Origin of the sequence: Streptomyces sp. NPDC058469, assembly GCF_042721125.1 — a bacterium.
Classification (GTDB): domain Bacteria; phylum Actinomycetota; class Actinomycetes; order Streptomycetales; family Streptomycetaceae; genus Streptomyces.
Genome location: NZ_JBHXME010000062.1, coordinates 1 through 54,978, shown reverse-complemented (window position 1 = coordinate 54,978; position 54,978 = coordinate 1). Strand labels below are relative to the sequence as shown.

Annotated in this window: 57 protein-coding genes and 1 pseudogene (1 of these 58 only partly in view); 31 read left to right on the top strand and 27 right to left on the bottom strand. The window is 70.4% G+C overall.

All coding sequences use genetic code 11. From position 1 onward, the window contains the following. The 4 genes from ACFWP5_RS25615 to ACFWP5_RS25600 form a co-directional block, all read left to right on the top strand. On the top strand, positions 1-537 hold the 3' portion of the coding sequence (locus ACFWP5_RS25615) for a response regulator (RefSeq protein ID WP_384160940.1). Its footprint begins 147 nt before the window's first position; 537 of the gene's 684 nt are visible here — the last part of the coding sequence; its start codon lies off the left edge, out of view; the stop codon is at positions 535-537. 1 nt (position 538) lies between these two features. Further along, positions 539-3,085, top strand: a complete 2,547-nt coding sequence (locus ACFWP5_RS25610; RefSeq protein ID WP_384160938.1) for a DUF4118 domain-containing protein — start codon at positions 539-541, stop codon at positions 3,083-3,085. 57 nt (positions 3,086-3,142) lie between these two features. Continuing rightward, the gene (locus ACFWP5_RS25605; protein ID WP_384160935.1) at positions 3,143-4,606 is read left to right on the top strand and encodes a glycoside hydrolase family 43 protein; all 1,464 of its coding nucleotides are present in this window, start codon (positions 3,143-3,145) and stop codon (positions 4,604-4,606) included. A gap of 91 nt (positions 4,607-4,697) precedes the next feature. After that, positions 4,698-5,741, top strand: coding sequence for an endo-1,4-beta-xylanase (locus ACFWP5_RS25600; RefSeq protein WP_384160932.1), 1,044 nt, complete (start codon positions 4,698-4,700; stop codon positions 5,739-5,741). A 132-nt stretch (positions 5,742-5,873) separates the two neighbouring features. Here the strand turns inward: ACFWP5_RS25600 and ACFWP5_RS25595 are convergent, their stop codons facing one another. Further along, a complete protein-coding gene (locus tag ACFWP5_RS25595; protein WP_033283380.1) occupies positions 5,874-6,065 on the bottom strand; it encodes a DUF5999 family protein in 192 nt (63 codons plus the stop codon). 283 nt (positions 6,066-6,348) lie between these two features. Continuing rightward, on the bottom strand, positions 6,349-6,933 hold the full coding sequence (locus ACFWP5_RS25590; protein ID WP_384160929.1) for a hypothetical protein: 585 nt from the start codon (positions 6,931-6,933) through the stop codon (positions 6,349-6,351). Positions 6,934-7,455: 522 nt separating this feature from the next. On the opposite strand from ACFWP5_RS25590, the gene ACFWP5_RS25585 reads away from it, so the two are divergent. After that, positions 7,456-8,973 carry a glutamate-cysteine ligase family protein gene (locus ACFWP5_RS25585; RefSeq protein WP_384160926.1) on the top strand — a complete coding sequence of 506 codons (1,518 nt, stop codon included), beginning with the start codon at positions 7,456-7,458 and terminating at the stop codon, positions 8,971-8,973. Between the two features lie 24 nt (positions 8,974-8,997). On the opposite strand, the gene ACFWP5_RS25580 is transcribed toward ACFWP5_RS25585, so the two are convergent. Then, positions 8,998-10,785 (bottom strand): substrate-binding and VWA domain-containing protein, encoded by a 1,788-nt coding sequence (locus ACFWP5_RS25580; protein WP_384160923.1) that lies wholly within the window; start codon positions 10,783-10,785, stop codon positions 8,998-9,000. Between the two features lie 186 nt (positions 10,786-10,971). Between ACFWP5_RS25580 and ACFWP5_RS25575 the strand changes: the two genes are divergently transcribed. Beyond that, a complete protein-coding gene (locus ACFWP5_RS25575; RefSeq protein ID WP_384160920.1) occupies positions 10,972-11,772 on the top strand; it encodes a CPBP family intramembrane glutamic endopeptidase in 801 nt (266 codons plus the stop codon). 28 nt (positions 11,773-11,800) lie between these two features. Here the strand turns inward: ACFWP5_RS25575 and ACFWP5_RS25570 are convergent, their stop codons facing one another. From ACFWP5_RS25570 to ACFWP5_RS25560, 3 genes are all read right to left on the bottom strand, one after another. Then, positions 11,801-12,610, bottom strand: coding sequence for a PhzF family phenazine biosynthesis protein (locus ACFWP5_RS25570; RefSeq protein WP_384160918.1), 810 nt, complete (start codon positions 12,608-12,610; stop codon positions 11,801-11,803). Between the two features lie 166 nt (positions 12,611-12,776). Continuing rightward, entirely contained in the window at positions 12,777-13,451 is a 675-nt protein-coding gene (locus ACFWP5_RS25565; RefSeq protein WP_384160915.1) for a class I SAM-dependent methyltransferase, read from the bottom strand. 109 nt (positions 13,452-13,560) lie between these two features. Further along, a complete protein-coding gene (locus ACFWP5_RS25560) occupies positions 13,561-14,457 on the bottom strand; it encodes an aminoglycoside phosphotransferase family protein (RefSeq protein WP_384160913.1) in 897 nt (298 codons plus the stop codon). 224 nt (positions 14,458-14,681) lie between these two features. Here ACFWP5_RS25560 and ACFWP5_RS25555 point away from each other — a divergent pair, with 224 nt between their 5' ends. Further along, positions 14,682-15,320 (top strand): PadR family transcriptional regulator, encoded by a 639-nt coding sequence (locus ACFWP5_RS25555; RefSeq protein ID WP_384160910.1) that lies wholly within the window; start codon positions 14,682-14,684, stop codon positions 15,318-15,320. A 105-nt stretch (positions 15,321-15,425) separates the two neighbouring features. Here the strand turns inward: ACFWP5_RS25555 and ACFWP5_RS25550 are convergent, their stop codons facing one another. Together ACFWP5_RS25550 and ACFWP5_RS25545 are read right to left on the bottom strand one after the other, a co-directional pair. Continuing rightward, a complete protein-coding gene (locus ACFWP5_RS25550; RefSeq protein ID WP_384160907.1) occupies positions 15,426-15,854 on the bottom strand; it encodes an SRPBCC family protein in 429 nt (142 codons plus the stop codon). Between the two features lie 112 nt (positions 15,855-15,966). Beyond that, positions 15,967-16,134, bottom strand: coding sequence for a hypothetical protein (locus ACFWP5_RS25545; protein WP_106971117.1), 168 nt, complete (start codon positions 16,132-16,134; stop codon positions 15,967-15,969). A 219-nt stretch (positions 16,135-16,353) separates the two neighbouring features. Here ACFWP5_RS25545 and ACFWP5_RS25540 point away from each other — a divergent pair, with 219 nt between their 5' ends. Together ACFWP5_RS25540 and ACFWP5_RS25535 are read left to right on the top strand one after the other, a co-directional pair. Continuing rightward, a complete protein-coding gene (locus tag ACFWP5_RS25540) occupies positions 16,354-16,905 on the top strand; it encodes a Clp protease N-terminal domain-containing protein (protein ID WP_384160904.1) in 552 nt (183 codons plus the stop codon). Positions 16,906-17,014: 109 nt separating this feature from the next. Further along, positions 17,015-18,025, top strand: a complete 1,011-nt coding sequence (locus tag ACFWP5_RS25535; RefSeq protein WP_384160902.1) for a DMT family transporter — start codon at positions 17,015-17,017, stop codon at positions 18,023-18,025. 136 nt (positions 18,026-18,161) lie between these two features. Here ACFWP5_RS25535 and ACFWP5_RS25530 read toward each other — a convergent pair whose 3' ends face one another. Both ACFWP5_RS25530 and ACFWP5_RS25525 read right to left on the bottom strand, forming a co-directional pair. Further along, a complete protein-coding gene (locus ACFWP5_RS25530) occupies positions 18,162-19,085 on the bottom strand; it encodes an RNA polymerase sigma-70 factor (protein WP_384160899.1) in 924 nt (307 codons plus the stop codon). A gap of 56 nt (positions 19,086-19,141) precedes the next feature. Next, on the bottom strand, positions 19,142-19,618 hold the full coding sequence (locus tag ACFWP5_RS25525; protein ID WP_384160896.1) for a carboxymuconolactone decarboxylase family protein: 477 nt from the start codon (positions 19,616-19,618) through the stop codon (positions 19,142-19,144). A gap of 284 nt (positions 19,619-19,902) precedes the next feature. Between ACFWP5_RS25525 and ACFWP5_RS25520 the strand changes: the two genes are divergently transcribed. After that, positions 19,903-20,850 carry a DMT family transporter gene (locus ACFWP5_RS25520; RefSeq protein ID WP_384160893.1) on the top strand — a complete coding sequence of 316 codons (948 nt, stop codon included), beginning with the start codon at positions 19,903-19,905 and terminating at the stop codon, positions 20,848-20,850. A 15-nt stretch (positions 20,851-20,865) separates the two neighbouring features. Here the strand turns inward: ACFWP5_RS25520 and ACFWP5_RS25515 are convergent, their stop codons facing one another. Both ACFWP5_RS25515 and ACFWP5_RS25510 read right to left on the bottom strand, forming a co-directional pair. Continuing rightward, positions 20,866-21,501: an FMN-binding negative transcriptional regulator gene (locus ACFWP5_RS25515; RefSeq protein WP_384160890.1), complete on the bottom strand. Its 636-nt coding sequence runs from the start codon at positions 21,499-21,501 to the stop codon at positions 20,866-20,868. After that, on the bottom strand, positions 21,501-22,187 hold the full coding sequence (locus ACFWP5_RS25510; protein WP_384160887.1) for a pyridoxamine 5'-phosphate oxidase family protein: 687 nt from the start codon (positions 22,185-22,187) through the stop codon (positions 21,501-21,503). Before ACFWP5_RS25510 ends, ACFWP5_RS25515 begins: the two co-directional genes overlap by 1 nt. A gap of 81 nt (positions 22,188-22,268) precedes the next feature. On the opposite strand from ACFWP5_RS25510, the gene ACFWP5_RS25505 reads away from it, so the two are divergent. Next, positions 22,269-23,600 carry an aminotransferase class I/II-fold pyridoxal phosphate-dependent enzyme gene (locus ACFWP5_RS25505; RefSeq protein WP_384160885.1) on the top strand — a complete coding sequence of 444 codons (1,332 nt, stop codon included), beginning with the start codon at positions 22,269-22,271 and terminating at the stop codon, positions 23,598-23,600. A gap of 174 nt (positions 23,601-23,774) precedes the next feature. Here ACFWP5_RS25505 and ACFWP5_RS25500 read toward each other — a convergent pair whose 3' ends face one another. After that, positions 23,775-24,725, bottom strand: coding sequence for a DMT family transporter (locus ACFWP5_RS25500; RefSeq protein WP_384160882.1), 951 nt, complete (start codon positions 24,723-24,725; stop codon positions 23,775-23,777). 74 nt (positions 24,726-24,799) lie between these two features. Between ACFWP5_RS25500 and ACFWP5_RS25495 the strand changes: the two genes are divergently transcribed. Beyond that, complete coding sequence (locus tag ACFWP5_RS25495; protein WP_384160879.1) at positions 24,800-25,702, top strand: LysR family transcriptional regulator; 903 nt, start codon at positions 24,800-24,802, stop codon at positions 25,700-25,702. Positions 25,703-25,763: 61 nt separating this feature from the next. On the opposite strand, the gene ACFWP5_RS25490 is transcribed toward ACFWP5_RS25495, so the two are convergent. Beyond that, the gene (locus ACFWP5_RS25490) at positions 25,764-26,231 is read right to left on the bottom strand and encodes a pyridoxamine 5'-phosphate oxidase family protein (protein ID WP_384160876.1); all 468 of its coding nucleotides are present in this window, start codon (positions 26,229-26,231) and stop codon (positions 25,764-25,766) included. A gap of 148 nt (positions 26,232-26,379) precedes the next feature. On the opposite strand from ACFWP5_RS25490, the gene ACFWP5_RS25485 reads away from it, so the two are divergent. Then, positions 26,380-27,030 carry a cysteine hydrolase gene (locus ACFWP5_RS25485; protein WP_384160873.1) on the top strand — a complete coding sequence of 217 codons (651 nt, stop codon included), beginning with the start codon at positions 26,380-26,382 and terminating at the stop codon, positions 27,028-27,030. Between the two features lie 23 nt (positions 27,031-27,053). On the opposite strand, the gene ACFWP5_RS25480 is transcribed toward ACFWP5_RS25485, so the two are convergent. Beyond that, positions 27,054-27,539 carry a Rieske (2Fe-2S) protein gene (locus tag ACFWP5_RS25480; RefSeq protein ID WP_384160870.1) on the bottom strand — a complete coding sequence of 162 codons (486 nt, stop codon included), beginning with the start codon at positions 27,537-27,539 and terminating at the stop codon, positions 27,054-27,056. Between the two features lie 200 nt (positions 27,540-27,739). Here ACFWP5_RS25480 and ACFWP5_RS25475 point away from each other — a divergent pair, with 200 nt between their 5' ends. From ACFWP5_RS25475 to ACFWP5_RS25445, 7 genes are all read left to right on the top strand, one after another. Then, entirely contained in the window at positions 27,740-28,495 is a 756-nt protein-coding gene (locus ACFWP5_RS25475; protein WP_384160867.1) for a HipA family kinase, read from the top strand. Next, positions 28,492-28,908, top strand: a complete 417-nt coding sequence (locus tag ACFWP5_RS25470) for a DUF3037 domain-containing protein (protein ID WP_384160864.1) — start codon at positions 28,492-28,494, stop codon at positions 28,906-28,908. Before ACFWP5_RS25475 ends, ACFWP5_RS25470 begins: the two co-directional genes overlap by 4 nt. Positions 28,909-29,043: 135 nt before the next feature. Beyond that, positions 29,044-29,805, top strand: coding sequence for a 3-oxoacyl-ACP reductase FabG (gene fabG, locus ACFWP5_RS25465; protein ID WP_384160861.1), 762 nt, complete (start codon positions 29,044-29,046; stop codon positions 29,803-29,805). A gap of 13 nt (positions 29,806-29,818) precedes the next feature. Beyond that, on the top strand, positions 29,819-30,580 hold the full coding sequence (locus ACFWP5_RS25460; protein WP_384160858.1) for an SDR family oxidoreductase: 762 nt from the start codon (positions 29,819-29,821) through the stop codon (positions 30,578-30,580). Positions 30,581-30,779: 199 nt separating this feature from the next. Further along, positions 30,780-32,357, top strand: a complete 1,578-nt coding sequence (locus ACFWP5_RS25455) for an ABC transporter substrate-binding protein (protein WP_384160855.1) — start codon at positions 30,780-30,782, stop codon at positions 32,355-32,357. A gap of 112 nt (positions 32,358-32,469) precedes the next feature. Beyond that, positions 32,470-33,153, top strand: coding sequence for a uracil-DNA glycosylase (ung, locus tag ACFWP5_RS25450; RefSeq protein WP_384160853.1), 684 nt, complete (start codon positions 32,470-32,472; stop codon positions 33,151-33,153). 101 nt (positions 33,154-33,254) lie between these two features. Next, the gene (locus tag ACFWP5_RS25445) at positions 33,255-33,812 is read left to right on the top strand and encodes a hypothetical protein (RefSeq protein ID WP_384160850.1); all 558 of its coding nucleotides are present in this window, start codon (positions 33,255-33,257) and stop codon (positions 33,810-33,812) included. Between the two features lie 39 nt (positions 33,813-33,851). On the opposite strand, the gene ACFWP5_RS25440 is transcribed toward ACFWP5_RS25445, so the two are convergent. Further along, positions 33,852-34,340 (bottom strand): hypothetical protein, encoded by a 489-nt coding sequence (locus tag ACFWP5_RS25440; RefSeq protein ID WP_384160847.1) that lies wholly within the window; start codon positions 34,338-34,340, stop codon positions 33,852-33,854. Positions 34,341-34,457: 117 nt separating this feature from the next. Continuing rightward, positions 34,458-34,970: a DinB family protein gene (locus ACFWP5_RS25435; RefSeq protein WP_384160844.1), complete on the bottom strand. Its 513-nt coding sequence runs from the start codon at positions 34,968-34,970 to the stop codon at positions 34,458-34,460. Positions 34,971-35,077: 107 nt separating this feature from the next. On the opposite strand from ACFWP5_RS25435, the gene ACFWP5_RS25430 reads away from it, so the two are divergent. Further along, positions 35,078-35,989, top strand: a complete 912-nt coding sequence (locus tag ACFWP5_RS25430) for a Gfo/Idh/MocA family protein (RefSeq protein ID WP_384160841.1) — start codon at positions 35,078-35,080, stop codon at positions 35,987-35,989. Here ACFWP5_RS25430 and lnt read toward each other — a convergent pair. Continuing rightward, entirely contained in the window at positions 35,907-37,481 is a 1,575-nt protein-coding gene (lnt, locus tag ACFWP5_RS25425; RefSeq protein ID WP_384160838.1) for an apolipoprotein N-acyltransferase, read from the bottom strand. The two genes, ACFWP5_RS25430 and lnt, sit on opposite strands and share 83 nt — an antisense overlap. A 121-nt stretch (positions 37,482-37,602) precedes the next feature. Next, positions 37,603-38,124: a nuclear transport factor 2 family protein gene (locus tag ACFWP5_RS25420; RefSeq protein WP_384160835.1), complete on the bottom strand. Its 522-nt coding sequence runs from the start codon at positions 38,122-38,124 to the stop codon at positions 37,603-37,605. Between the two features lie 177 nt (positions 38,125-38,301). Between ACFWP5_RS25420 and ACFWP5_RS25415 the strand changes: the two genes are divergently transcribed. Further along, positions 38,302-39,042, top strand: a complete 741-nt coding sequence (locus tag ACFWP5_RS25415) for a glucose 1-dehydrogenase (RefSeq protein ID WP_384160832.1) — start codon at positions 38,302-38,304, stop codon at positions 39,040-39,042. A gap of 138 nt (positions 39,043-39,180) precedes the next feature. Here the strand turns inward: ACFWP5_RS25415 and ACFWP5_RS25410 are convergent, their stop codons facing one another. From ACFWP5_RS25410 to ACFWP5_RS25400, 3 genes are all read right to left on the bottom strand, one after another. After that, entirely contained in the window at positions 39,181-39,360 is a 180-nt protein-coding gene (locus tag ACFWP5_RS25410; RefSeq protein ID WP_318015009.1) for a hypothetical protein, read from the bottom strand. A 109-nt stretch (positions 39,361-39,469) separates the two neighbouring features. Beyond that, positions 39,470-39,865: a DUF1877 family protein gene (locus ACFWP5_RS25405; protein ID WP_384160828.1), complete on the bottom strand. Its 396-nt coding sequence runs from the start codon at positions 39,863-39,865 to the stop codon at positions 39,470-39,472. Between the two features lie 145 nt (positions 39,866-40,010). After that, positions 40,011-40,289: a winged helix-turn-helix transcriptional regulator gene (locus tag ACFWP5_RS25400; RefSeq protein WP_384160949.1), complete on the bottom strand. Its 279-nt coding sequence runs from the start codon at positions 40,287-40,289 to the stop codon at positions 40,011-40,013. Positions 40,290-40,443: 154 nt separating this feature from the next. Between ACFWP5_RS25400 and ACFWP5_RS25395 the strand changes: the two genes are divergently transcribed. Beyond that, positions 40,444-41,004: a carboxymuconolactone decarboxylase family protein gene (locus tag ACFWP5_RS25395; protein ID WP_384160825.1), complete on the top strand. Its 561-nt coding sequence runs from the start codon at positions 40,444-40,446 to the stop codon at positions 41,002-41,004. Position 41,005: 1 nt separating this feature from the next. On the opposite strand, the gene ACFWP5_RS25390 is transcribed toward ACFWP5_RS25395, so the two are convergent. Next, positions 41,006-41,881 (bottom strand): undecaprenyl-diphosphate phosphatase, encoded by an 876-nt coding sequence (locus ACFWP5_RS25390; RefSeq protein WP_384160822.1) that lies wholly within the window; start codon positions 41,879-41,881, stop codon positions 41,006-41,008. 317 nt (positions 41,882-42,198) lie between these two features. Here ACFWP5_RS25390 and ACFWP5_RS25385 point away from each other — a divergent pair, with 317 nt between their 5' ends. The 3 genes from ACFWP5_RS25385 (at position 42,199) to ACFWP5_RS25375 (ending at position 45,058) form a co-directional block, all read left to right on the top strand. Then, the gene (locus ACFWP5_RS25385; protein ID WP_384160819.1) at positions 42,199-43,395 is read left to right on the top strand and encodes a Gfo/Idh/MocA family protein; all 1,197 of its coding nucleotides are present in this window, start codon (positions 42,199-42,201) and stop codon (positions 43,393-43,395) included. Further along, on the top strand, positions 43,392-44,336 hold the full coding sequence (locus ACFWP5_RS25380; RefSeq protein ID WP_384160816.1) for a PmoA family protein: 945 nt from the start codon (positions 43,392-43,394) through the stop codon (positions 44,334-44,336). Before ACFWP5_RS25385 ends, ACFWP5_RS25380 begins: the two co-directional genes overlap by 4 nt. A 110-nt stretch (positions 44,337-44,446) precedes the next feature. Beyond that, positions 44,447-45,058 (top strand): cupin domain-containing protein, encoded by a 612-nt coding sequence (locus ACFWP5_RS25375; protein WP_384160946.1) that lies wholly within the window; start codon positions 44,447-44,449, stop codon positions 45,056-45,058. A gap of 44 nt (positions 45,059-45,102) precedes the next feature. Here ACFWP5_RS25375 and ACFWP5_RS25370 read toward each other — a convergent pair whose 3' ends face one another. Continuing rightward, complete coding sequence (locus tag ACFWP5_RS25370) at positions 45,103-45,588, bottom strand: winged helix-turn-helix transcriptional regulator (RefSeq protein WP_384160813.1); 486 nt, start codon at positions 45,586-45,588, stop codon at positions 45,103-45,105. 189 nt (positions 45,589-45,777) lie between these two features. Here ACFWP5_RS25370 and ACFWP5_RS25365 point away from each other — a divergent pair. Continuing rightward, a pseudogene (locus ACFWP5_RS25365) lies at positions 45,778-46,947 on the top strand (thiolase family protein). A 41-nt stretch (positions 46,948-46,988) separates the two neighbouring features. On the opposite strand, the gene ACFWP5_RS25360 reads toward ACFWP5_RS25365, so the two are convergent. After that, positions 46,989-47,798, bottom strand: a complete 810-nt coding sequence (locus tag ACFWP5_RS25360) for a TVP38/TMEM64 family protein (RefSeq protein ID WP_384160810.1) — start codon at positions 47,796-47,798, stop codon at positions 46,989-46,991. A gap of 50 nt (positions 47,799-47,848) precedes the next feature. On the opposite strand from ACFWP5_RS25360, the gene ACFWP5_RS25355 reads away from it, so the two are divergent. From ACFWP5_RS25355 to ACFWP5_RS25340, 4 genes are all read left to right on the top strand, one after another. Beyond that, the gene (locus tag ACFWP5_RS25355) at positions 47,849-48,568 is read left to right on the top strand and encodes a DNA alkylation repair protein (protein WP_384160807.1); all 720 of its coding nucleotides are present in this window, start codon (positions 47,849-47,851) and stop codon (positions 48,566-48,568) included. Positions 48,569-48,935: 367 nt separating this feature from the next. Next, complete coding sequence (tuf, locus tag ACFWP5_RS25350; RefSeq protein WP_384160804.1) at positions 48,936-50,105, top strand: elongation factor Tu; 1,170 nt, start codon at positions 48,936-48,938, stop codon at positions 50,103-50,105. Between the two features lie 241 nt (positions 50,106-50,346). After that, positions 50,347-51,198: a patatin-like phospholipase family protein gene (locus ACFWP5_RS25345; protein ID WP_384160801.1), complete on the top strand. Its 852-nt coding sequence runs from the start codon at positions 50,347-50,349 to the stop codon at positions 51,196-51,198. Positions 51,199-51,686: 488 nt separating this feature from the next. Then, positions 51,687-52,532, top strand: coding sequence for a spermidine synthase (locus ACFWP5_RS25340; RefSeq protein ID WP_384160943.1), 846 nt, complete (start codon positions 51,687-51,689; stop codon positions 52,530-52,532). A gap of 241 nt (positions 52,533-52,773) precedes the next feature. Here the strand turns inward: ACFWP5_RS25340 and ACFWP5_RS25335 are convergent, their stop codons facing one another. Then, complete coding sequence (locus tag ACFWP5_RS25335) at positions 52,774-54,087, bottom strand: MFS transporter (protein WP_384160798.1); 1,314 nt, start codon at positions 54,085-54,087, stop codon at positions 52,774-52,776. A gap of 83 nt (positions 54,088-54,170) precedes the next feature. Further along, the gene (locus ACFWP5_RS25330) at positions 54,171-54,977 is read right to left on the bottom strand and encodes a hypothetical protein (protein WP_384160795.1); all 807 of its coding nucleotides are present in this window, start codon (positions 54,975-54,977) and stop codon (positions 54,171-54,173) included. Position 54,978: the final 1 nt, after the last annotated feature.

The window sequence follows — 54,978 nt, the reverse complement described above, 5'->3', positions numbered from 1 at the left end:
ATGCTCGACCTCGGACTGCCCGACATGGACGGCGTCGACGTCATCAAGGCGCTGCGCGGCTGGACCCGGGTCCCGATCCTGGTGCTGTCGGCGCGGCAGGCCTCCGACGAGAAGGTCGCCGCCCTCGACGCGGGCGCCGACGACTACATCACCAAGCCGTTCAGCATGGACGAACTCCTCGCCCGGCTACGGGCCGCCGTCCGCCGCGTCGAGGACGTGCCGCTCGCCCCGGCGACCACCCTGGTCACCACCGACGACTTCACCATCGACCTGCTCGCCAAGAAGGCCACCCGCGCCGGAAACGACATCCGGCTCACCCCCACCGAGTGGCATCTGCTGGAGATCCTGGTCACCAACCCCGGCCGCCTGATCACGCAGAAGTACCTGCTGCAGGAGGTGTGGGGGGTGACCCAGAGCAACAAGACCAACTATCTCCGGGTCTACATGGCCCAGTTGCGCCGCAAGTTGGAGGGGGACCCGTCGAGCCCCCGTTATCTGATCACCGAGCCCGGCATGGGCTACCGCTTCGAAGGATGACATGGGACGCGGCAAGCTCCGGATCTACCTCGGCGCGGCACCGGGCGTCGGCAAGACGTACGCGATGCTGTCCGAGGCGCACCGCCGAACCGAGCGGGGCACCGACTGCGTGGTCGCCTTCGTGGAGCACCACAGCCGGCCGCGCACCGAGGTGATGCTGCACGGCCTGGAGGAGATCCCGCGCCGCGAACTCGCCTACCGGGACACGACGTTCACCGAGATGGACGTCGACGCGGTGCTCGCCCGCCACCCCGAAGTCGCCCTCGTCGACGAACTGCCGCACACCAACATCCCCGGCTCCCGCAACGCCAAGCGCTGGCAGGACATCGAGGAGCTGCTGGCGGCGGGCATCGACGTGATCTCGACCGTCAACATCCAACACCTGGAATCCCTGGGCGACATCGTCGAGTCCATCACCGGCGTACGGCAACAGGAGACCGTCCCGGACGAGGTCGTCCGCCGCGCCGACCAGATCGAACTCGTCGACATGTCACCACCCGCGCTACGACGCCGGATGGCTCACGGCAACATCTACAAACCGGACAAGGTCGACGCGGCCCTCTCCAACTACTTCCGCCCCGGAAACCTCACCGCCCTACGGGAGTTGGCACTGCTCTGGCTCGCCGACCGGGTCGACGCCTACCTCCAGGAGTACCGCAGCGAACACCGCGTCTCGGCGATCTGGGGCTCCCGCGAGCGGATAGTCGTCGGACTGACCGGCGGCCCCGAGGGACGCACCCTGATCCGCCGGGCCGCGCGCCTCGCCGAAAAGGGCGCGGGCGGCGAGGTGTTGGCGGTCTACATCTCCCGCAGCGACGGTCTGACCTCGGCCTCCCCGAAGGAACTGGCCCAACAGCGCACCCTCGTCGAGGACTTGGGCGGCACCTTCCACCACGTCGTCGGCGAGGACATCCCGGTGGCCCTGCTGGACTTCGCGCGCGGGGTCAACGCCACCCAGATCGTCCTCGGTGTCTCCCGCCGCAAGGGCTGGCAGTACGTCTTCGGACCCGGCGTCGGCTCGACGGTCGCCCGGGACTCGGGCCCCGATCTCGACGTCCACCTCATCACCCACGACGAGGCGGGCAAAGGACGCGGACTGCCCGTGAACCGGGGTACGCGGCTCGGGCGGGCCCGCATCGTCTGGGGCTGGCTGGCCGGAATCGCCGGACCACTGCTGCTGACCTGGCTGTTGAGCAGCGTCGCCCCCGAAGTCGGCCTGGCCAACGACATGTTGCTGTACCTGTCCCTGACCGTGGCGGCGGCCCTGCTCGGCGGACTCTTTCCCGCACTGGCCTCGGCGGCGGTCGGATCGCTGCTGCTGAACTGGTTCTTCACCCCGCCCGTGCACACGTTCACCATCGCCGACCCCAAGAACATCGTCGCCATCGCGATCTTCGTGGCCGTCGCCGTGTCGGTCGCATCGGTGGTCGACCTGGCCGCGAGGCGCACCCATCAAGCGGCCCGGTTGCGCGCCGAGTCCGAGATCCTCTCCTTCCTCGCGGGCAATGTGCTGCGCGGCGAGACCAGCCTGGAGGCACTCCTGGAACGGGTCCGGGAGACCTTCGGCATGGAGTCCGCCGCCCTGCTGGAGCGCGCGAGCGACGTCGAACCCTGGACCTGCGCGGGCAGCGTGGGCCCGCGCCCCTGCCAGAACCCCGAGGACGCGGACGTCGATGTACCGGTCGGCGACCACATGGCACTCGCCCTCTCCGGCCGGGTCCTGCCGGCCGAGGACCGCCGCGTCCTGGCCGCCTTCGCCGCACAGGCCGCCGTCGTACTGGACCGCCGCCGCCTTCGTGAAGAGGCCGACCAGGCACGCGCGTTGGCCGAGGGCAACCGCATCCGCACGGCACTGCTGGCGGCCGTGAGCCACGACCTGCGCACGCCCCTCGCCGGCATCAAGGCGGCGGTCTCCTCGCTCCGTTCCGAGGACGTCGCCTGGTCGGACGAGGACCAGGCGGAGTTGCTGGCGGGCATCGAGGACGGCGCCGACCGCCTCGACAACCTCGTCGGGAACCTCCTCGACATGTCCCGCCTCCAGACCGGCACGGTCACCCCGATCATCCGCGAGGCGGACCTCGACGAGGTGATCCCGATGGCGCTGGGCGGAGTCCCCGAGGACAGCGTCGAACTCGACATCCCCGAAAGCCTGCCGATGGTCCCCGTCGACAAGGGCCTGCTGGAACGCGCCGTCGCCAACATCGTCGAGAACGCGGTCAAGTACAGCCCGGAGCGAACTCCCGTACTGGTCAAGGCGAGTGCCATCGCCGACCGCGTCGAGATCCGGGTGGTCGACCGTGGCCCCGGCGTCCCCGGCGAGGCCAAGAACCGCATCTTCGAACCCTTCCAGCGCTACGGCGACGCCCCGCGCGGCGCCGGAGTGGGCCTCGGCCTCGCGGTCGCACGCGGCTTCACCGAGGCCCTCGGCGGCACGCTGAGCGCCGAGGACACCCCGGGCGGCGGCCTCACGATGGTCCTCAGCCTCCACCTCGCCCCCGCACCCACCCTTGCCCCCGTCGAAGGTTCCACCTACAGTCCGGCTCCGTAATGTTCGTCAATCGGCCCGAAACTTTCGAACACGGGCCGGACGGAGGGGCGGAGACACATGCGGACCTACGGCAACCCGGTCATCGGCGGCTTCCATCCCGACCCCAGCGTGTGCCGGGTCGGCGAGGACTACTACCTCGTGTGCTCCAGCTTCGAGTACTTCCCCGGGGTCCCGCTCTTCCATAGCCGGGACCTGGTCCACTGGCGCCAACTCGGCAACGTCCTTGACCGGCCAAGCCAGTTGGACCTTCCGGACGACACCCCCGCCTCGGCCGGCATCTACGCCCCGACCCTCCGCCACCACGACGGCCGCTTCTACCTGATCACCACCGAGGTGAGCGGAAAGGGCAACTTCATCGTCACCGCCGACCGGCCCGAGGGCCCCTGGTCGGACCCGGTGCTCGTCGACGTGCCCGGCATCGACCCCGACCTGGCCTGGGACGAGGACGGCAACTGCTGGTGCGCCGTCGCCGGGGTGAAGGTGGCCCGCATCGACCCGACGACCGGCAAGGTCCTGGAGGGCCTGCTCCCGATCTGGTCCGGCACCGGACTCCAGCACCCGGAGGCCCCGCACCTCTACCGCGTCGGCGACTGGTGGTACCTGCTGCTCGCCGAGGGCGGCACCGCGCACGGCCACAGCGTCTCGATCGCCCGCGCCCGCTCCCCCCGCGGCCCCTACGAACCGTCCCCCGCCAACCCGATCCTCTCCCACCGCAGCACCGACCTCCCGATCCAGAGCACCGGCCACGCCGACCTGGTCACCGCCCCCGACGGCACCTGGTGGATGGTGCTCCTCGGTACCCGGCCCCGGGGCTGGTTCCCCGGCTTCCACGTGCTGGGCCGGGAGACCTTCCTGACTCCGGTGGAGTGGGTGGACGGCTGGCCCCTGGTCGGCCCGGTACAGGAACAGCACCCGGCTCCGGCTGCCTGGCACCCCCTCGAACTCCCGCCGGTACGCGACGACTTCGACGCCCCGACCCTCGCCTTCTCCTGGATCTCCCCGCGCAGCAGGCCGGACGACAACTGGTCGCTGACCCGCCGTCCGGGATGGCTGACGCTGACCGCGACGGGCGCCGGCCTCGACGAACCGGGCCACACCTTCATCGGCCGCCGGCAACAGCACCCCGACTGCCGCGCGTCGGTCCGGATCGACCCCGGGTCCGGCCGCGCCGGCCTCTCCGTCCGCATGGACGAGGCCCATCACTACGACATCGAGGTCGCCGGGGGAGTAGCGAGTGTGGTCGCACGGATCGGTCCCGTACGGCAGCGCGTAGCCGAGCACCCGGTGGAGCCGGGGCCGGTCACCCTTGCCGTCGACATCAGCACGGCAGACGTCGGTTCGCGCGCCCCCGACACCCTCACCTTCTCCGTGGAGGGTCCCGAAGGCGCCGTAGAACTGGCCGAGTTGGACGGGCGCTATCTCTCCACCCAGGTCGCCGGGGGCTTCACGGGGCGGGTGATCGGCATGTACGTCACCGAGGGCGAGGCGGCCTTCGACTGGTTCGACTACGAACGGCCGTAGCACATCTTTCTGGATTGACTCCGAAAGTTTCGACCCTCACCAGCACGGGCGCCACCTCACGTACCGCTCACCTACGGACAGGAGTCGCACCATGCCCAGAAACAGACTGAGACTCGCGGGCGCCCTCGCCGCCGTCCTCATCGCGGCGGGCATCGCCACCGGCCCGCCCGCCCAGGCCCACGAGAATCCGCGCACTCTCGCCCAACTCGCCGAGCGCCACGGCCGTTACTTCGGCAGTGCCACCGACAACCCCGAGCTGACCGACACCGCGTACACGAAGCTCCTCGGCAGCGAGTTCGACATGATCACCCCGGGCAACGGCATGAAGTGGTACGCCACCGAGCCCCGACAGGGCGTCTTCGACTGGACGAACGGCGACCAGATCGTGAACCTCGCCCGCGCGAGCCACCAGCGGGTCCGCGCCCACACCCTGGTCTGGCACAGCCAGTTGCCCGACTGGCTCACGTCCGGCACCTGGACGGCGGACGAGCTGAGGGCCGTACTGAAGAAGCACATCACCGCCGAGGTACGGCACTACCGCGGCAAGGTCTACTCCTGGGACGTCGTCAACGAGGCGCTCAACGAGGACGGCACCTACCGCGACACCATCTGGTACCGGACGCTCGGCCCCGGCTACATCGCCGACGCCCTGCGCTGTGCCCACCAGGCCGACCCGCACGCGAAGTTGTACCTCAACGACTACAACATCGAGGCGACCGGCCCGAAGAGCGACGCCTACTACGCCCTCGCGAAGCAACTCAAGGCCCAGCACGTGCCGCTCGACGGCATCGGCCTCCAGGCGCACCTGGCGCTCCAGTACGGCTATCCGGCGACGCTGGAGGACAACCTCCGCCGCTTCTCCCGCCTCGATCTCGACACCGCGCTCACCGAGGTCGACGTACGGATGCAACTCCCGGCGACCGACGCCAAGTTGACCGAGCAGGCGACCTGGTACCGGGACCTGACCGGGGCGTGCCTCGCGGTGCGCGGGTGTGCCGGGGTGACCATCTGGGATTACACGGACAGGTATTCGTGGATTCCGGCGTTCTTCCCGGGGGAGGGAGCGGCACTTCCGTGGGACGAGCAGCTGAATGCGAAACCGGCTTATTACGCGCTCCGTGAGGCGCTGCGATAACAGCCGACTACGGGGAGTGAACAACCCCGGATATGCGTCGGGGCCGGTGCGCACCGAGTATGTGCGGCCGGCCCCTCATGTTCTTGCAGTGCACAGCGACGGGCGGCGCGGCGGAACCGCCCGTGGTGGTGCTCAGGCGGCCGTCACCACCTGGCGGTGCGGGGCGATGATCTGGCCGTCGGGCAGGAGCTCACCGGTGTCCTCGAACAGGAGAACGCCGTTGCACAGCAGGCTCCAGCCCTGTTCCGGGTGGTGCGCCATGAGGCGGGCGGATTCCCGGTCGGCGGATTCGGCTGTGGGACACGGTGGCTGGTGCTTGCACATTGGTGGGATCTCTCGCTCTGTTGTGGTCATGTCCGTCCCCCGTGGTGTTGAGTCGGTCCGAACCCAGTGTTGCCCCATGGACGTCAATCCGCAGGGATTTAGCAGCACCGCTTCTCACAGGTTGATGACGCATCACCCGCGCGGACGGTTCATCCCAATTCCCGGCTCGTACGAGCTTTTTCCTGCTCGTACGAGCGTAACGAGCGTAAAAGGGCCGGAAACGCGATCGTACCCCGCTGCCGGGAATTCGGCGGCGGGGTACGGGGGTGACGGCGGGGGAATGTCAGGCGGGAGAACCGAGCAGCGGCGCGGGAGTCACCCGATGGGTCAGCACCGGCAGCAAGTCGGCGACCCGGTGCGGCCGGTGGGCCGCGATGCCGGGTGGTGCCGGGGCCAGCGGGACCAGTAGATCGGTCGCGGCGGGGTGGCCGTCGGCGCCGTCCGCGGTGAGGTCGCCGTGCAGCCAGAGCGTGAGCATGTAGAGGCCGGGCACGGAGAGGAGGCGCGGTTGGTAGGCGCCCTTCATGTTCTCGGCCTGGCGCAGCGCCCGCTCGGTGGAGGCGATGTAGGGACCCTCGAAGAAGTGCGAGAACGCCCAGCCGTCGGGGGTCAGCATCGTCTCCGCCGCGGCGACCGCGCGGTCACCGCAGCGGATCAGGAAACGCCACCCGGCCAGCCGGGTGACGGCCGTCCCGTCCGCGGACACACGGTCCAACACATGCAGGGGCAAAGGGAGTTCGGGGGTTGCCGGTCCCTGGGCCGCGCGCAGGGACGGGGTTCGGGCCTCGCGGACTGCGGTGGGGGAACCGAGTGCCGTGAGAACGGAGCGCAGGGCGGGCGCGGGAGCCGGGGGGACATGCAGCGGCATGGTGGGTCGCCTCTCATTCGACAGGCACTGGTGGCACGAGGGCGGGGCGGGGGCGGACGGCGCTGTCAGCTCTCGGGGTCAGGGAGGCCGGGGCCGGGTTCTGTGCACATGGGTACGGCCTGCCGCACGTCACCTCGACGGCAGGTTCCAGGACCGGGGCGCCAACCTTCTGCCTTGTTCGCGCAGTTTATACGACACGGGTTCAGGTGATGTTTCGTCTAACCGTTTCCCGTATGAACAACAAGGACCTATTCGGCCAGCGATTCACGGGAATCATCCCGGTTCCGAACGGGCCCCGCGGCGATGACCTCGGGATATGTCACCGATGGGGTCGGCCAATTCTCGTCGGCGTTTTTCACGAGGTCTTCATTGTGCGGGAACTGCTCGCTGCCGCATGCCTCGTGAATGTGCCGCGGGTCACGTTCGACCAGAGTAGCGGGTGCCGGGCCGGTCCGGGACGTTATCGATCGCCAGGGCTGGGCATCATCCTTCCTGACCCGGGGACGAGGAGGTGACGCTTCGATGGGTGAGAAGGTCGTGGCAGGGCCGTTCGAGCTGGCCGACCGCCAGCGCTACCGCGACAAGCTGCGGCGCTGCCTGACGGGGCTGGAGCGGCTGCTGGCCGAGAAGCGGTTCGACCGACCCAAGAACCTCATGGGGCTGGAGATCGAACTGAACCTCGTCGGCTCCGACGGCATGCCGAAAATGTTGAATGGAGAGGTGCTTGAACGCATCGCGAGCCGAGATTTCCAAACAGAACTCGCCATGTTCAATCTGGAAGTCAACATTGCCCCACACCGATTGGAGGGCCGGGTATTCGACCGGCTCGCCGAGGAGATCCGTACCTCACTGGCATATGCTCATCGGAAAGCGGGTGAGGTCGACGCCGGAATACTGATGATCGGCATTCTGCCGACGCTCGACCGGGACGACCTGGTCTCCTCGAACCTCTCCGCGGTCGACCGGTACACCCTGCTCAACGACCAGATCGTGGCCGCCCGCGGCGAGGACTTCGTCCTCGACATCGACGGCGTCGAGCACCTCACCTGCACCTCGGGCTCCATCGCGCCCGAAGCCGCTTGCACCTCCGTGCAGTTGCACCTCCAGGTCACCCCGGACCGTTTCGCCGACGTGTGGAACGCGGCCCAGGCCGTGGCCGCCGCGCAGGTCGCCGTGGGCGCCAACTCGCCCTTCCTGTTCGGCCGTGAGCTGTGGTGCGAGTCCCGGCCCCCGCTGTTCCAGCAGGCCACCGACACCCGCCCGCCCGAACTCCAGGCCCAGGGCGTCCGCCCCCGCACGTGGTTCGGCGAGCGCTGGGTCACTTCGGCGTACGACCTCTTCGAGGAGAACCTGCGCTACTTCCCGGCCCTGCTCCCGATCCACGACGACGAGGAACCCCTCGACGTCCTCGACGCGGGCGGCATCCCCACCCTCGCCGAACTCGTCCTGCACAACGGCACGGTGTACCGCTGGAACCGCCCGGTCTACGGCATCGCCGACGGCGTCCCGCACCTGCGCGTCGAGAACCGCGTCCTGCCCGCGGGCCCCACCGTCACCGACGTCATCGCCAACACCGCGTTCTACTACGGCGTCGTCCGCGCCCTCGCCGAGGAGTCGCGGCCGGTGTGGACCCGGCTGCCCTTCGAGGCCGCCGCCGCCAACTTCGACACCGCGTGCCGCCACGGCATCGACGCCCGCCTGCTCTGGCCCCGGCGCGGACGCCTCGGCGGCACCACCGAGATCGACGCGGTGGCCCTCGTACGCGACGAACTGCTGCCGCTCGCGGAGGCCGGCCTGGACGCGTGGGGGGTCGAACCGGCCGACCGGGACTTGTACTTGGGCGTCATCGACGAGCGCTGCCGGCGCCGGGCCAACGGCGCGACCTGGCAGGCCGCCACCTTCCACCGCGCCCTGGAACAGGGCCTCAGCAGGGAGGCCGCGCTGGCCGCCACGACCCGCCGCTACAGCGAGTTGATGCACCTCGGGGAGCCGGTCCACACGTGGCCGGTGGGGTTGCCGGAGCCGGTGCGGCTGGGGTGAGCTGTGGTGTGAACTACGGTTGCCTCAGCCCGCGTTGGTGGATGCGCCCTTCGCGCCCGCCGCCACGATGGCCTGGAGGATCACCGACTGGATCTGGGCCGGGTCGGTCACCTCGTGGCCCGAGCCGCCGGTCGCCTCGGCGATCTGCCGGGCCTCCTCCTTGTCGGCCTCCGGACCCACCGCGATCATGATGAGCGGCACCGGCCGTTCAGGGCTGGCGAGTTGCTGCAACTGCTTGATGAGCGTGGAGCGGGAGATGCTGCCCGGGTCCTGGTTGACGCCGTCGGTGAGAATGACCAGCGCGTTGAACTTCCCCTTCACATAGGAGGACGTGGCCGCCTTGTACGCGGCGAGTGTGGTGTCGTAGAGCCCCGTCGCCCCGTTCCGCACCGGCTTCAGCGAGCCGAACGCCGCTGACAGAGCGTCCCGTTGGGTGCCGTCGCCCTTGCGGTCGCCGAGCCGCTCGGTCGGCACCAGGACGCGGTAGTCCTTGTCGCCGTCGAGCTTCGTGGAGAACTCCCACAGCCCGATCTCGTCCTCGGGCGTGAACGTGGCCAGCGCCTGCAACAGCGAGCCCTTGGTGACGTCCATCCGCGACTGCCCGGTCCCCGGCACCGTCTCCGCCATCGAGGCGGACGCGTCGACGACCGTGGTGATCCGCGCGCTCTGCACCGTGATCGTCCAGGTGCCCAGGGCCTCTTGGAGCGCCGCGTCGGAGGCGGGTTCGGCCGCCGCCACGGCGTACGGCTGCGGACTGGTGCCACCGGCCTTGGCGATCACGGCCTTCGGCGCGGCGTCGTCATCCGTGCGGAAGCCGTACTTCTCCATCAGCTTCTGCTGCGCGGGCTGGCTCAGATAGGTCATGAACCGGATCGCGGCCCGGCTCTCGTCCGTCGTCAGCCGCTCCTGGTCGACCAGGTTGTACGGATAGTCGAGCCGAGGCGAGCCGTCCTTCGGATAGAACAGGTCGAGACTCCCGTCGCCGTCGGCCGACGCGTTGTACGCGAACGCCGACTGCTCGCTGAGGACCAGCGCCTGGTTGCGCTTCGGATTGCCCTGCTCGGTGCCGGACGAGTTGCGCGGCAGGGTGTCCAGGACCTGGCTGTCGGTGTCCGAGATCCGCTGCGACAACGTCTTCATCATCGCCGCCGCCTGCGTGGCCCCGCCCTTGACCTTCGCTGCGGCCGTACTCAGCTGCGTGAGCGCCAGCAGCCCGGTCGCGCTGCGCGCCGGGTCGGCCGCCCCCAGCCGGAGCGAGTCGTCCTGGAGAGTGGCACCGGCCAGGTCCAGCCAGCTGTACGTCTTCTGCGGCCACCCCAGCGACTTCGCGGCGGCCGGGACCATCGCCACACCGACCGGCGTGGAGGCCACGTTGCCCGCGGGCGTCACCTCCGTGGCGTTGCTGTCGGCGGCCGACGAGACCTCGTTCACCCACAGCTCCGAGTCGGGCACCCACACCTGTACGTCCGGGTGCTTGCCCGCCTTGAGCGTGTCCGCGAACTTGTACGACTCCTCGGCGGTCACCGAGATGTTCAGGCACTGCCCGTCGGACGTGATGTTCGCGTCGCGCGCCTGTCCGGCCACCGCGCGCAGGGCGGGAGTCATGTCGGGGGAGGCGGCGAGTTTCAGCCGTACGGCGTTCTTCCGGCAGGAGGAACCGAAGGAGAGCAACCCGCTCTGCACCGCTACGGCGGTACCGCCGGCGACGGTCAGCACGAGGACCGTGGCGATGGCCACCGTACGGCGGCGCGCGCGAGGACGGGGGTCGCTGCCGCCCGCCCCGTACTGATCGGGCAAGCTGTGACGTCCCATGACGGTGGTGCCCCTCCCTGTTGAACCTCGTGCCGGTATGCGGCCGTATGGCAGACATGGGGGAGGTTCGCCCCGTACGGCGTCCGTCCCCCCAACGGCCTGTCGCGCACGATCTTCGTAAGTTCTTTCGAGACCCTAGCGGGGCGAAGATGGGCATGAGGCGGGATTTCCGAACTGAAGGCAGGTGTGCAGGTGGAGGCAGGGCAGGTGGCCGAATCTTTTCCGCTGGAGCGGCCCACGCGGCGGATTCTGCGGTCCGAGGCACTGCTCGTTCTGGGGCTTTCGCTCGGTGCGAGTGGAGTGTCCGCCCTGATCAGCTTTGTCGGATCGGTCACGAAACCGGGAGGTCTCAAGGACCAGGCGGCCACCCTCAACGCCTCGGCCGCACCGGGCCGTCCCTGGCTGGATCTCGCCTGGCAGCTGTTCGGGATCGCGTCGGCGCTCGTCCCCGTCGCACTCGTCGCGCACTTCCTCCTGCGGGAGGGCGAGAGCCTGCGCACGATCGGCTTCGACCGCACCCGCCGCTGGCCCGACCTGGGGCGCGGGGCGGGCATCGCGGCGGTCATCGGCAGCACCGGAATCGCCTTCTACCTGGCGGCCCGCGGCCTCGGTTTCAACCTCACGGTGGTACCGGAGGCGCTCCCCGACGTCTGGTGGAAGTACCCCGTCCTGATCCTCTCCGCGATGCAGAACGCGATCCTCGAAGAGGTGATCGTCGTCGGCTATCTGCTGCGCAGGCTCGGCCAGTTGGGCTGGACGCCGGGCACCGCGCTGGTGGCCAGTTCCGTACTGCGCGGTAGCTACCACCTCTACCAGGGCATCGGCGGCTTCATCGGCAACATGGTGATGGGCGTGGTGTTCGTGTACCTGTACCGGCGTTGGGGCCGTGTGGGTCCCCTGGTGGTGGCGCATTCCCTGCTCGACATCGGGGCGTTCGTCGGCTACGCGCTGCTGGCGGGGAAGGTGGGCTGGCTGCCCACGGCGTAACTCCTGTGCGGGACAGGCCTCTTGAGGCTCAGGCGAGCAGCTCGCCGTCGATGACCGTGACCGCGCGTCCGGTCAACAGGGTCCGGTCGCCGCGGAGTTCGGTACGGACGCGCCCGGAGCGTGGCGAGGCCTGCAGTCCGGTCAGGACCGTGCCCCCGAGGCGCTCGGACCAGTAGGGAGCCAGCGCCGTGTGCGCGCTGCCGGTGACCGGGTCCTCGTCGATCCCGATGTTCGGGAAGAAACAGCGGGACACGAAGTCGTAGCCCCGGCTGGGGTCTTCGGCCCGCGCGGTGGCGATGATGCCGCGCTCGGAGGCGGCGGCGAGGGCCTTGAGATCCGGCGCGAGTCCTACGACGGTCTTCTCGTCGGCGAGTTCGACGACGAGGTCGCCGATGTCCGGGCCGGTGTCGAACGCGGTGAGCGGCTCGGCCCCCAGCGCCTGGGCGAGGCCGTCCGGGATCTCGACGGGGGTGAGCGGGGCGGTCGGGAAGTCGAGCGTGATCGACCCGTCGTCGGCCGGCGTGGCGACGAGCACCCCGCTCCGCGTGGCGAACCGCACGGTGCCTTCGTGGGCGCCGGTGGTGTGCAGCACATGGGCGGCGGCGAGGGTCGCGTGCCCGCACATCGCGACCTCGGTCACCGGCGTGAACCACCGCAACGCCCAGTCGGCGTCCCCGCCTTCGGGCAGCCGGTGCCCGAACGCCGTCTCCGCGTGGTTCACCTCCGACGCGACCTTCTGCAGCCGGTCGTCCGCCGGGAAGGCGTCGAGGAGCAGCACCCCGGCCGGGTTACCGGCGAAGGGACGGTCGGTGAAGGCGTCGACGATTCGAATCCGCATGCCCTGACGCTAGAGGCATTTTGGACCCTCAGGCCAAGGCCAATTCGGGGGGACTGGACCGATTCGGGGGCGGGGGTGCGAAGTGCGGGGTGCCGTCGGCGAATTGGAGGTGGCGATGACGGTGGTTGGTGAACGGGTGCCACCGGCGCACCAGCACAGCGGGCCGCTACGACGGCGTGGTGCGTTCCGGTTTCCGGGCCAGGAAGGTGGCGTGCGTCCGCTTCGCTCCCTCGGCCGGCTCCTGGACCAGGCGGGCGGTGAGCGTGAGTCCGGCCTGTGTCAGCAGTTCGGCGATCCGGTCCGGTGGGAGCAGGTGGGACTCGTAGGACACGGGGTGGCCGCCGTACGCCTGTGTCGGGTGCAGGAGTTGGTCGTCTCCTACGTGGCCGGCCAGCATCAGTTGGCCCCCGGGTGCGAGTGTGCGGTGGAACTCGGCGAAGACGACGGGCAGTTGGTCGGGCGGCGTGTGGTGCGTGGAGTAGTGGGCGAGGATGCCGCCCAACTCGTCGTCCCCGATCGGCGGTGCGGTCATCGAGCCCACGGTGAAGGTCAGGTTCGGGTGGGCGCGGCGGGCCAGTTCGACCATCCTCGGGGAGAGGTCGATGCCGAGGACGGGCACCCCGAGGTCCGCCAGATACGCCGTGATCCTGCCGGGCCCGCATCCCAGATCTGCCACCGGCCCGAGGCCGGCCACCCGCACGGTCTCGGCGAACGCGGCCAGCGTCGCGCGTGACAGCGGGTCCAACTCGGCGGGTTCCTTGACGAGTCGGACGTAGTCGGATGCGACGGTGTCGTACGACTCCCGGATCGCGGCGAGATAGGAAGGCGGCTGCTCGGTCACGCCGGTGACTGTAGGGGAGGACCTCGGTCCCCTTCGAATCCCGTTGGTGCTGTTGTCGGTGAGGGGCGGCGGGCGATGGTCTCTGTCGCGGCCTACGATCGGCGCGACATCACTCCGTCGACTCCAGAATGCGGTCGAGTGTCCGGCGCCCCATGCTGCTCATCGTCGGATTGCTCTCGACGTAGTACCAGACAACGCCCATCGCCTGTTGGAACGCCCATGCCTTGCCGCGCTCCCACTCCAGATCGTCACAGACCAGTGCCCGCCTGAGCACTTCCCGCGGGCCTGGCCGCAACAGGTGCCAGGCGCTGACCAGATCCAGCGCGGGGTCGGCCGGCCCGAAGCCGCCGGTGTCGAGTACGCCGCTGAGCCGGTCTCCCGCGACCAGTACATTGCCGGGAATCAAGTCACCATGGCTCATCACGTCGGCACCCGTGCGTGGCACCTCCCGAAAGTGGCTCCACGCCTGGCGCAGCCGGGGCACGTCGAGCAGCCCCTTGCTCTCCTCGAAGCACTTCGCCATCCAATCGTCGTGGTGAGCGAGAACGCCGCCACGACCCTCGCCGCTGAAGAGCCGCCCCCGCGTCTCGGCCTCCCGGAGGGCCGCGATGAAGGCCGCGAGGTCCTCGGCGAAAGCGTCCGACCCACTCGGGTCGGCATCAGAGGCGACCTTTCCCGGCAGCCATGTCTGGACCGACCACGGCATGGGGTAACCCGCTCCAGGCTTTCCCAGGGCGACGGGTTCCGGGGCGGGGAACCGGGACACCTGTGCCAGCTCCGCGCTCGCCTGGGCTTCCTGTTCCAGAACCGCCAGCGCCTCGGCGGCATCGGCCAGACGCAGTGGGAAACGCGCTGAGAGGTCGTTCCCGATGCGGAAGATGGCGTTGACCGTCCCGGTCGACGAGACGAGTCGGATCGCCTCGCCGCTCCACCGAGGGAACTGTTCCTGGATCAAGGCCGCAACGATTTCGGTGGTCACGTCCACTTGGTCGTCGTGCATGGTCATCTCTCGCAAGCTCTTCCACCAGTCCAATGCGAAACGTCGGAAGCAGACCGGATCAACCGAGACGACAGCCAGTATTCACACGTCAGGGCCCAGACCAACTGAGATTTCTCACCGGATCACTTGAGACGGGACAGAGGCGTCGATGGCAGAGGGTTGTCATCCGAACAGTTCCGATATATCGTTGACGCATCGCGACAGATCAACGATGGAATGGAGTGATTGTGATGCGTACCCACGGATACGAGCGTGGACATGGACAGGACGGCCCCTCCCGGCGCGGCCGGGGTGGCCCTGACGGGCGGCGTGGGGCTTTCGGACCCTTCGGGCCCGGTGGACCGGGTGGTCCCGGCGGCCCCGGCTTCGGACCGGGCTTCGGTCCCGGCCCCTGGGGCGGACGAGGGCGCGGCGGCCCGCGGGGCGGCAGGGCGCGGCGCGGCGACGTGCGCGCGTCGATCCTCGCCCTCCTCAAGGACCGGTCGATGCACGGCTACGAGATGATCCAGGAGATCGCCGAGCGCAGCGGCGGCGCGTGGAAGCCGAGCCCCGGCTCGGTCTACCCCACCCTGCAACTGCTGGAGGACGAGGGCCTGATCGTCAGTGAGTCGGAGGGCGGCAAGAAGCTGTTCGCCCTCACCGAGGCCGGCCGTACAGCGGCCGAAGAGGGCCCGGACGCCCCCTGGGAAGAGGCTTCCCGAGGGGTCGACTGGGAGGCTCTCAGTGAGATCCGCCAGGCCGGCTTCGGTCTGATGGAGGCCTTCGGCCAGGTCTGGAAGACCGGCAGCAAGGAGCAGCGCGAGAAGGCGCTGACCGTCATCAACGACGCCCGCAAGAAGCTGTACCTGATTCTGGCCGACGAGGACTGATGTCCTCGGGGTCGGAAGAGGTGGCAGGTCAAGGCGCCTCACGGAACTTCCGTGGGGCGCCTTCCCTGTGCGCGTTCCCGTTCCTGCGGTGCCCCGGCGCGTTCCTCAGGCCACCAGCCCGGCCAGTTTGCGCAGCGACTCGTTCAGGGCAGCCGTACCCGAGTCCTTCAGTTTGCCCGCCATCAACGACACCGCCGCCCCCGTGAACTCGCCGTCGATGCGGACCGTCGTGGCGTCGCCGTCGGGTGTGAGCGTGTAGCGCGTGGCGACGTTCACGGCCATCGGGCCCTTGCCGCGGATGGCGAAGACCCGGGCCGGATCCAACTCCTCGATGGTCCACTCGACTTCGGCCGGGAAGCCCATCAGCTTCATGTTCTCCTGGAAGGTCCCGCCCACTGCGAGGACTTCCGGGCCGCCCTTGGGGAAGTTGGTGTGGGTCGCGTTCCACTCGCCGTACGCGGACCAGTCCGTGAGTTGAGTCCACACCTTCTCGGCCGGAGCCTCGATGCGTGCCTCCGCGCTGATTTCGGCCATGCGACCACCTCTTCGTATCGGGCTACGGTGTCGCGGAACGTAGCCGCAGGGCGCGCAACATTCAATACTGATGAACCGTCAGAAATTGTGTACGTGGCCCGAGTTGCGCGGTTCAGCTCACCCGTCGTATGACGGCCGCGTCGAACAGGTCCCACGCGCGTGGGTGGGCGCTCTCGTCGTGGCAGTGCCACGCGTCCCAGAACAGGTCGGCGAGCAGTGCGTCCTCCGGGGCGTACACCCGGTACACGTACTGCCTGCCGTCAACCGCCGGCAATGCCACCAGCCAGCACCTGCTCTCCACGTTCGCGAAAGACGTACGCCGGGTGCAGCGCGGTTGCGCACGGGGCGCGCGGCAGGGAGGCGCGCGCCTCTCGGGGTCGCGGCGCGTGATCTCATCCGTAAGGAGGAGATTCCGTCGGCCCGGGTCCACTCTGCGTGGGACGCCGAAATGCTTCCCTCCGGGGATGCCCTCGATGCAGGGGACTGATGGGGTAAGAGTGTGCAACCCCGTATCCCCAGGCAGTCGGCCCGCGAGCAAGGAATCCACCGCGCGGACAACGATGCCAGGCTCAGTGCAGAGCTGGCAGCGGTGGTCGCCGGTGCCCGCCGCCGGGCCCTGCGGGACGGGGACCGGCAGATCGACACGGCCCACCTGCTGCACAGCCTCCTGGAGTCGGACCCCGAGGCACGCGCCGTCTTCGGCGACGGCCCGCAGATCGCCCGACTCCTCGGCTACCTCGTGCAACGCAGCATCGGCTACGGCCTCCGCTGGCAGGGCACGGTCGAGGACTCCGGCGCGATCCCCGTGATCCCCGCGGCGGAAGGCTGGTCGCCCCTGGCCGCGGACGCCCTGGAATACGCCTGCGAGCGCGCCGAACACCGCGACGGCGACCTGGCCGGCGGCATCGACCTCCTCGCTGCGATCGTCGCGGACCCCGAGTCCCGCGCGGTCGAGGTCCTCCACCGCGCGGGCATCGATTCCCCCGAGGTGCTGGTCTGGATCGAGGGCCGCCCAGGGGAGTACGTCGGGGGCGCCGAGACGGGTTGCTGAGCGGACCGGCGGTGTGTGGGCAGGGTTCCGGTCGGGATGACGTGCTGGGGGTCCACGCCCTGAGACAGGAGTCAACAGGGGTGACGCTCATGTCATCCCCTGTCATCATGTGCCCGTGCATACGTCTGAGAGCAGTGCGGTCGGAGGGGGCAGTGGCAAGGGCGTCGGGCTGGGTCTGGCGCTCGGGTCCGCGTTGGCCTTCGGGGGATCCGGGGTCGCGGCGAAGCCGCTGATCGAGGCCGGGCTCGACCCGCTGCACGTGGTGTGGCTGCGCGTGGCCGGCGCGGCCCTCGTGATGCTGCCCCTCGCCGTACGGCACCGCGCGCTCGTGTACCGCCGCCCCGCGCTGCTCCTCGGGTTCGGGCTGCTCGCCGTGGCCGGAGTCCAGGCCTGCTACTTCGCCGCGATCTCCCGCATACCCGTCGGGGTCGCCCTCCTCGTGGAGTACCTCGCACCCGCTCTCGTGCTCGGCTGGGTGCGGTTCGTGCAGCGGCGTCCGGTCACCCGTGCCGCCGCGCTCGGGGTGGTCCTCGCGGCCGGCGGACTCGCCTGCGTCGTCGAGGTGTGGGCGGGCCTGAGCTTCGATGCCGTGGGACTGCTGCTCGCGCTCGGTGCCGCCTGCTGTCAGGTCGGCTATTTCGTCCTGTCCGACCAGGGCAGCGACGCCGGCGCCGAGGCCCCCGACCCGCTCGGCGTGATCGCGTACGGCCTGCTCGTCGGCGCCCTAGTGCTGACCGCCGTGGCCCGCCCGTGGACCATGGACTGGTCGATCCTCAAGGGCGACGCCGACATGAACGGCACCCCGGTCCCGGCCGCCCTCCTGCTCGCCTGGATCGTGCTGATCGCCACGGTCCTGGCGTACGTCACCGGAGTCGTCTCCGTCCGCCGCCTCTCCCCCCAGGTCGCGGGTGTCGTGGCCTGCCTCGAAGCGGTCATCGCGACCGTCCTGGCCTGGGTCCTGCTCGGCGAACACCTCTCCGCACCGCAGATCGTCGGAGGAGCGGTGGTCCTGCTGGGCGCCTTCATCGCGCAGTCCTCGGCACCCACGAAGGGCTCCGAGGAACCGGTGGCCAGCGGCGGCCCCGAAAGGGAGTTGTCCCGCCGCGGAACGGCCGCCTGAGCGTCGTAGGACCGGCCGTCCGAGCGTCGTAGGACCGGGTGTCCGAGCGTTGTACGAGCGGGTGTCCGCCGCCCTGCGACCGGACGGGTGGCACACGGTTCGCCGCTGGGTGAACCGGTCCGCAGCGTTGCCGAAGTCAGCTCGGCCGCCGACGGGCCTGCCTCATCTCGCGGTCGACGGCCCAGGCGTCGGCGACCGGACCGATGTGGCCGAGCTTGTCGGGATTGATCACCGCGCGGATGGACTGGATCTGTCCGTCCAGCACGTCGAGGGCCAGGGTGTGGAGCACCCTGCCGTCACGGTCGCGGAAGATCGCGCCGGGCTGGCCGTTGAGCTCGTGCGGCTCGAACGACACGTCGATCCGGATCAGCCAGGGGAAGACCGTGCCCAGCACCCGGGCCACGTTCTGCGCACCCACGACCGCCTTCGCCAGCTGCGGTGCCTTTCCTCCGCCGTCCCCGACGAACTGCACATCGGCGGCGAGCAGTTCCCGCAGCCCGCCCACATCGCCGTCCTTCAGCGCGGCGAAGAACCGCGTCGCCAGCTCCTGCCGCTCCTGACGATCCGCTTCGAACCGGGGCCGCCCGGCCTCCATGTGCCGCCGTGCCCGCACCAGCAGCTGTCGGCACGCCGCCTCCGAACGCCCCACCGCCGTGGCGATCTCGTCGAACCCGAAGGCGAACACCTCGCGCAGCACGAACACCGCCCGCTCCAGCGGACTGAGCCGCTCCAGCACCAGCAGCGCCGCCATCGAGACCGAGTCGGCCAGCTCCATCGACTGGGCAGGATCCTGATACGGATCGCTCAGCAGCGGCTCGGGGAACCACGGGCCGACGTACTCCTCCCGCCGTACCCGCGCGGAACGCAGCACGTCGATCGCGATCCGGGTCACCACGGCCGAGAGGTAGGACTTGGTCGACGTGGGCAGGGTCGCCGTGCCGTCGAACCGCAGCCAGGTCTCCTGCACCGCGTCCTCGGCCTCGCCCACGCTGCCCAGAATCCGATAGGCGATCGAGAACAGCAGCGGCCGCAGCTCCTCGAACTCCTCGACCTTGCTCACGCCGAATCCCCCTCCCTCGGCCGGAGCCGTGTCCCGTGCCGATACCCGTGTGTGGTTCAGCCGAACAGTCCGGGCTCGTAGTCGCCGGCGCACGGCTGCCGGGTGATGACGTTCAACCGGTTCACCGAGTTCATGAAGGAGACCAGGATGACCAGGGTGGTGAGCTGTTCCTCGTCGTAGTGCTTGGCGGCGTGCGCCCACACGTCGTCGCTCACCCCACCGGCCCCGTCGGCGACCCGGGTGCCCTCCTCCGCCAGCTCCAGCGCGGCCCGTTCGGCCTCGGTGAAGACGGTGGCCTCGCGCCACGCCGCGACCAGGTTCAGCCGCACCGTGGTCTCGCCCGCCGCGGCGGCCTCCTTGGTGTGCATGTCGACGCAGACGGCGCAGCCGTTGATCTGGCTCACGCGCAGTGCCACCAGCTCCTGCGTCACGGTCGGCAGCGGCGAACCCTTGAGCGTCCTGCCCACCGACATGAACTGCTTGGCGGCCTTACTGGCGATCGGGCTGGCGAGGTAGTTCAGTCGCGCTTCCATGGCGTGCTCCTCCGCGTGGTGTTCATCGGCTACACCCCCGAGACGAGGTGGCCCGGCCTCCTGTGACATGAGCGAAAGTGACCTGCGTCTCCCGGCCGTCGGCCCTTAGGCCGGCCGCTATGCACGCGAACGCACTCGTTCTTCCGCCGCCCGCCGCCTGAGGCGGGCTCTCCGGAATCCACGCCCGGCACCGCCGGGCGGAACGGTGCTGCCCGCAGAGAAGTCCACGGACCCCGCCGACAGGGGCTCCTCGTCGCACTTCTGCACCTCTGCGGAGACCACTCGTGTCGAACACCGCTCTCGGCCTGCCCGTCGGGCGAGGCCTGCTCTACCTGACCATCGCCGGAGTCACCTGGGGCACCGCGGGCGCGGCCGCCTCCCTGGTCTACCGGGCCAGTGGCCTCGGCCCCCTCGCCCTGTCCTTCCGGCGCTGCGCGGCCGGTTTCGTCGTGCTGCTCGCCGTCCGCCGCGTTCGACGGTCGCGGGTCCGCCCCGCCGCCGTATCGGAACCACTCGGCCGCAAGGCCCTGCGGACCGTGACGACCGGCCTCGGGCCGGCCGTCTTCCAGACGGCCTACTTCGCGGCCGTCGAGGCCACCGGGCTGGCCGTGGCGACCGTCGTCGCGCTCGGCGCAGGACCCGTCCTCGTCGCGCTCGTAGCCCGGCTGACCTTGAGGGAGCCGCTCGGTGTCGGCGGCACGGTCGCCGTGGGCGGGGCGCTCACCGGGCTCGCGGTCCTGTCCCTGGGCCAGGCCGCGACCGTACGTCCGTCGGGCGTCCTGCTCGCGCTCGTCTCGGCGGCCGGCGGCTCGGCCATGACCCTGCTGACCCGACGACGGGGACGCGACGGCGGAACCGACGCATCCGCCACGGCCGTCCGGACGTTCGCCGTCACCAGCCTGTGCCTGCTGCCGTTCGCCCTGGCCGAGGGGCTGGTACCGCACACCGCCCAGCCGGGCCGGGTGCTGTGGCTCCTCGCGTGCATCGCGACGGTCCCGACAGCCCTCGCCTACGCGCTCTACTTCGCGGCCGCGGCCGTCGTACGGTCCGCCACCGTCTCCGTGATCACGCTCCTCGAACCGGTGAGCGCGGCCGTCCTCGCCGTCGTCCTGCTCGGCGAACCGCTGACCCCCACGACACTGGCCGGCACCCTGCTGATGCTCGCCTCGGTCGCGGGACTCGCGGTGACGGAGGCGCGCGGGGCGGTGGCCGACGAACAAGGCCTAGTGTGACGGGAGTTCCGTTCCTCAGCCCTCGCGCCGCCGCCGCAGCAAGTGCTCCCGAGCCACCGCGACCCGAGGACCGCCCCGCTCCACGAGCCCCGCCGCGATACGGTCCTGGACCTCGGCCGACCGCTTGCCCGCGTACTTGAACTTCGCGCGTACGCCGGTCACTTCGAGCCGCACCACCCGGATACCGGACAGCAGCCGTCCGTACGGCGCCTCGCTCGCCGTGACGGTCGAGGAGCCGCCCTCGGGCTGGAAGTGGTCGACCTGGTGGTTGAGCAGGGGCGCCATCTCGGCGGGGTCGTCCACCAGGCGGGCGGTACAACGGAGTTGGACCGCCGCGTAGAAGCTGGTCGGTACACCGTGCTCGGCCGGGCCGTCCGGTTCCGCCTGCCAGGGGCCGGGGACGTAGACGTAGTCGTCGACGACGCTCAGGACCACCTGCGGGGCTGCCTCCAGCGCGCGCAACAGGGGGTTGGGGCGGGCGAGATGGGTGATCGCCTCGCCGCGCTCGGGGTCGTAGGCGAAGTGGAGGGGCTGGACGAACGGGGATTCGCCGGAAGGGCCGTTGACGGCCAGCTGGCCGAAGTCGTGGGCGGCGAGCCAGTGTTGCCACTCCGTGTCGTCCTGGGGTGCGTCCCAGGGGTGGATGAGCATTACAACGCCGCCAGATAGGAGGGGAGTTCGGTGCCCGGGGCCAGGTCGTCGTTCGGGAGCGGGGCCCCGTAGGCGGGCTGGAGGGGGAGCACGCCGGCCCAGTGGGGGAGGTCCAGGTCCTCGGGGTCGTCGTTCGCGCCGCCGGTGCGGAGCTTCGCGGAGACCTCGTCGAGGTCGAGGCGGATCACCATCGTGGCGGCGAGTTCCTTCTTGTTCGCGGGCCGCGAGTCCGCCGACCGGCCCGGCACGACATGGTCGACCAGCGCGTCCAGCGCCGTCCGCTTCTCCTCGGGGTCCGTCACCTGGTGGGCGATGCCGTGCACCACCACGGAGCGGTAGTTGATCGAGTGGTGGAACGCGGAACGGGCCAGCACCAGGCCGTCGACGTGCGTGACCGTCAGGCACACCGGCAGCCCCGGATCGGCCTGACCCGTCATCCGCAGCGGGCGCGCGCCCGTCGACCCGTGCACGTACAGCCGCTCGCCGACCCGCCCGTACAGCGTCGGCAGCACGACCGGCACGCCGTCGCGCACGAACCCGAGGTGGCAGACGTAGGCGTCGTCGAGTATCGCGTGGACGAGGTCCTTGTCGTACGACGCCCGGTCCGCGGAGCGCGTGGGGACGGTCCGGTCGGTCGGCGTGTAGGCGGCGGGCTGCGACGTCGGCTGCGAGGTGGTCCCCTGCATGGTGCTCTCCATTGGTGTGTTCGCTGTCCGGGGCGTGGCGCCTGGTTGCCATTAATATTGCACTAGTGCATAGTGTGCTTTGTGCTAGAAGGATATCGGATCGAAGGGCGACGCGCAGCAGACATCGCGGCGGACGTCGAGCGTGCGGTGGGTTCGGGAGAGCTGGAGCCCGGGCAACTGCTGCCGCCCATGCGGGAGTTGGCGGTCGAGCTGGGGGTGAACCCGAATACGGTCGCGGCCGCGTACCGGACGCTGCGGGAGCGCGGGGTCATCGAGACCGCCGGGCGCCGGGGCAGCCGGGTGCGCCCCAAACCGGCCACGACCGGGCGCGAGCACATCCGGGTGGACGTACCGGCGGGGGTGCGCGACGTGTCCCACGGCAACCCGGATCCGGCGCAACTGCCCTCCCTGGCAGGGGCGTTCACCTTCGCCGCCGAGCAGTCCGACCGGGAACCGGTCATGTACGGCGACGACCCGGTCGAGCCGGAACTGGCACGCATCGCCCGGGCCGAGTTGGACGCGGACGGGGTACCGGCCGGCACCGTGGCCGTCACCTCCGGCTCCCTGGACGCCATCGAACGCGTCCTGACCGCCCACCTGAAGCCCGGGGACACCGTCGCCGTGGAGGACCCTGGGTGGGGCAGCCTGCTCGACCTCGTGCCGGCGCTCGGGCTGCGCGTGACCCCCGTCCGCGTCGACGACGAGGGGCCGCTCCCCGACGATGTGTGCGCCGCGCTGGAGTCCGGCGCGCGGGCCCTGATCGTCACCGACCGGGCGCAGAACCCCACCGGAGCCGTGGTGAGCGCCACGCGTGCGCGTGCGCTGCGTTCCGCGCTCCGCCGCCACCCGGAGACCCTGCTGATCGAGGACGACCACGGCCACGGCATCGTCGACCAGCCCCTGCACCCCCTGGCCGGCACCACCCGCACCTGGGCCTTCGTCCGCTCGGTCGCCAAGGCCTACGGCCCGGATCTACGGCTCGCCGTGCTCACCGGCGACGCCGTCACCCTCGACCGCGTCCGCGGCCGCCAACGGCTGGGACCGGGCTGGGTCAGCCGCATCGCCCAGCGGGCCGTGGCCCGGCTGTGGGCCGACGGCGCCGTGGACACGCCGGCGGTGGCGTCCGCGTACGGTGCCCGCCGCGACGCGCTGATCGCCGCCCTCGCCGAACGCGGGGTCGCGGCGTACGGCACCAGCGGCCTCAACGTGTGGATCCCGGTACCGGACGAGACCGGCGCGGTCTCCCGCCTCCTCCACGCCGGCTGGGCCGTGGCCCCGGGCGCGCGCTTCCGCCTGAGCGCACCCCCGGGTATCCGCATCACCGTCTCGACGCTGACGGCCGACGAGACCGGACCGCTCGCGGAGGCGATCGCTTCCGCCAGCGGCCCGGCACCGGTTCGCGGCTACGTCTGACGCTGGTCTGCTGGCGCGTCGGGGACGAGGCGCATACGCGTCGGCCGGGCTGCGGCCCTTGCCGCTCGCTGCCGCCCGCTTCCGCCTGAGCGCGCCCCCAGGGGGCCGACGCCGGTTCGCGGCTGCGTCTGAGGCTTCGCGGGCACCTACGTCCCCTCGCCCGCCCTGCGTCAGCTACCGCTTCCCTCTCGGCCGCACCTGCGTGAGCGCCGCCCCCGCCAGCACGATCACCGCCCCGACCGGCGTCGACCAGGTCAACGACTCGCCCAGGATCGCGACGCCCGCCGACGTGGCGATGACCGGGATGAAGTACGTGACCATCTGCGCGGTGGTGGGGCCGACTTCGGCGACCAGGCCGTACTGGAGGAGGACGGCGAGCCCCGTGCCCAGGGCCCCCAGCGCGGCGACCGCCAGCAGCGGGAGGACCGGGAAGCGGGCCGGCACGGAGGTGAACAGCGGGGTGATGACGGCCAGTTGGAGCGTGGCCAGCAGCAACTGGGCGCCCGTCAGCGAGAGATGCGACCCACCGGTGCCCGCCAGTGTGCGGCGGACGTGGATCCAGCCGATCGGATAGCTGAGCGAGGCCAGCAGAGCCAGCGCCGTGCCCGTGGCGTCCAGGCCGCTGAAGCCCTGCCAGGCGCCCAGGACCGTCAGGACGCCCAGGAAGCCCAGGCCCAGGCCGGCCACGCGGACGCGGGTCGGGCGGTCCTCGGAGAGGGCGACCAGGGACAGGGCCATGCCCCACAGCGGCGAGGTCGCGTTGCAGATGCCCGCGAGCGTCGACGGGATCGTCAGCTCCGCGTAGGCGAAGAGGGAGAACGGCAGGGCGTTGAGCAAGAACGCGGCAACCGCCAGGTGCGCCCACGTGCGCGCGCCGCGCGGCAGCCGCTCGCGCTTCACCGCCATCGCCGCCGCGAGCACCGCCGTCCCGAACAGCAGCCGCCCGAACGTGACTTGGAAGGGCGCGTAGCCGTGTGTGCCCACCTTGATGAGCAGGAAGCTGAAGCCCCAGATCAGGGAGAGCGCCCCGAAGCGCAGCCGCCAGTCGAGCGCGCGGCGGGGGAGGGGAGTGGCGGTGTCCCGGGCCTGCTTCCGGGTGGCGGCGGTGGTCGCGGCGGTGCTCATGAGTACCAAGATCCCGGCCCTGACCTCGTAGCACAAGCGAGTTTTCGCGCCGGTTATCTCGTAGTATCGCTTACATGTTGAATCTGGAGCGCCTGCGCACCCTGGACGCCCTCGCCCGGCACGGCTCGGTCAGCGGTGCGGCCGAGGGGCTGCATGTGACGACCTCGGCCGTGTCGCAGCAGATGTCCAAGCTGGAGCGGGAGGTGGGGCAGCAGCTGCTCGCCAAGAACGGGCGGGGGGTGCGGCTCACCGATGCCGGCCGGCTGCTCGCGGAGCACGCGGGCCGCATCCTGTCCCAGGTAGAGCTGGCCCAGGCGGACCTGGAGGCCCAACGTGGGCAGGTGGTCGGCGAGTTGAGGCTCTCCGCGTTCCCGACGGCCGCCCGAGGCCTGTTCCCCGCCGCGCTCGCCGCCCTGCGCGCCCGGCACCCCGCGCTGCGCGTCCGCTCCACGGAACAGGAGCCGGAGAGCGGCATCGCGGGCGTCGTGCGCGGCGATCTCGACCTCGCCGTCGTCCTCGACTGGTACAACAAGCCGATGCCGCTCCCGGACGGCCTGGTCAAGGCGCCGATCCTGGACGACCCCGCCGACGTGGCGATGCCGGCCGCCCATCCGCTGGCGGGGCGCGACGAGGTGGACCTCGGGGAGTTCGCCGACGACGAGTGGATCACCTGGGCCGAGGGCGAGTTCTGCCACGAGTGGCTGATGTTCACCCTGCGCTCCCGGGGCATCGAACCGATCATCGGCCACCGCGCCGCCGAGACCCACACCCAACTGGGCCTGGTCGCCGCCGGGTTGGGCGTGTGCATCGCACCGCTGCTGGGCCGCAACCCGATGCCCGCCGGAGTCGTCACCGTCCCGCTGAAGCAACGGGTGCGCCGGCATGTCTACGTCGTCTGGCGCGCCGACGCCGACCGCCGCCCGTCCATCCGCGCGGCGGTCGAGGCGCTCCAGGCGGCGGCCGAGACCGTCGGCTGATAGGGGATGGCTGATAGGGGAAAGGGGGCTGGGCGACTGTGAAAGGAGCCGGGCAACTGCCTTACAGCGCCGCCAACTTGCGGAAGTCCCAGGAGGCGAGCGTGTCCGGTGTCAGCCGTACCCACGCGTGCCTGCCGTCGTACGGCATCGCGTCGAGGCCGAAGTTCTTCTGCGCGAACAGCTTCTCCACGGCGACGAGTTCGGGCTGCGGCTCGCCCGTGCGCGGGGCCTCGCCCACGAACTCGACGGTCCCGGACAGCTCGACGCCCCGCAACTCGTCGTAGGCGTGCCCGCCGTCGATCACCACCGCGACGCGCGGGTCGCGGCGCAGGTCGGCCCAGCGCTTGCTGCGCGTGATCGAGTACAGCCACAGCGAAGTGCCGTCCCAGGCGAACCAGAGGGGGCTGACGTGCGGGGCCCCGTCCGCGGAGGTGGTCGCGACGCGGCAGGTGGCCTCGGTGGTGAGGAACTCGTCCAGTTCCTCGGGTGTCATCATGATCTTCCGGCCTCGGCGCTGAGTGGCGGTCATGCGATCCCCTTCGGCTACGGCACGAGCGGCGGGAAGCCGCTTCTGACGGTACGTCAGAAGTCTGGCCGGAGGAGCGCCGGCCGTCTTCCCTCCGCACGCGATGCTCGTTACTGTCACCCGCCCCGGCCGTCGACGACAAGGGAGAGCCATGCCGTCGCACGAACAACTCAGTGAGATCCTCGACACGGTGAGCACCGTGCTGCTGACCGTCGAGTGCCAGCAGGGGGTGGTCGGCCCGGACAGCGCGCTGCCCGAACTCGCCCTCGCGGCACGCTCGTCGGGCGCGCTGGCGAATGTCGCCCGCCTGGTCGCCGCCGCGCACGAGAGCGGGGTCCAGGTGATCCACGCGATCGCCGAGCGCCGCCCGGACGGGCGAGGCGCGAACCACAACGCCCGCCTGTTCCGCGCCGCCGAACGCCTGCCCGTACAGCAGCTGTCGGGCACCACGGCGGTGCGCGTGGCGCCCCCGATAGAGGTCGCCGAGGAGGATTTCGTCGTACGACGGCTGCACGGTCTGTCGCCGATCCAGGGCACCGACGTCGACGCACTGCTGCGCAACCTGGGCTGCCGCACACTGATCGTCACCGGCGTCTCGGCCAACGTGGCCATTCCCAACGCGGTGTTCGACGCCGTCAACCGCGGCTACACCGTCGTCGTCCCCAGGGACGCCATCGCGGGGGTGCCCGCTGACTACACCCCCGCGATGATCCGCAACACCCTCGCATTGGTCGCTATGGTCGCGACCACGGACGAGGTGCTGGGCTGCCTCAAACGACCGCGCAGAGCGGGCCGCGGCTGACCCTCAGGCCAGTGAGCCGACGCTCACGCCAGCGTGATCGAGTCCCCGGAGACGGTGATCTGCTCGGCGGGCAGCGCCTGGGTCGCGGGACCCTTCTTCACGCTGCCGTCCGTGACGGAGAACTCGCTCTTGTGGCAGGGGCAGGTGATGACGCCGTTGCTGATGCTGCTCACCGCACAGCCCTGGTGGGTGCACTTCGACGAGAACGCCTTGTAGGTGCCCGCCGTCGGCTGGGTGACCACCACGCCCTTGCTGGCGAAGATCTTGCCGCCGCCCTCGGGGATGTCGGAGGTTTTCGCCAGCTCGGTGCCACCCGCGTCACCCTGGGCGGTGGACGCGCCGGACGTGCTGGTGGAGCCCGAGGTGTCCGAGGAACTCGAGGTACCCGACGACGAGTCGTCGCCGGACGAGCACGCGGTCAGCGCGACGGCGAGTCCCGCCGCACCGACCGTCGCCAACGCGGTGCGGCGGGACGGCGCTGTAACGGGTTCGAACGATTCGCTGGTCATGCTGACGTTCCTTCCATGGGAAGCATGTGTGAGTCTGCAAAGGGGTACGAGGTGCGGGCGACCGTCGTTCAGACGGTGTCGAGAGCTTGGCCCTATCGAGATCAGGAACACGTAAAACGTCCCTGTCGTTCCGCTGTCGACCGCGCATAAGCCCTGACCAGGAGCCAGTAACCCTGACCGGGCACCAGTAATCTGGGGCGATGCTCAAAGAAGTCATCGCGACCCGCTACATCACGCCTCTGCGAGAGGGCGGCTCGCTGCCGGGACTCGTCGAGGGCGACGACTTCGGGACCTACGTCCTGAAGTTCAGCGGCGCGGGGCAGGGCCGCAAGACGCTCGTCGCCGAGGTCGTCGTGGGGGAGCTGGCCCGACGGCTGGGCTTTCGCGTGCCCCGCCTGGTGACCCTCGACCTCGATCCCGTGCTCGGCCTCGGTGAACCCGACCAGCAGGTCCAGGAACTGCTGAAGTCCAGCGGCGGCACCAACCTCGGCATGGACTTCCTGTCCGGCGCGCTCGGCTTCGACCCGCTCGCCTTCTCGGTGAGCCCCGAGGAGGCCGGCCGGATCGTCTGGTTCGACGCGCTGGTCAACAACGTCGACCGCTCCTGGCGCAACCCCAACCTGCTGATGTGGCACGGCGACCTGTGGCTCATCGACCACGGCGCCACCATGATCTGGCACCACAACTGGCCCGGCGCCCAGACCTCCGCCGCCCGCCCCTACGACGCCGCCGACCACGCCCTCGCCCGCTTCACCCCCGACGTGGCGACCGCCGCCGCCGACTTGGCCCCGCGCGTCACCGAGGAGCTCCTCGCCGAGGTCACCGCCGAGATCCCCGACGCGTGGCTGACCGGCGAACCCGGCTTCGACACCCCCGACCTCCTCCGTGAGGCGTACGCGGCACCCCTCCTCGCGCGCGTGCCCTTCATCCACGAGCGCATCAAGGGACTCCAGTGACCGAGCGCCACATCATCCGCCCGAGCGAGGCGAACACCCGGGACGTCTTCGAGTACGCCCTCCTCCGGGTCGTACCGCGGGTCGAGCGCGGTGAGTGCATCAACGTCGGAGTGCTCGTCTACTGCCGCGCCCAGTCCTACGTCGGCGCCCGCACCCATCTGGACGAGGCGCGGCTGCTCGCTCTCGACCCGGCCGCCGATGTGGCCGGAATCCGGGCCGCGCTGGGGGCCGTGGAAGACGTGTGCGCGGGTGGTGCGGCGGCCGGGCAGGCGGCGGCGGACGATGCCGGGCGGCGGTTCCGGTGGCTGATCGCACCGCGGTCCACTGTGGTGCAGCCGGGGCCCGTGCACACCGGTCTCACCGTCGATCCGGCGGCCGAGGCGCAGCGCCTGCTGGACCTGCTGGTGAGGTAATGGATCACACCCGGCCGCGCGCACGTTGACACCGCGTGCCAGGGCTTCTAGCGTCACGTCTGCCGAAGGTACTAAGCGGTCGCTCACCGGCGGGCCGCAAGGGCGAGAGTTTCTCAAGGGCGAGGAGAACCAGCAATGTCCACCACTGAGCAGCGGGTCGCGATTGTCACCGGCGGGGCGCGGGGCATCGGCGCCGCCACCGCCGTACGCCTCGCGGCCGAGGGCCGTGCGGTCGCCGTGATCGACCTCGACGAGGCCGCCTGCAAGGACACCGTGGAGAAGATCACCGCGGCCGGCGGCAGGGCCCTCGCGGTCGGCGCCGACGTCTCCGACGAGGCGCAGGTCGAGGCCGCCATCGTGCGGATCGTCGCGGAGCTGGGCGCGCCGACGATCCTCGTCAACAACGCGGGCGTGCTCCGCGACAACCTTCTCTTCAAGATGAGCGTCGCCGACTGGGACACCGTCCTGGGTGTGCACCTGCGCGGCTCGTTCCTGATGACCAAGGCCGTCCAGAAGCACATGGTCGACGCGGGCTTCGGCCGCATCGTCAACCTCTCCTCGTCCTCCGCCCTCGGCAACCGCGGCCAGGCCAACTACTCCGCCGCCAAGGCCGGTCTGCAGGGCTTCACCAAGACCCTCGCCATCGAACTCGGCAAGTTCGGCGTCACGGCCAACGCCGTCGCCCCCGGCTTCATCGCCACCGACATGACCGCCGCGACCGCCGCCCGTGTCGGCATGGGCTTCGACGACTTCAAGGCCGCGGCCGCCACCCAGATCCCGGTGCAGCGCGTCGGCGAGCCCGACGACATCGCCAACGCCGTCGCCTTCTTCACGAACGAGGCGGCCGGTTTCGTCTCCGGCCAGGTGCTGTACGTCGCCGGCGGACCGCTCAACTAGGGAACACGGAACCATGACTGAACTCCCCGAACTCTCCGGCAAGGTCGCCGTCATCACCGGCGCCAGCCGCGGCATCGGCTACGGCGTCGCCGAGGCGCTGCTCGCGCGCGGCGACCGGGTCTGCATCACCGGCCGCAGCGAGGACGCCCTCAAGGAGGCCGTCGTGGCCCTCGGCGCCGAGCGCGTCATCGGCGTCGCAGGCAAGGCCCACGACGAGGCCCACCAGGCCGTCGTCGTCGAGCGCACGATGGAGGCCTTCGGCCGCGTCGACTTCCTGGTCAACAACGCCGGTACGAACCCGGTGTTCGGCCCGATCGCCGACCTCGACCTCAACGTCGCCCGCAAGGTCTTCGAGACCAACGTCGTCTCGGCGCTCGGCTTCGCCCAGAAGACCTGGCACGCCTGGCAGAAGGACAACGGCGGCGCCATCGTCAACATCGCCTCACTCGCCGGCGTCTCCGCCTCGCCGTTCATCGGCGCGTACGGCGTCAGCAAGGCCGCGATGATCAACCTGACGCTCCAGCTGGCGCACGAGTTCGCGCCCGGCGTACGGGTCAACTCGATCGCCCCGGCGGTCGTGAAGACCAAGTTCGCCGCCGCCCTGTACGAGGGCCGCGAGGCGGAGGCCGCCGCCTCCTACCCGCTGGCCCGGCTCGGCGTGCCGTCCGACATCGGCGGCGCCGCCGCGTTCCTGACCTCGGACCAGTCCGACTGGATCACCGGCCAGACCCTCGTCGTCGACGGCGGCATCCTCCTGAACGCCGGAGTCGGCTGACCGACCCGTCCGGGCGCCGATTTCTTTGCTGTTCCCTTGACGGAATCGGCGCCCGTGTCGAGACATAAAACGCGCACAGCAGAATGACAACGTCGTCATAAAAACGCTGCTCAACAGCCCCGTCCGAACCGGCTTTTCCCGGCGGGGCACTGCGGTATGGTCTGCCGACCCTTGGTACGGCGGATCGAGGAGCGTGCGCGTGTTCAACCGGAACCGAGGCCTGCGGGCAGGCGTGGCGATCGCGTCGATATCCCTGGCGGCCGGATGCGGTGTGTTCTCGGACGGGAATTCCGACGACCGGGGAGCCATCGTCGTCGGGACCACCAGCGCCCCCAGCACACTCGATCCCGCCGCCTCCTGGGACGGCTCCTGGGAGCTGTTCCGCAACATCTACCAGACGTTGCTCGCCTACCCGTCCGGCGCGACCACGCCCGAGCCGGACGCCGCCAAGAGCTGCCGCTTCACGGACAGTTCGAACACGACGTACCGCTGCGAACTCCGCGGGGACATGAAGTTCGCCGACGGCGACACCCTCGACGCCCGGGCCGTCAAGCACTCCATCGACCGGATCCGGCAGATCGACGTGTCGGGCGGACCCGCCGGTCTGCTGGGCAGCCTCGACCGGGTGCAGGTGCTCGGCGACCACGAGGTCGTCTTCCACCTCAACAAGCCCGACGCCACCTTCCCGTTCGTGCTCGCCACCCCGGCCATGTCGATCGTCGACCCCGACGACTACCCCGCGCACTCCCTGCGCAAGGACGGCAAGGTCTTCGGCTCCGGGCCGTACACACTGAAGTCGTACGACGACGGCAAACAGGCCCAACTGGTCCGCAACGACCACTACAAGGGCTTCGCCCGGCGCGAGAACAGCGCGGTGACGATCCGATACTTCCAGGACTCGGGCACCATGGTGAAGGCGCTGCGGGACGGGAAGGTCGACGTCACCTACCGCGGTCTCGGCGCCGACGACATCATCACCCTCCAGGGCCGCTCCTCGAAGAGCCTGCAACTGGTCGACGGCTCCGGCACCGACATCAACTACCTGGTGTTCAACCCCAAGGACCGATGGGCCGGGAACATCGCCGTCCGCAAGGCCGTCGCCCAGCTCGTCGACCGCGGGGCGATCACCCACAAGATCTACCGCGACACCGTGGACCCGCTCTATTCGATGGTCCCGAAGGGCCTCACCGGCCACACCACCGCCTTCTTCGACGACTTCGGAGACCCCAGCGTCCCCAAGGCACGCAAGCTCCTCACCGACGCGGGCATCAAGCAGCGCGTCCCGCTCACCCTCTGGTACACGACCGACCGCTACGGCTCCGGGACCGCCCTCGAATTCAGGGAACTCAAGCGGCAGTTGGACGACTCGGGGCTCTTCACGATCACCCTGAAGAGCCGCCCCTGGAAGACGTACGTGGCGGGCTACCAGAAGGGCGAGTACCCGGTGTTCGGGCGCGGCTGGTCCCCGGACTTCCCCGACGCCGACAACTTCATCGCGCCGTTCGTGGGGAAGCAGAACGCGCTCGGTACGCCCTATCCGTCGACCAGGATCACCGACGTACTGCTGCCCGAGTCCCGCCGGGAGAGCGACCGGGCCGACGTGGTCAAGGAGTTCGAGGACGCCCAGCAGGTCCTGGTGGACGACGCGCGGCTGCTGCCGCTGTGGCAGGGCCGGCAGTACGTGGCCGCGAGCGAGGACGTCTCCGGCGGGGAACAGGCCCTCGACCCGTCGACGATCATGATGATGTGGGAGCTGTACCGCAAGACCAGCTGGTGACACGGCTCTTGGCACCCGCTGTCAGTGGCCGCCTGTAGGTTCTGGGCATGGCAGCGACCGCACCTCGCGGTCGCTCCTCATCGCAGTCGCCGCACACGGTAAGGAAGTTGACGTGACCGACATCTCCATGCTCCCCGAGTCCTGGCGCGGGGTCCTGGGCGACGAGCTTCAGCAGCCCTACTTCAAGGAGCTGACCGAGTTCGTCGAGGAGGAGCGGGCGAAGGGTCCCGTCTACCCGCCGCGCGAGGAGGTCTTCGCCGCGCTGGAGGCGACGCCGTACGACCAGGTGAAGGTGCTGGTCCTCGGTCAGGACCCGTACCACGGCGAGGGCCAGGGTCACGGCCTGTGCTTCTCGGTCCGCCCCGGCGTGAGGACCCCGCCCTCCCTCCGGAACATCTACAAGGAGATGAAGGAGGAGCTGGACCTCCCGATCCCGGACAACGGCTATCTGATGCCGTGGGCCCAGCAGGGCGTCCTGCTACTCAACGCGGTGCTCACGGTCCGCTCCGGCGAGGCCAACTCGCACAAGGGCAAGGGCTGGGAGAGGTTCACGGACGCGGTGATCCGCGCGGTGGCCGACCGCCCCGACCCGGCGGTCTTCGTCCTCTGGGGCAACTACGCGCAGAAGAAGCTCCCCCTGATCGACGAGGAGCGCCACGTGGTGGTCAAGGGCGCGCACCCCTCCCCGCTCTCGGCCAAGAAGTTCTTCGGCTCCCACCCGTTCACCCAGATCGACGAGGCCGTCGCGAAGCAGGGCCACACCGCCATCGACTGGCGCATCCCGAACCTGGGCTGACCTCACCGGGGCCGGTCCGGGGCCGCCTGACGGGGATTGTCAGTGCCGCCGGTTAGCGTCGAGAGAGACAGTCAGGGTGGCTGGCGAGTGCGGAGGACGCGGTGGCGGAGCGACAGGAGCAGGCGGCGCCGGACGCTCTGCTGACGCGGATCGGGCAGATCGTCATGCTGCACCACGGCGGCGACCGCGAGGAGGCCCGGGACCGGCTGCTGGGCCTGTGGGCGGAGCTGGGCGAGGACGGCGACCCACTCCACCGCTGCACACTGGCCCACTACCTGGCCGACACCCAGGACGACCCGACCGACGAACTCGCCTGGGATCTGAGGGCGTTGTCGGCGGCGGACGAGCTGACGGACGGGCGGAGCACCGGGGGCGGGGGAGACCCCGTGGGCGTCGAGGACGTCGGTCAGGAGGGGGCGATCGCGATCCGCGCCTTCTACCCCTCCCTGCACCTCAACCTCGCCGCCGACTATGTGAAGCTCGACCGCCCGGACGCCGCCCGCACCCACCTCCGCCGTGCCCGCGACGCCTGCACCGTCCTCGCAGACGACGGCTACGGCAACGGGGTGCGGGCCGCGATCGGCCGGCTGGAGTTGCGGCTGGGTGACGGGGGCGGAGGCGCGGGCGGGAGCTGGGGGCCGCCGAGACAGCGGCCGTAGGGTCCCGTCGTGGCAGTCGGTCCAGCGGTCCCGCTCGTCTCAACGGCCGTACGTCTGGCCGCAGATGATCGACTGCGGGCTGTCCGACTTCCAGCCGCCGTACTTCTTGCCCAGCGCGCAGACGTCCTGCGTGTTCTTGGGGACCGACTTGACCACGTCGGGGATGTCGGCGCTCGGCTGCCGGGGGTGATGCGGCTTCGGGTGCGGATGGGAGTGGGGGTAAGAGTGGGGGTGCTGGTGTGAGCGGGGGACCGGTGCCTGGGCCGCCTGTGGGGGCGGGGCCGGTGCGTGGTGCGGCGGATGCGCGGCCGGTTTGGGGTGGTGGGACGGGTCGATGAGTTCCAGCGCCTCCCGCGCCGGGGCCTGTACGACCTGCGGCTCCGCGCTGCCATCCGGCCGCGGCACCGACGCCTGGGACGGTACGGCCGGGGGAGCGGGGGCCGCCGGCCGCTGGACCGTCACACAGCCGGAGAGGGCCGAGACAGCCACGGTGACCAGGAGCGTTGCGGTGGTCGTCGTTCGATGCACCCGCGCAACTCTGCTGGTTCCGGCCCCGTTTGGGACAGCGGACGGGCGGATGATGCCCCACACGGGTGATCTCCGCCCCCTTACGGACGGCGCGCGCCCGCTCCGGGTGACGTGACGTCAGTCGCCGGTGTTCCCGTCGATCCGCTCGCGGAGCAGGTCGGCGTGGCCGTTGTGCCGGGCGTACTCCTCGATCATGTGCGTGTGGATCCAGCGCAGGTTGAAGCGCTCGCCGGTGCGCCGGTGCTTGCCCACGGAGAGGTCGTCCAGGGCGAACCGGGCCGCGTGCTCGTTCGCCGCCTCGATCTCGGCCTGCCAGGTGGCGTACGCCTCCGCCCAGGTGTCCGCCTCGGTGAGGTGGAAATCGCCGTCCGGGTCCTCGTCGCTGTAGTAGATCGGGGTCAACTGCTCGTCCGACATGACCCGGCGGTACCAGCTCCGCTCCACCTCCGCCATGTGCCGCACCAGGCCCATGAGCGTCAGATTGGACGGCTCCACCGAAGTGGTCCTCAACTGTTCGTCGGTCAGGCCCTCGCACTTCCAGGCGAGGGTCGCCCGGTGGTACGTGAGCCAGCCCTCCAGCATGGTGCGTTCGTCGGCGGTGGTGGCGGGTTCACTGCGCTCGATGGTCATGCCCGCATCCTCGCGCGACCGGTCCGCCCGCACCAGCGGATATTCCCCCGCCGTATGCTTCCGAGGAGGTACAGGAGATACCGCAGGGCGAGCGCTAGGGAGACTCCGTGAAGGTCGGCTGCATCGGGCTCGGTGACATCGCGCGGAAGGCCTACCTGCCGGTTCTCGGCAGCCTGCCCGGGGTCGAGCTGCATCTGCAGACCCGCACCCCCGCCACGCTCGCCCGGGTCGCCGACGGCCTCCACGTGCCGGAGGACCGGAGGCACACGGACCTCGACGCACTCCTCGCACAGGGCCTGGACGCCGCGTTCGTGCACGCGCCCACCGCCGTGCACCCCGAGATCGTCACCCGGCTGCTGGAGGCGGGCGTAGCGACCTACGTCGACAAGCCGCTCGCGTACGAACTGGCCGACTCCGAGCGGCTGGTGGGGCTCGCGGAGGAACGGAACGTGTCGCTCGCGGTCGGCTTCAACCGCCGCTACGCCCCCGCGTACGCGCAGTGCGTCGACCACCCGCGCGAGCTGATCCTCATGCAGAAGAACCGGATCGGGCTCCCTGAGGAGCCGCGCGCGATGATCCTGGACGACTTCATCCACATCGTGGACACCCTGCGGTTCCTGGTGCCGGGGCCGGTCGAGGACGTGACCGTGCGCGCCCGTACCCAGGACGGACTGCTGCACCACCTCGTGCTCCAGCTGTCGGGGGACGGCTTCACCGCGCTCGGGGTGATGAACCGGCTCAGCGGTTCGGTCGAGGAGATCCTGGAGGTCTCCGGGCAGGACACCAAGCGTCAGGTCCTCAACCTCGCCGAGGTCGTCGACCACAAGGGCCAGCCGACGATACGGCGCCGCGGGGACTGGGTGCCGGTGGCCCGGCAGCGCGGCATCGAGCAGGTCGTGCTCGCGTTCCTCGACGCCGTACGCGCCGGCAAGGTGCTCAGCGCCCGGGACGCGCTGGCGACTCATGAACTGTGCGAGCGGGTGGTACGAGCGGTCGTGGACCGGTCCGCCGCAACCTGAACGCCTGCGCGCCCTCTCCGACGCACATCGCCGCGAGCACCAGCAGCGCCACGCCCACCGGCCAGGCGCCGTAGCGGACGTACGGCGTGATGCCGTGCGCGAGCGGGACGTCGTAGACCTGGGTGGTGTTCTTGTTCGTGCCCAGCCAGGAGCCGATGCGCTGTCCGCTCGGGCCGTAGACGGCGGAGACGCCGGTCAGGGTGGCGTGGACCATCGGGCGGCCGGTCTCGGCGGCGCGCAGGGCGGCGAGGGTGGCGTGCTGTTCGGGGGCCCAGCTGTTCTGGAACGACGAGGTCGACGACTGCGCGAGCAGTACGTCCGCGCCGTCCTGGGCGAGATGGCGGCTCATGTCGGGGAACGCGGTCTCGAAGCAGATCAGCGGGCCGACGCGCAGCCCGTGCCCCACGTTCATCACGACCTGCTCGGTGCCGTGCCTGCGGTCGACGCCCGCCGCCTTGCCGACGGAGGTGGCCCAGCCGAGCAGGGAGCGGAACGGGATGTACTCGCCGAAGGGGACGAGCCGCATCTTGTCGTAGCGGTCGCCGGTGAGGCCGTTCGGGCCGACCAGGATTGAACTCTTGTAGATGCCGGGCTTGTCGGAGCGCTGGGCGTCCACGTTGACCAGGATGTCGGAGCCGGTCTCCTCGGAGAGGGCGGCGATACGGCGCGCGAGATCGGGCCGTTTGCCGAGGTCGAAGCCGACGCTGCTCTCGCCCCAGGCGATCAGGTCGACGTGCTGACCGGCGAGTTGGCGGGTGAGCTGCTCCTCGCGGTCGAAGCGCCGGTCGCCGCTGTCGTCGCCCGCGATGACACCGGGCTGTACGACGGCGATCCGGACGCGGCCGTCGACGTCGGGGCGCGGCGACCACACCCAGGCGGCGGAGGTCGCGGCGGCGGTGGCCAGGAGTCCGGCGAGGGCGGGCACCCGGGACTCGCGCACGGCGACGAGGACGGCGACCGCGACATTGACGGCCACGACCAGGAAGCTCAGCAGCCACACCCCGCCGACGGACGCGAGCCGCAACGCCGGTTCCACCTGCCACTGGGTGGAGCCGAGCAGCCCCCAGGGGCCGCCCAACCCCTGCCAGGACCGCACGAGTTCGACCATCAGCCAGCCCGAGGGAAGCACGAGCAGCGCGGTGGCGCCCCGCCGCGGGGACGGCACGTCGCCGAGGAAGCGGCGCACCAGCCAGCCCCACGGCGCCCACAGCACGCCGAGCAGCCCCGCGATGACCACGATGAACACACTCAGGCTCGGCACCAGCCAGCTGTGCACGGCCAGCATGAACCCGAGCCCCCCGCACCAGCCGTCGTAGACCGCCCGTCGCCCGGTCGGCGCGGAGCGCGTCAGCAGGATCCAGGGGACGAGCGCGACGTAGGCGAACCACCACAGGGACGGCGCGGGAAACGCGAACACGGGCAGGGCGCCCGCGAGTACGGCGAGCAGGGAGCGCCGCCACGGAGAGGCGAGCCAGTCGCCGAAGGTCTTCATACGGCACCTCCCTACCCGCTGGTCGCTCCAGTGTGCGTGCCGGGAACGATCTCGCACAGAGGACATCGACCAGGCCGTCTCAATCCGGCCGTCCCAGCCCGGCTGCCTCAGCCCGGCCGTCTCAGTGGACCACGGCTTCCGGGCGCCGCTCGGGAAGGCGCCGCCACTTCTCCTCCACGACGACCTCGGTCAGCCGCCAGCCGTCGTGCGTCCGCAGCAGCCCGAACGCGTACCGCCCGCCGCACACGAAGTCGGGCGCGGTGGAGCGGTCACTGTCGTGGCCGCCGTTGCTGCCGCTGTGCTCGTCCTCGCCCTTGGCGAAGCGCATCGGATTGACGTAGTCGGCCTGGACGCGTGCGGTGTCGTCGGTGTGCTGGTCCAGGTCCCCGAAGTGGATCCGCCGGTTGACGATCAGATGCTGCCGCATCGAAAACAGTTGCAGGCTCTCCGCGAGCCACTCGGCGATCTGTTCCGCGTTCCCCTCGATCCCTCCGGCGGACCGGTAGTCGGCGCGCCCGTCCGGGGCGAACAGTTTCCGGTACGCCTCCCAGTCGCCGTCGTCCACCGCCACCGCGTATTCGGTGATCAGTTCGTCCACGGCCAGCCGGTCCATCACAATCGCCAGTTCCACACGCTGCGTCATCGGCTCAGTGTTGGCTACGGAGGGTGTCGCGCCAAGAGGGACGCGGATACAAGGTGGGGAACATTCGGTGGTGTTCGACGGTTCTCAGCCGATCTTCGCCGTTCTTCGCCCTTCGCTGTTCTTCGCCCTTCGCTGTTCTTCACCGGCCTTCATCGGGCTTCGTCGCGAGGAGTACTCATGAAACGTCTTGTCACGGTCGTCACCGGGGGCGGCCGGGGGATCGGCGCCGCGACCTGCCGGCGGCTCGCGGAGGACGGGCACGACGTGGTGGTGGGCTATCTCCGGGACGCGCGGGCGGCCGAGGAAGTCGCGGAGGCGGTACGGCAGGCCGGGGCCCGTTCGCTGTGCGTACGCGGGGACACGTCCGTAGAGGCGGACGTCGAGCGGCTCTTCACGGTGGCCGAGAAGCAACTCGGCCCAGTCACCGGCCTGGTGAACAACGCCGGGGTGACGGGCCCGTTCGGCCCCCTCGCCGACACCGATCCCGCGGACCTGCGCCGTGTCGTCGAGGTCAACCTCCTGGGCACACTCCTGTGTTCACGCCGCGCCGCGCAGGTGATGACGGCCCGGGGAAACGGCGTGATCGTGAACGTCTCGTCGGCCGCCGCCACCCTCGGCAGCCCCGGCGACTACGTCCACTACGCCGCGACAAAGGCCGCCATCGACACCCTCACGCTCGGCCTGGCCAAGGAACTCGGCCCCGCCGGCATCCGCGTCAACGCGGTCGCCCCCGGCATCATCGACACCGAGATCCACGCGAGGAACGGAGACCTGGACCGCGCCCAGCGGATGGCTGCGTCGATTCCGCTACGCCGCGCCGGCCAACCTGAGGAAGTCGCCGCCGCGATCGCTTGGCTGATGTCGCCGGACGCGTCGTATGCGACGGGGGCGGTGGTGCGGGTGTCGGGCGGGCGGTGAGTTGGCGGGTAGCCAGGCCGGGCGGGTTGAACTGGCCGGGTTCGATCGGCATAGGGAAGTGCGGCTCGTCCAGGATCTGCAGCAGTTCAGTCGCGATACTCGGCTCACCGCCCGAACTGCACATGCCGTTCAAGAGGTTCAGGCGGCCGCGATGACCTCGTCACGTATCGCTGCGGCCCACTCGACCACCAACAGCTCGTATTCCTCGCGCTCTTGGGTGGAGAGCGAGCCGCCCGCACGCAGCCAGAGTGCCCGGATCTGCTCGTTCACCTCGGAAGCAGACCGCACGGAACCAGGGGCCACGAAATCGGGGGACATGCGAACAGCCTAGGGGCATGGACTGACACTGCGCTACCGGACGGCTACTCAGACCGTATGGGGTTGGTCACGGGCGCGGTGAACCAGGCGCCCAGCGCGGGCCGGACGCTCAGTCGACCCACGTGACGACGCACTGGGTGTGACGTGCGGCGGTTCGGTAGAACTCCCGCATGGCGGCGAAGTGTTCGGTCAGATGTTCCCGTGCGTCGGCGTCGAATCCGGCGCCGAATCCGCAGGCGGTGGCGGCGACTTCGGTGGACGCAGGCATGTCCGCGAGCAGCTTGCCGAGTTGGACACGGTCCAGTGCGGCGGCGATGTCGGCGACCGCGGCGGGGGCGAGCATTCGGGGCGGATCACAGAAACCGTCGTACACCTCGTCGTGGTCCAGGAATCCCACGTTCCCGTCCGGATCGCCCGAGACGGCCCGGTCGAGCAGGGCGATCAACTTCGGGGCCGCGTTGGTCGAGCGGCAGTAGTGGATGAGGCCCCATATCGCCCAGCCCATATCGCCCAGCCCGTGTCGAGCAGGTCGCCGTCCGGCGGGTCCCAGTCCGGGGACGCGCCGGACGAGGTGAGGGCCGAAGCGCGGCAGCGGTCGAGGTACTCGCACGTCACACGGGCGAACTGCTGTGTCAGTGCCATGAGTTGGCTCACCCCCGCCGTTCGGCCCACCTTTGCGACCACTCCGACAACGGCCCCATCGCCGTCACCAGGTCCGTGCCGAGCGAGGTCAACTGCCAGGCCCCGTCGGGCGTCCGCTCCGCGATGTCCGCCTCGCGCAGCTCCGCCAGCCGGGTGGACAGGACGCTGGAGGACATGTCGTCGCAGCGGCGTTGCAGGTCGCGGAAGCCGATCGGGGCGCCGAGCCGGTGGAGTTCCCAGATCACGCGGAGTGTCCAGCGCCGGCCGAGGAGATCGAGCGCGGCCATGACGGGGCGGCCGGTGGCCGATCCGCGCACGGGGCGACCGGGAGTGGGTGTGGATCCCGTGGGCGTGGCTTCCAAGAGGCCTCCTCTGCCGACTTCTTGTGACCTCGCACCTCACCCTTGCGCTTCGATTTCAGAAGCGCAAGAGTCGGTGAACATGAAACAGCGCATCGAAGGCGTCACCCCGCCCTACGCCCCCGACACCGACCGCGCCCTGCGCCGCTGGATGCCGCCCGGCGTCACCCGCGAACCCCTGATGCTCTTCAAGGTCCTCGAACGCCATCCGGAACTCGCCTCCCGGATGCGGGCGTTGGGCGCCGGCCTCCTCGTCCACGGCCTCCTGGACACCGCCGACCGCGAACTCGTGATCGCCCGCGTCTGCGCCCGCTCCGGCTGCGCCTACGAGTGGGGCGTCCACACGGCGACGTACGCCGAAGTCGCCCAACTCACCCCGCTGCAGATCACCTTGACAGCGACCGGCACCCCGGACGACCCGGTCTGGTCGCCCCGCCAGTCCGCGCTGCTCCGAGCCGTCGACGAACTCCACGCCGACGCCCGGCTGAGCGACGCTGCATGGTCCGGCCTGCGGGAGCACCTCGACGAGCCGGAGGCTCTCGAACTCCTTGTGCTGGCCGGGTGGTACCGCACCATCGCGTACGTCGCCAACGGTGTCGGGATCGAGCCCGAGCCGTGGGCCCTCGCCCTGCCCGCGAGGTGAGTCAGCCCGCCGACTCCGCCGCGTGCGGGCTCAACTCGCCCGCCGTCACCAGCGCGATGATCACGATGCCGAGTGCGATGCGGTAGTAGACGAACGGCATGAAGCTCTTGTGGGAAATGAACTTCATAAACCATGCAATTACGGCATACCCGACTATGAACGCGATCACCGTCGCGAACGTCGTCGGCCCCCACGCGACATGCCCCTCCGCCGCCGCGTCCTTCAACTCGAAGGCGCCCGAGGCCAGTACGGCCGGCATGGCGAGGAGGAAGGAGTAGCGGGCCGCCGCCTCACGGGTGTAGCCCATGAAGAGGCCGCCGCTGATGGTCGCGCCCGAGCGGGAGACGCCGGGGACCAGCGCCATCGCCTGGCAGAGGCCGTAGAGGAGGCCGTCCTTGGTGTTGAGGTCCACCAGGGTCTTGCGCTGCTTGGGTGCGCGGTGCCGGCCGCCGTTCTCGTCGCGGGCCGCGAGGCGGTCGGCGATGCCGATGACGATGCCCATCACGATCAGCATGGTGGCGGTGATGCGGAGGTCGCGGAACGGCCCTTCGATGTGGTCCTTGAGGGTCACGCCGAGCACGCCGATCGGGATGGAGCCGACGATCACCAGCCAGCCCATCTGGGCGTCGTGGTCGCGGCGCATCTCCTTGTTGGTGAGCGACCGGAACCACGCGGCGAGAATCCGCCCGACATCCTGGCGGAAATAGATCAGCACCGCCGCCTCCGTGCCGAGCTGGGTGATCGCCGTGAAGGCCGCGCCCGGGTCCTCCCAGCCCGAGAAGGCCGCCGTCAGCCGCAGATGCGCACTGGAGGAGACGGGGAGGAACTCGGTCAGCCCCTGGACGAGTCCGAGGATGAGGGATTCAAACCAAGACATGGAGTTACGGCGTCCAAGTGCTGATCGAGGAGGGGCAAAGGACACACCAAAACGCCGCGCGCGGTGAACCAGTGTGTGTGAGGGGGCAGCGTAGCGTCCCGGTGTGACAGGCCCGACACAGGGGTTTCACGGCCGTTGGGTGGCCCCGGGTACGGGGGATTCGCGGCGGTCGGGCTACTCCCTGCGCAGAGGTTTCACGAGCGGTCCGGCGACTCCGGGTTCGCGGTGTTGACCAGTTGCGGGGGCGACGCATACGTTGCAGCGGAAAGCGCTTGCTGCACGCGCTCGCTGTCCCCGGAGGAGTGCTGATCACGACCATGTCCACACCCGCCACCGACCCCGGGGTGTTCCAGCCCTTGACCCCGCTCACCGGCCGACGCATCAGGGCCGCCGTGGTCGGCGCCGGTGCCATCGGCCGGGGTTCCCATTTCCCCGCGCTCGCGCGGCTCGCCGAGGAGGGCGAGACCGAGGTCGTCGCCGCCGTTGACATCGATGCCACGTCGGTCGAGTCCTTCTGCGCCGAGGCCGGAATCCCGCACGCCTACACCGATCTGGAGCAGATGCTCCGGGAACAGCGGCCCGACCTCGTCACCATCTGCACCCCGCCCACCCTGCACCGCGCGCAGACGATCGCCGCGCTGCGGGCCGGCGCCTGGGTCTGGTGCGAGAAGCCGCCGGTTCCGACGCTGGCCGACTTCGACGCCGTAGAGAAAGAGGAAGGCGCGGAGGGTGCGGGGGAGGGGGCGGGCGGCGGGCCGTACGCGTCCATCGTCTTTCAGCATCGCTTCGGGTCGGGCTCCCGGCATGTGCGCCGGCTGCTCGCCGAGCGGGCCATGGGGCGGCCGCTCGTGGCGCACTGCCAGACCACCTGGTACCGCGACACCGCTTACTACGCCGTGCCCTGGCGCGGACGCTGGGAGACCGAGGGCGGCGGTCCCGCGATGGGACACGGCATCCATCAGATGGACCTGCTGCTCGATCTGCTCGGGCCGTGGAGCGAGGTGAAGGCCATGGCCGGGCGGCTGGTCCACGACGTGGAGACCGAGGATGTCTCGACCGCCCTGGTGCGCTTCGAGAACGGCGCGATGGCCACCGTCGTGAACAGCGTCCTGAGCCCCGACGAGGTCAGCCGTATCCGCATCGACTGCGAGCGCGCCACCGTCGAACTCACCCACCTGTACGGGCACAGCAACGACAACTGGCGCATCACGCCCGCCCCGGAGGTGTCGGGTGAGGAGGCCGCGGCCTGGCAGGACTTCGGGCCGGACGTGCCGAGTTCGCACCTGGAGCAGCTGCGTGAACTCGTCGTGAGCATGCGGGCCGGCGAACGGCCGCGCAGCAGCGGCACGGACGGCCGCACCAGCCTGGAGCTGATCACCGCCCTCTACAAGTCGGCGTTCACGGACACGACCGTACGGGCCGGCGACATCGGCCCCGGAGACCCCTATTACACGGCGCTGCACGGCGGCGCCCCCGGCTGGGCGCCCGTGGCGCGCGAGGAGGTGTCGGCGTGACCGGCCTGCGTATCGTCCACGCTCACGGCGACCGCATCACGGTGACCGAACCGGCCACCGGCGTCGAGCTGTTCAGCTATGTGTACCGGCCCGAGGCCGCCTGGGAGGCGCCGAAGCCGTACCTCCACCCGATCAGGACGCTGGCCGGTGACGTCGTCACGGACTACCGGCCCAACGACCACCGCTGGCACAAGGGCCTGCAGTTCACCGCCTCGCATCTGTCGGGCTCGAACCTGTGGGGCGGCAACACATACGTTCACGGCGAGGGATATCTCGAACTCCCAGAGCGCGTCGGGTCGATGGCCCATGTCGCCTTCGACGAGATCGACGTCCACACGGACTCGGATTCCGGCGCCGAGCGTCTCGTCATCGCCGAACGGCTGACCTGGCACCCGTACAGCGGTGAACTCTGGGCCGACGAGCAGCGCCGGATCGAGGTGCACGATGTGGACTCGGAGTCGGGTTCGTGGGCGCTGACCTGGACCAGCGCCGTGACCAACCGCCGCGACGAGCCCCTCCGGTTCGGCAGCCCGACCACCCATGGGCGCGAGGCGGCCGGCTACACGGGCCTCTTCTGGCGCGGCCCGCGCGCCTTCCGGGACGGCCGGATCATCGGCCCCGACGGCGAGGGCCCCGAGCTGATGGGCTCCCAGGGCCCCTGGCTCGCCGTCTCCGGCGAGCACGACGGCACCGACGGCCACGCAACCATCGTCTTCGCCCACGCCCCCGAGAACGACCAGGCCGGCGCCCAAGGCACCCACCCCGCCCACTGGTTCGTCCGCAACGAACCGTTCGCGGGGATCGCCCCCTCCTACTCCTTCTACGACGAGCTGGAGCTCGCCCCCGGGGACACGCTGACCCGGCGCTACCGGGTCGTCGTGGCCGACGGGGCGTGGGAGCGGGAGGAGATCGCCAAGTACCTGGAGGCGCGCCCGTGGTGAGTGCTGGGATCGCTGATGGCTTCTCCGGTCTGCCGGGCGGGGTCGCCGTCTCGCATCTGTCGGTCTACGACTGGCCTGCAGTGGACGGGGTGTGCGGCGGAACTCCCCATATGCACCTGACCTGTTCGGAGGGGTACGTCGTCACCGGCGGGCGCGGTGCGGTGCAGACGCTCACGACGTCCGGGTACGAGGTGACGCCGCTCGCGGCCGGGACGGTCGCCTGGTTCACGCCGGGCACCATCCACCGGCTCGTCAACGAGGGCGACCTGCGCATCACCGTCCTCATGCAGAACAGCGGGCTGCCCGAGGCGGGCGACGCGGTGCTCACGCTGCCCCTGCGGTACCTCACCGACCCGGAGACGTACGCCGCCGCCACCACGATCCCGGCTGACGCGCCCGAGGCGGAGCAGGAACGGGTCGCCCGGGCCCGACGCGACCTCGCCCTGGAGGGCTACCGGGCGCTGCGCGAGGCGGAGGATCCGGAAGCGCTGGCCGCGTTCCACCGGGCCGCCGCCGCGCTGGTACGACCCCGGCTCACGGAGTGGCGTGAGCGCTGGGAGCGGGGGGCGCGGGCCGCTGCTACGGCCACGGGGGAGCAGCTCGACCGGCTCGAACAGGGTGACTTCTCCCACCTCGCCGACGCCGTCGTACGGGCCGAACAGCCTTCGGCGTACGGGAAGTTCGGGATGTGCGGGCGGTTGGACGTCTACAAGGGAACGTAGTTCCGGGCTTGCTTTTGGGCCGGCGGGCCAGCCCGGCTCTTGGGTCAGGCTGCCGTCGGGCCTGTCACGGTCCAGCCGGGTGTCTGCGGGTGGGCCGTCAGGTCCTCGTGGCGGACCGGGGCGCCGCACGCTGTGCAGGTGACGGCGGGGACCAGTTCGTTGCCGCAGATGTGCTCGATCACCATGGGGCGGTTGAGTACATCCTTCCGAACATGGCGGTCGCCCCATGCCATGAGGGTCATCAGGACCGGCTCCAGTTCGAGCCCCGCCTCGGTGGGCCGGTACTCGAAGCGCTGCGGGTGTTCGCTGTAGGTCCGCCGGGTGAGGATTCCGGCGTCGACGAGGCGGCGCAGCCGGGTGGTCAGGACGTCGCGCGGGGCGCCGATGTTGCGGACCAACTGGTCGAAGCGGCGGTTGCCGAGGCACACCTCCCGTAGGACGAGGAGGGAGTACTTCTCGCCTACGAGCGCCAGGGCGTCGGCGATCGAGCAGGGGCGCGGGTCTTTGGAGGCGGCCGTGTTCGGTCTCATGGTGTCCAGTCTAGGGCTGATCCGAGAGTGGGTTTGTTTTTCCAACTGACAGAGCTATGGTGAGTTTGGATTTCCTACTCACTGGTAGTTCCGGTCGTTGTCCGATTCATCATTACTACTTGATCGTTACTGCTTGATCACCACTGCTTGATCGTTACCGCACTCTTGATCGTTGTGGAGGCCCGCACCATGCGTGACGCAGTGATCGTCGAAGCCGTACGCACGCCCGTAGGCAAGGGCAAACCGAACGGCTCCCTCGCCCAGGTCCACCCCGTCGAACTCCTCGCACACACCCTGCGCACCCTCGTCGAGCGCACCGGGATCGACCCGGCGATCGTCGACGACGTCATCGGCGGCACGGTCACCCAGGTCGGTGAGCAGGCCGTCAACATCACCCGGCAGGCCGTGCTGTCGGCGGGCTTCCCGGAGTCGGTGCCCGCGACCACGGTGGACCGCCAGTGCGGCTCCTCCCAGCAGGCCGTGCACTTCGCGGCGCAGGGCGTGATCTCCGGGGCGTACGACCTGGTCGTGGCCTGCGGAGTGGAGTCCATGGGGCGTGTGCCGATGGGGTCGAGCGTGCTGCCCGGCACGGACCCCTTCGGCCCCGGAGTCGCCGGACGCTACCCGGAGGGCCTCGTCCCGCAGGGCATCAGCGCCGAACTCATCGCCGCCAAGTGGTCGATGACACGCGACCAGTTGGACGCCTTCGCGGTCTCCTCGCACCACAAGGCGGCCGAGGCCTGGGACGCGGGCCTCTTCGACGCCCAGGTCGCACCTCTGGAGGGCGCCTCGCGCGACGAGTGCGTACGGCCCGGCAGTACGACCGAGGTCCTCGCCGGCCTGAAGCCCGCCTTCTACGACGCGACGTACGCCGAGCGCTTCCCGTAGATCGAGTGGAACATCACCGCCGGCAACTCCAGCCCCATCAACGACGGCGCCTCCGCCGTCCTCATCACGTCCAGTGAGACGGCGGCCCGGCTCGGACTGCGCCCGCTCGCCCGGCTGCACAGCTTCGCGGTGACAGGTTCGGACCCGCTGCTCATGCTCACCGGTGTCATCCCGGCGACCGAGAAGGTGCTGCGCCGGGCATCGCTCACCCTCGACGACATCGACCTGTTCGAGGTCAACGAGGCGTTCTCCAGCGTCGTTCTGGCCTGGCAGCAGGAGACGGGCGCGGATCTCGCCAAGGTCAACGTGCACGGCGGGGCCATCGCGATCGGCCATCCGCTCGGCGCGAGCGGGACACGGTTGACGACCACACTGGTGCACGCGATGCGGGATCGAGGGGCGCGTTACGGGCTGCAGACGATGTGCGAGGCGGGGGGTCTCGCCAACGCGATGATCATCGAGTCTGTTTGACGCGTCGAGGCTGATCGGCGCGTCAGTGGCCCCGGGGACTGTCAGTTGCCCCGCAGATGGTGGCGTTTGCGCCAGGCCACCACCGCGCCGCCCAGGGCCGGCAGGGCGATGCAGGCCATCGCGATCAGGAAGGCCGGCGACGTGGGGCTCGAGGCGCGGGCGCCGGCGACGACGTACGCGGCGGTGTTCGGGATCGAGCCGAGCGCCGTCGCGAGCAGGAACGGCGTCCAGCGCATGCGGGAGACGGCGGCGCAGTAGTTCACGCCCCAGAACGGCAGTCCGGGGAAGAGCCGCGCCGCCATCATCGAACGGAAGCCGTGCCGGCTGAGCTGGCCGTCCGCGGCCTTCAGCCACCGGCCCCGCAGCAGCGGGCGCAGGGCGTCCTGGCCCAGCATGCGGCCCAGACCGAAGGAGATCCCGGCGCCGAGCACCGTGCCCGCCAGCGCCGAGGCGGTGCCGAGCTGGGAGCCGAACAGCGCGCCCGCCGCGAGGTTCAGCAGGGGGCGCGGCACGAACGCCACGCTGCACAGGCCGTACGCCGCCGCGAACACCAACGCCGCCATGGCGCCGCCGAGTTGGGGCGGCCAGCCGTCGGAGAGCAGTCGCTGCGGATGGAAGAGCAGCACGGTCGACGCCGCCCCGGCGAGCAGCACCAGGAGCAGCGACAGCCGCGACCACGGCGAGAGCAGGGCTCTCGTGCAGCGCGCGGTGAAGCCGGTCGGGACGACGGGCAGCAGAGGCGCGACGGGCATGGCCGCGGGCACGGTCACGACTGCGGCGAGTTCCGTGACAGCGGCCTGGGGAGTGGCCGTGGCGGTGCCCCCAGAGAGGGTGGTGGCATCGGCGAGCATGTCGGCGACACTAACCGACCTGTGTATGTGATCGCCGTATGGTTCGTCTCATGAGCGTCACAGGTGCGGGGACCGTGCGAGTGCCGGGCAGTGTCCTCGCGGACACCGTGCTGGAGCGGCTCACGGCCACGTACGCCGCGGCGGCCGACCCGGAGCGGGCGGTGCTCATGCGGGCGTACATGAAGGATGTGGCGCCCTTCTTGGGTCTCACCACACCCGTGCGCCGCGCGCTGTCCCGCACGGTCCTGGAGGGCACGCCCCGCCCCGACGAGGCCGACTGCACCGCGATCGCCCTGCGCTGCTGGGAACTGCCGGAGCGCGAGTACCAGTATTTCGCGGTGGACTATCTGCGCCGCCACGTGAAGGAGTGCACGTCCGGCTTCCTGCCGGTCGGCCGCCACCTCGTCTCGACGATTCCCTGGTGGGACACCGTCGACGCACTCGCCTCCCACGTAGTGGGAGGCCTGGTCGCCGCCGATCCGAAGCTGGTCACCGACATGGACGCGTGGATCGTGGACGACGACCTGTGGGTCGCCCGTACGGCCCTCCTCCACCAACTGCGCTACAAGGAGCACACCGACACCGAACGCCTCTTCGCGTACTGCCTGCACCAGTCCGGGCACCCGGACTTCTTCATCCGCAAGGCGATCGGCTGGTGCCTGCGCGAGTACGCGAAGACGGACCCGGTGGCGGTACGGGGCTTCCTGGCCCGGGAGAAGGGGCGGTTCGCGCCGCTGTCGGTGCGCGAGGCCCTGAAGAATCAGCCCTGATCAGCCCTGAAGAACCAACCCTGAAGAACCAGCCCTGAAGAACCAGCCCTGAAGAACCAGCACTGAAGAACATCGGCGCCCGACGTCCCACGTACTGATAAATCGTTCGACGCCGGGCAAAGCGTCGGCAATGATCGGCCTCATGTTCCGGTACGCCTTCCACCTCGCAGCATCCGCAGTCGCGGATGCGCCGAAGGCTGCCGTTCCCGTTCTCGTTTCTGTTCTAACTGCCGCAGTCGACGGCGCCCGAAGCTGACCCTCTCCGGATCGTCCGGCGGACCCCGCAGGGGGAGGGTCGGCGAGTCCTCGGGGTCCCCGCTTTTCACCACTGGGCTTTTCACCACTGGAGAGGCTTCGAGGTACCGCCATGTCCAAAACGGCATACGTCCGCACGAAACCGCATCTGAACATCGGCACGATGGGCCATGTCGACCACGGCAAGACCACCCTGACCGCCGCCATCACCAAGGTCCTCGCCGAGCGCGGCGCGTCCACCTTCGTACCGTTCGACCGGATCGACCGGGCGCCGGAGGAGGCCGCGCGCGGCATCACCATCAACATCGCGCACGTCGAGTACGAGACCGACACGCGGCACTACGCGCACGTGGACATGCCGGGTCACGCCGACTACGTCAAGAACATGGTCACCGGGGCCGCGCAGCTCGACGGGGCGATCCTCGTCGTCTCCGCGCTCGACGGGATCATGCCGCAGACCGCCGAACACGTGCTGCTCGCCCGGCAGGTGGGCGTCGACCACATCGTGGTCGCGCTCAACAAGGCCGACGCGGGCGACGACGAACTCACCGACCTGGTCGAGTTGGAGGTCCGCGAACTGCTCACCGCGAACGGCTACGGCGGCGACTCCGTGCCCGTCGTACGGGTGTCCGGTCTCAAGGCCCTTGAGGGGGACCCCCGTTGGGAGGCGTCGATCGACGCGCTGCTCGATGCCGTGGACACGTATGTGCCCATGCCCGAGCGGTATCTGGACGCGCCGTTCCTGTTGCCGGTCGAGAACGTGCTCACGATCACCGGGCGCGGGACGGTCGTCACGGGTGCGATCGAGCGTGGCACGGTCCGGGTGGGCGACCGGATCGAAGTGCTCGGCGCCGCCGTCGACACGGTGGTCACCGGCCTGGAGACCTTCGGCAAGCCGATGGCGGAGGCGCAGGCCGGCGACAGCGTGGCGCTGCTACTGCGCGGTGTCCCACGCGACGCGGTCCGTCGCGGGCACATCGTCGCGGCGCCCGGCAGCGTCGTCCCCAGCCGACGCTTCTCGGCGCAGGTGTACGTCCTGTCGGCCCGCGAGGGCGGCCGCACGACGGCGGTGTCGACCGGCTACCGGCCGCAGTTCTACATCCGCACCGCGGCCGTCGTCGGCGACATCGACCTCGGTGAGACGGCGGTCGCCCGACCCGGTGACACCGTCACGATGTCGGTCGAACTGGGCCGTGAGGTCCCGCTGGAGCCGGGGCTCGGCTTCGCGATCCGCGAGGGCGGGCGGACGGTGGGGGCGGGGACGGTGACGGCGGTGGGTTGAGCTGGGTGGGCTGAGCAGGGTGGGTGCCCGTCCCTTTGGGGGCGGGCACCCTCTCGCGCGTTCGCCCGCGTTGTCGGGCGGGCGATCTCGTTCGCCGGGAAGGGTGTCGGCGGGCCTGTGTGTCCGAGGTCCCTGTGTGTCCCAGGCCAGGGGCTCGTATCCGCGATTGTCAGTGGCGTGCGCAAGACTTGATCGTGGCGGTAGTTGTGGCGAGGCGAGGCGTGGGGAAGGCAGGGGCACCATGGCGGGCAAGGCACTTGTGCTCGGTGGCGGGGGCAGCAGCGGGATCGGCTGGATGGCCGGGGTGCTGTACGGGCTGGGCGAGGCCGGCGTCGATCTCTCTGACGCCGATGTCGTGATCGGTACGTCGGCGGGTTCGACCGTCGGCGCCCAGTTGCGGGCCGGCACGCCCAAGGAGGTCTACGAACGTCAACTCGCCGCCCCCGAGGGCGAGATCGCCGGCCGACTCGGTCGTGGCCTGATGCTCCGCTACGTCTGGGCGACGGTGACCTCGCGCACTCCGGAGGCGTACGGGCGGAAGATCGGCCGTATGGCACTCGCCGCCAGAACGCCCAGCGCGGCGGACCGGCGCGCGGCGATCGAGACCCGGCTCGTCTCACCGGAGTGGCCCGACCGCGCGTTGCGCATCACCGCCGTCGACACGGTGACCGGCGAACTGCGGGTCTTCGACAAGGACAGCGGGCTGCCCCTGGGCGACGCCGTCGCCGCGAGCTGTGCGGTCCCCGGGGTGTGGCCCCCGGTCACCATCGAGGACCGCCGCTGGATCGACGGCGGCATCCACTCGGCGGCCAACGCGCAACTCGCCGAGGGGTACGACCAGGTCGTCGTCCTCGCTCCGATAACCCTCGGGGGCGGCCCCCTGGTGTCTCCGGCCGCCCAGGCCCGGCGACTTGTGGAGCAGGGCGCCCGTGCGGTCGTCGTCTCACCGTCACCGGAAGCGAAGCAGGCGTTCGGCCGCAATCTGCTCGACCCGTCGATACGGGCGGCTGCGGCACGGGCGGGGCGGGAACAGGCGGCGGCGCATGTGGCGGAGGTGGGGGAGGTTTGGGGGTCTGCCGGGGCGACTGGATGATCGGCTCGCTGAGGGGCTGAGGGGCTGAGGGGCTGAGGGGCTGAGGGGCTGAGGGGTGGGCTGGCACGTTGGCAGGTTGGGGGCGCCGGGCTGGTGGGCTCGTGGGCCGGCTGAGGGAAGTGAGCGCGGGCCGGGTATCGGTGGGGTGCGTGGACGGTTGGCCGGGCCATGGGCCGAGCTGACGGTGCTGGCCTCGCGGGCTGGCCGGAGGATGTAGGCGCGGGCTCGGCGGCAGCCGGACTGCGCGGCGCGCACGGTCCGGGATGACGCACGGCGCCCGCTCACCGGCACGGGCCGCACCACCGCCCGTGCCCCGCACCCTCCCTCCGCATCCCGCACCCCCTCCGTATCCCGCACGTCAGTGACGCACCCGTACTCCCGCGCCCCCACAACCAACACCAACCCCCGCACGAGCCCACCACCGCCTCACCGCCTCACCTGCCACCCCACCACCCCGGCACAATGGACCCGTGAACGAGCCACTACCCGTGAACGAGCCGATACCAGTGACCCGGGAGGTTGATCACGGGGTCGCCAAACTCATGCCCGACGTGGACCGGGCGCGGGCCTGGCTGCTGACTGTCGACGGGGCGCCGCAGTCCTACGTGGACCTGGACGCGCCGACGCACCTGGAGTTCGAGTACACGCGGCGGCTCGGGCATGTGCTGGACACCCTCGCGGAACCGGGGCGCCCGCTGGACGTGCTGCACCTGGGCGGCGGAGCGCTCACGCTGCCTCGGTACGTGGCGGTGACCCGGCCGGGTTCGCGGCAGGACGTGGTCGAGGCCGACCGGGGTCTGCTGGAGCTGGTCACCGAGCACCTGCCCTTGCCGGCCGGCGCCGGTGTCACCGTGCACGGCGCCGACGCCCGTGCCTGGCTGGAGGCGGCGCCGGACGGTTCGGCGGACGTGGTCGTCGCCGATGTCTTCGGCGGTTCACGGGTCCCGGCGCACCTGACCTCAGAGGCGTACGCCCGCGAAGCCGAGCGGGTCCTGCGCGCCGACGGCGTCTACCTGGCCAACCTCGCGGACGCAGCCCCGTTCACGTTCCTGCGCGCCCAACTCGCCACGTTCGGCACGGTGTTCCAGGAGCTGGCGCTGATCGCGGAACCGGGAGTGCTGCGAGGGCGCCGCTTCGGCAACGCGGTGCTCGTCGCCGCGCACCACCCGATCGACACGGCGGCCCTGACCCGACTCGTGGCCTCGGACGTGTTCCCGGCACGGCTCGAACACGGGCCTGCGCTACGGGACTTCATCGGCGGCGCGCTGCCGGTCCGGGATGAGGATGCCGTCCCGTCGCCCGAGCCCCCGGACGGCGCGTTCGGTATCGGCTGAGGTGGCTCCGGTCTCGCAGGTCTGCCCGGCACGGCTCGAACGTCGGCTCGGGCTGGGGGAGTTAATAGGCCGTGCGCGGCTGGTCTGGGGTGGAGATTGGTCGACCGGGCTCTCGTGGTCCCGCACGATTTCCCGCCGTGTCTCGAACGCGGGCCTGCGCTAAGGGACTTCACCGGCAGTACGCGAGCCATGCGTGTTGAGAGCGCCGTACCGCGTCACCTGAACGCGCCGCTCCCCACCATCACCCATGCCCTTCAACCGACCGCTCCGCATCATCGACCGCCCCACCCGCACCCCCCGGCGTCCCCTTCACGTCGCTCACCCCACCCTGTCGCCGCAGATTCCGTACCTCCGGCACACACAGCACCGCCGCCGTCACCACCGTGACCAGGGCCGCACACCCCCACAGCGCAGCCGTACGCCCGAAGGCCGACTCCGTCGGGCCGGCCGCCGCTGCGGCGAGGGGCATCAGGGCGATGGAGCCGAACCAGTCGTAGGCCGAGATGCGGGAGAGTTTGTGCTCGGGGATCTCCTGGTGCAGGGCGGTCATCCATGAGACGCCGAAGACCTCCACCGTCGCGCCCGCGACGAACATCACCGCGAACAGGACGCCCACCGGCACCGGTACCGCGAGTGCGGCGGACGGGAGGGCCAGGGGGAAGACGCCCAGGGTGCCTGCCAGGAGCAGGCGGCGGGGTTTCCAGCGGGTCATCAGCAGGGCGCCGGCCACCGTGCCCGCGCCGAACGCGGCCAGGGCCAGGCCCCAGGGGCCCGCGCCGCCGAGGCTGTCGCGGGCGACGAGTGGGCCGTAGACCGCGTCCGCCGCGCCGACGACCGCGTTGGCGATGGAGAACGCCACGACGATGGACCACAGCCACGTGCGGCCGATGAACTCCCGCCAGCCGTCCCGGAGATCGGCGAGCATGCCGCCGCCCGGCGCGCGCGGTGGGATGTGGCTCACGTCGAGGAAGGAGCGGAGTCCGCCGGCGACCGCGAACGCCGCCGCGTCGACCGCGAGCACCCAGCCCGGGCCGACCGCCGCGACCAGCGCGCCGCCGAGCGCCGCGCCGCCCAACGACGCGCCCTGCATCGCCATCCGGAAGACCGCGAACGCCCGGCCGGCCTGTTCGCCGCTCACCGTGGACATGAGCATGCCCTCGGCCGCCGGGCCGAAGAACGCCTGGCCGGTGCCGCCGAGCGCGGTCAGCAGCATCATCTGCCAGAGGCGGGGCTCGCCGGTGAGGACGAGTACCGCGAAGGCCGCCTGCGACACACAGCTCAGGGCGTTGGCCGCGACCATGACATGGTGCCGCGGCACCCGGTCCGCGATCGCGCCGCCGATCAGCAGGAACAACACCAGCGGCAGCGTGCGCGAGGCGGCCACCAGACCCACGTCACCGCTGTCGCCGCCCGCGTCCAGTACGGCGAACGCGGAGGCGATCAGGGCGCCGTTGCCACCGAGGCCGGTCGCCACCGCGGCGGCCGTCAGCAGGGTGTAGTTGCGGCCCGCCCAGTCGGGTCGGCGTGGTCGACGGGGCGCGGCGGTGACGGTCACCGGCCGACTATCGCCGCCCGTGCCACACCCTGCCAAACAGATTGCCGCCAGAATCAAGCCAACCGGTCAACAGCCCACGGGTGTCAGCTCGTTGCGCCCGTCGGGTCCCCGTGCAGTCGTACGGTGCTAAGGATCTTCTGAATCGTCGCGTCGGGGATCTCCTCGCTGACGCCCTTCGCGCCGTAGAGGGTCCAGGAGACGAAGTCGTCCGCCGAGTTCTTGAAGGCGAACGTGGTCGCCTTGCCGTCGGAGGAGCACTTGCCGGTCTTCGGCGCGCCGGACGTGTACGAGCTGGCGACGCTGCCCGTGACACCCGACTTCGTCGTGTACGGCTTGGCCGCGCCGATCTTCAGGTACTTCTTGGACGAGTCCTTCTGGTCCGTGTACCCGCCGAACGCGAAGGCGGCAGCGTCACCGCGTGCGGTGCTCGCGGTGTCCTTCGCGCCGTCCTCGCCCTTGGTGCCGCTCGACGCCAGCGACGAGGTCTCCTTGGTGCCGTCCTTGTTGTCGTCGGACTGGCACCAGTTCTGCTTCAGATAGGCGGGCGCCGAGAAGCCGATGTACGGGGAGCCGTCGCCCTTCACCTCGTCCTCGAAGAAGGTGAAGGTGCCCGGCGTGCCGACCTCCCAGTCGGCGGGGACGTCGAACGCGGTGCCGTACTTCTGGTTGACGACGACCTTCCAGCCCGCGATCGTCGGCTTCTCGGTCTCGTTGCCGCGCGGGTTGTCGTCCGAACCGGAGGAGGAGGCACTCGGGTCCGCGGACGCCGACGGCGACTTGCTCGACTTGTCCTTGCCGCCGTCCGCCTTGTTGTCCTTGTCGCCGCCCAGGACCAGGAATCCGGTCACACCGGCGGCCACGACGACCGCTGTCGCCGCGACGATCGCGATC

What these genes read in the sequence shown, in the direction of transcription:
- ACFWP5_RS25610 (WP_384160938.1), top strand. Translation starts at nt 539, where the DNA reads ATGGGACGCGGCAAGCTCCGGATCTACCTCGGCGCGGCACCGGGCGTC.
- ACFWP5_RS25605 (WP_384160935.1), top strand. Translation starts at nt 3,143, where the DNA reads ATGCGGACCTACGGCAACCCGGTCATCGGCGGCTTCCATCCCGACCCC.
- fabG (WP_384160861.1), top strand. Translation starts at nt 29,044, where the DNA reads ATGTCCACCACTGAGCAGCGGGTCGCGATTGTCACCGGCGGGGCGCGG.
- ACFWP5_RS25400 (WP_384160949.1), bottom strand. Translation starts at nt 40,289, where the DNA reads ATGGCCGCGCTCGATCTCCTCGGCCGGCGCTGGACACTCCGCGTGATC.
- ACFWP5_RS25420 (WP_384160835.1), bottom strand. Translation starts at nt 38,124, where the DNA reads ATGACGCAGCGTGTGGAACTGGCGATTGTGATGGACCGGCTGGCCGTG.
- ACFWP5_RS25525 (WP_384160896.1), bottom strand. Translation starts at nt 19,618, where the DNA reads ATGGAAGCGCGACTGAACTACCTCGCCAGCCCGATCGCCAGTAAGGCC.
- ACFWP5_RS25415 (WP_384160832.1), top strand. Translation starts at nt 38,302, where the DNA reads ATGAAACGTCTTGTCACGGTCGTCACCGGGGGCGGCCGGGGGATCGGC.
- ACFWP5_RS25385 (WP_384160819.1), top strand. Translation starts at nt 42,199, where the DNA reads ATGTCCACACCCGCCACCGACCCCGGGGTGTTCCAGCCCTTGACCCCG.
- ACFWP5_RS25390 (WP_384160822.1), bottom strand. Translation starts at nt 41,881, where the DNA reads ATGTCTTGGTTTGAATCCCTCATCCTCGGACTCGTCCAGGGGCTGACC.
- ACFWP5_RS25460 (WP_384160858.1), top strand. Translation starts at nt 29,819, where the DNA reads ATGACTGAACTCCCCGAACTCTCCGGCAAGGTCGCCGTCATCACCGGC.
- ACFWP5_RS25370 (WP_384160813.1), bottom strand. Translation starts at nt 45,588, where the DNA reads ATGAGACCGAACACGGCCGCCTCCAAAGACCCGCGCCCCTGCTCGATC.
- ACFWP5_RS25500 (WP_384160882.1), bottom strand. Translation starts at nt 24,725, where the DNA reads ATGAGCACCGCCGCGACCACCGCCGCCACCCGGAAGCAGGCCCGGGAC.
- ACFWP5_RS25360 (WP_384160810.1), bottom strand. Translation starts at nt 47,798, where the DNA reads ATGCTCGCCGATGCCACCACCCTCTCTGGGGGCACCGCCACGGCCACT.
- ACFWP5_RS25395 (WP_384160825.1), top strand. Translation starts at nt 40,444, where the DNA reads ATGAAACAGCGCATCGAAGGCGTCACCCCGCCCTACGCCCCCGACACC.
- ACFWP5_RS25580 (WP_384160923.1), bottom strand. Translation starts at nt 10,785, where the DNA reads ATGGGACGTCACAGCTTGCCCGATCAGTACGGGGCGGGCGGCAGCGAC.
- ACFWP5_RS25590 (WP_384160929.1), bottom strand. Translation starts at nt 6,933, where the DNA reads ATGCCGCTGCATGTCCCCCCGGCTCCCGCGCCCGCCCTGCGCTCCGTT.
- ACFWP5_RS25485 (WP_384160873.1), top strand. Translation starts at nt 26,380, where the DNA reads ATGCCGTCGCACGAACAACTCAGTGAGATCCTCGACACGGTGAGCACC.
- ACFWP5_RS25550 (WP_384160907.1), bottom strand. Translation starts at nt 15,854, where the DNA reads ATGGCCGAAATCAGCGCGGAGGCACGCATCGAGGCTCCGGCCGAGAAG.
- ACFWP5_RS25490 (WP_384160876.1), bottom strand. Translation starts at nt 26,231, where the DNA reads ATGACCGCCACTCAGCGCCGAGGCCGGAAGATCATGATGACACCCGAG.
- tuf (WP_384160804.1), top strand. Translation starts at nt 48,936, where the DNA reads ATGTCCAAAACGGCATACGTCCGCACGAAACCGCATCTGAACATCGGC.
- ACFWP5_RS25585 (WP_384160926.1), top strand. Translation starts at nt 7,456, where the DNA reads ATGGGTGAGAAGGTCGTGGCAGGGCCGTTCGAGCTGGCCGACCGCCAG.
- ACFWP5_RS25355 (WP_384160807.1), top strand. Translation starts at nt 47,849, where the DNA reads ATGAGCGTCACAGGTGCGGGGACCGTGCGAGTGCCGGGCAGTGTCCTC.
- ACFWP5_RS25375 (WP_384160946.1), top strand. Translation starts at nt 44,447, where the DNA reads ATGCACCTGACCTGTTCGGAGGGGTACGTCGTCACCGGCGGGCGCGGT.
- ACFWP5_RS25515 (WP_384160890.1), bottom strand. Translation starts at nt 21,501, where the DNA reads ATGCTCATCCACCCCTGGGACGCACCCCAGGACGACACGGAGTGGCAA.
- ACFWP5_RS25595 (WP_033283380.1), bottom strand. Translation starts at nt 6,065, where the DNA reads ATGTGCAAGCACCAGCCACCGTGTCCCACAGCCGAATCCGCCGACCGG.
- ACFWP5_RS25410 (WP_318015009.1), bottom strand. Translation starts at nt 39,360, where the DNA reads ATGTCCCCCGATTTCGTGGCCCCTGGTTCCGTGCGGTCTGCTTCCGAG.
- ACFWP5_RS25555 (WP_384160910.1), top strand. Translation starts at nt 14,682, where the DNA reads ATGCGTACCCACGGATACGAGCGTGGACATGGACAGGACGGCCCCTCC.
- ACFWP5_RS25570 (WP_384160918.1), bottom strand. Translation starts at nt 12,610, where the DNA reads ATGCGGATTCGAATCGTCGACGCCTTCACCGACCGTCCCTTCGCCGGT.
- ACFWP5_RS25480 (WP_384160870.1), bottom strand. Translation starts at nt 27,539, where the DNA reads ATGACCAGCGAATCGTTCGAACCCGTTACAGCGCCGTCCCGCCGCACC.
- ACFWP5_RS25510 (WP_384160887.1), bottom strand. Translation starts at nt 22,187, where the DNA reads ATGCAGGGGACCACCTCGCAGCCGACGTCGCAGCCCGCCGCCTACACG.
- lnt (WP_384160838.1), bottom strand. Translation starts at nt 37,481, where the DNA reads ATGAAGACCTTCGGCGACTGGCTCGCCTCTCCGTGGCGGCGCTCCCTG.
- ACFWP5_RS25560 (WP_384160913.1), bottom strand. Translation starts at nt 14,457, where the DNA reads ATGACCATGCACGACGACCAAGTGGACGTGACCACCGAAATCGTTGCG.
- ACFWP5_RS25475 (WP_384160867.1), top strand. Translation starts at nt 27,740, where the DNA reads ATGCTCAAAGAAGTCATCGCGACCCGCTACATCACGCCTCTGCGAGAG.
- ACFWP5_RS25495 (WP_384160879.1), top strand. Translation starts at nt 24,800, where the DNA reads ATGTTGAATCTGGAGCGCCTGCGCACCCTGGACGCCCTCGCCCGGCAC.
- ACFWP5_RS25435 (WP_384160844.1), bottom strand. Translation starts at nt 34,970, where the DNA reads ATGACCATCGAGCGCAGTGAACCCGCCACCACCGCCGACGAACGCACC.
- ACFWP5_RS25345 (WP_384160801.1), top strand. Translation starts at nt 50,347, where the DNA reads ATGGCGGGCAAGGCACTTGTGCTCGGTGGCGGGGGCAGCAGCGGGATC.
- ACFWP5_RS25600 (WP_384160932.1), top strand. Translation starts at nt 4,698, where the DNA reads ATGCCCAGAAACAGACTGAGACTCGCGGGCGCCCTCGCCGCCGTCCTC.
- ACFWP5_RS25405 (WP_384160828.1), bottom strand. Translation starts at nt 39,865, where the DNA reads ATGGGCTGGGCGATATGGGGCCTCATCCACTACTGCCGCTCGACCAAC.